We start from the raw sequence: 57,671 nt of genomic DNA, 5'->3' as shown, positions 1-57,671 counted from the left end.
CGGCAGGCGCTGATCGCCGCCGAAATTGCTGGTAAGGCCCGCATAGAACGTCCGGCCCGGACCAGGCTGGTTCACCAAGCCAAGCGGATCGACGTAATATTGATCCGTCAGATTTTCGATACGAGCTGTCGCGGTCAGGCTGTCGTTGATCTTATATTCGGCAAAGACATCGATGAGCGTATAGGGCTTCCAGCGTGTCAGCGAAATAAATTCACCAGCACCCACCGCTGTAACATCGCCATGACCAATCGCACGCGGACCGACATAAGAAACACGCCCGCCAAGCGTTAGCCTGTCTTCAAGCATCTTCTGCGAAAGTGTCAGATCCACGCTGTATTTCGGAGGCACCTGATTGGTCGCATAGTCACCATAAAGCGACTTTGCTCCACAGGTGTCAGAGGTGCGGCAGAATTCTACATCAAGATAATAATTTGCCGAGAAATCGGCCGTAAACCCGCCCGCCTCGTAACGGCTTGAGAATTCAAGACCTGAAAAGCGTGCGCGATCAATGTTGTAGACCTGCATACCGCTGTAGACAAATTTTCCGCTGTCGTCGTAGAAATCGCGGAATGCACGCGCAACATAATCTTTAACGTCCCAGTTAAAGTAGCCAAACTTGACCATGCCGCGATCGTCATCATTCAACAGACCATCTCGCGTGAAGTTCGCCCCAACTTCCCAGTTACTGGAACGCTCTGGCTGCAATCCGGCATTGGGAATGACGGTGAAGGCTGAAACCGATTCAAACAGGCTCGGATAGCGTAGCGCGTTGGAATAATTGACATAAAGCTGGCTGCCATCGAAAGGTTCGACCGTCACGCCGACCGATGGACTGAAACCACCTGAATCGCGGTTCGGTTCCGGGTTTAGCTGTACAGCAGAGTTGGCCTCAGTGCGGCGGTCATGTGACCAGTAATGCGAATAACGCAGGCCAGCATTCAATGTCAGCCAGTCGACTGGCTTGTAGGCCGCTTTGGTGAAGACGCCAAGTTCGTCACGATAAGCGTCACGCAGGTTTAGCCAGCCCTCAAGTTCGTTAGTATAAGCACTCGGACGCGTATCTTCCCTGAGATAAGACACACCATAATTCAGGTCGAGATCGCCATAGTCGCCAAACGAAAACTTGGACGTATTGGCAACATCGCCGCCCCACATGATCGTATTCGATCCAGTGCGGAAATTCGGCGAAAGGCCGAGAGATTCCGATGTCGGTATCATGTTACCGCGACGCGGATTTCGCAATTCCAGTTTTGTGACCCAAAGATTCGCTTTCAGATCAATGAGTTCGTTGTCATCCGGGTTCCAATAATAGCGCAGGGTGCCGGTATCGAGCTTGGAACCAGATGTCAGCTCCTGCTGAACAGGTTGATTTCTGTCCCCGGTGAAACGGGATGCAAGAAGATCGCCAGCCTCCCCACGAAAACCAGTATAGCCCAGCTTCAGCGTATGACCGCCATCAAAGCGCAGCGTCGCTTTCGTCAGGAAGGATTTGGTCTCAAGCTGCGTATTGAGGACTTCTTCGCCAGCACGATAATTCGTAAGGCCGCCGTTTTCGATATACTCAGGCCAGTTCTGACACCAGGAACCCGATGTATTGCAGGTCCTGGCAGGGCCGATATTCACCGGATCGGCCGATGGGCCATGCTTGCCTGCATGATAATTGCCACGCTTGCGATAAGCATAGCCCGCAAAGAAATCGTAATTCTCTTCCTTGATCGCAGCGACAATACTGGCAGAGCCATTGGTCGGTGTAAGGAAAGAAGGACGGTTCATACCGTCGGGCGACCCGACGACTTCCGGGACATCACTCGGCGAATAGGGCCATGCATATCCTCCCTTGGCGCCCGCATGCGGTGATGAGGAATTCGAGCCATATTCACCTTTCACACGCATACCCCAGTTATCGCCTTCCTTGACGATATCATCGGCATCGAGTGTTCGAATGGCGACGTTGCCCGCGATACCACGCGAGGATGCGTCCGAGCCTTTGTTGATATCAATGCCCGCAATCAGATCGGGATCAATGTAAGTACGATTGGAAAGGCCTTGATAGCCCTGATAAACGGTCACGCTGTTTTCAGCGCCATCAATCGTGGTTGCAACACGCCCCATGCCCTGCATACCGCGAATATTAACATCGACCGAGCCCGCACCGTTACGCGCTTCACCCGACATCACCCCCGGCGTACCGCGGAAAATATCGGCAGGGCTTGAGCCGCGGAAACGCTCAATGGTTTCGGACGAGATATAATTGGTCGGCGCTGCCGTTTGATAAGGTGCTTCTGCCCCCACCACGCCCGCACCGCCGGTGACGGTAATCGTATCAAGCAGTGTGGTGCCGTCAGCGGCCAATGGTGCCTGCGCGGCTGCCGATTGTGCGGCCAATGCGACAGTGTTGCTACCTGTGAAACGATGGGAAATACCAGATCCCGCAAGCAGACGCGAAAGTGCATCTTGTGGCGTCATCATGCCCGAAACGGCAGGAGCCTGTTTAGCGGAAGCAATCTGCGGTTGATAGGTCACCTGCATTCCAGCCTGCCGACCGAAATTGGCGAGTGCTGAAGACAGCGAGCCTGCGGGAATATTGAAAGAAACCTGTCGCGCAGTCTGCGCTTGCGCTTGAAAAGCTGTCGAAAGGGACAAGGCATAAACGCATGTAGAACCCAGAAGTGCTGCTGTCAGAACTTTCGTCCCCAAGCGCTGCACAACACTTTTATTAACCCGACGCCCCATTGTCCAACCACTCCATCTTTTGGTGAAAAGGCGGTTGTATGGCAGCAGCTAACGTCCGACCCTGATGCTTACAACGAGCGGGGCTTCGGGATTTTCTCCCCTTGCATCAAAAAAATATCAGATTGACGAAATGACCGTCAGCCAAGGCGATATCTGCCGAACTTTTCCGCCATAAGGTTCAACCACTGCTTCCAGCGCGGCAATCGGTTGGTTGAGATCAAACACACCACTAATGCGTTGTGTGGCGAAGCTCGATTGAGCCAGCAGCACCCGGCCTGATTGCCAGCGTGCAATGCGCGCGACAACTGACGCAATCGTATCGCGCTCGGCCACCAGCATTCCCTGACGCCAGGCTGCAATTTGGGAAACGTCACGATTACCACGCTCAAAGTCGTGGCTTTGCTCATTGAACGACAGCCAGTCGCCCTGCCCAAGTGGTGTCACCGTATCGTTCACACCGGTCGGCCTGACGGCGACCAAACCATGATCCACCGAAACCGAGAGATAACCCGCGTCATTGCTCACATCGAAAGCAGTACCAAGTGCGGTCGCGGTAAGCTTTCCGGTCTGCACACTAAATGGACGTACAGGATCGGGCTTCACATCGAAAAATGCCATTCCAGCAAGAAGCTCGACGCGGCGCTCATTCGGGCTAAATCGCAGTTGGATCGCACTATCAGGACCAAGCATCGCACGACTGCCATCCGGCAGCGGTACATCCTGCAACTGAGCGGAATCGGTCATGTAATCCGCTTGCGCCTGCAACATCAGCTGCGGCCCAAACAGTGCCCCGACTGCAACAACGGAAAGCCCAGCTGCTCCGCCCGTGAGGATCGAACGGCGGGATATTTTAGGAGCTGCCGCACGGCGCTGATCATGCATGACTTTACCCGTCATGCCATAGATTTCCATCGCCTCACGCCAGGCGGTTTCGTGTTCCGGTCCACGCGCACGCCAGCGGTTGACCAGCTCTTGGGCCACAGGATTATCCGGATCATCCTGAATGCGGATGACAATATCCAATGCTTCTTCGAACAGCTTTTCGCTTTTCGATAATTCGTCATCCATGCAGCGTCAGCCCCTTTAGTTCAGCCGTTTCTCACCGCCGAACTGCTTCTCTCAAATTATGTCCTATTGAGTATAACGAATGAAGGGAGGGAATTTTCTCTTTTAAAGACTGCCAGCCGCATCTTCATTCAAACACGCTCTCAGATGCACGTAACCACGCTTGATCAATGTCCATGTTCGCGAGACGGAAAGCCCCAGTTCGCTGGCTACTTCAGCAATCGTCTTTTCATCGAGACGATGCAGTTCAAACGCACGGCGTGTTTGTTCAGGCAACTCAAGCAGCGCCTTTTCAATAATCAAGAGGCGCTGCCGGTCATAGACGATAGTTTCTGGCGTAGGCGTCGTATCGGCAACGCGGCGCCATTCTTCGTCAGGCATATCGACATATTCAACGATGCGCTCGCGCCGGTAGAGATCAATGGACAGATTGCGTGCTACCTGATGCAGATAGGCGCGCGGATTATGCTCATTGCCTGATGGTGTTGCCGACATCACCCGCACAAACGTATCTTGTGTCAGATCGGCTGCCGTCTCTGCATTGTGCCCTCTGCGCCGGAAAAAGCGATGCAGCTCCCGCGCATGGTTCTGGAAAAGGCGTTGCAGATTCCACATCAAACGAAGCTCATTCGGAATAGCTAAATGCCATCGCACCGATCCTCTCCAGACCGGATACACAATCCTCTGACCCGCCTATAGCGGCAGAGTTAGCATTTACTGTAATATATGACTGTAAGAGTCAACTTATTATTGCATTGCTGCCATGATCGAAAATAGCGGCGGGAACAGGACGGCCAAACAGCCAACCTTGTCCTATGGCATCCGGATGTAAAGCCCGCACATAATCCGCCTGTTCTTGCGTCTCCACGCCTTCAACCACCAGCTTCAACTCGAGCCGCCGTGCGATATTGCAAATGTTCTCGACAATTTCGGCGCTGACAGCCTCGGTTCCGATCGCTTGCGTGAACATGCGATCTATCTTGATCCCGCTGATCGGCAGTTTTGCGAGATAGGCGAGATTGGAATAGCCAGTGCCGAAATCATCGATGAAAAATTCATAGCCCCTCGTGCGAAAGGATTTCATCGCTTCAATCAGGCGTTCATGATTAGCTGTCGAGCGCTCCGTGATCTCAAGCACAACTCTGAGCGAAGAAAGTCCATGGCGCTTGACCTCCTGGTCCAGAAAGACCAGCGTTTTCGGATCAATAACATCATCGACCGAAAGATTGAGGCTAAGATAAAGATCTTCATTTGCATGTAAGCGCATGTTCATTTGATCAAGCGCTTTGCGCACGACAATCCGCGTAATATTCTTGATATCGCCCTGCTGCTCCGCAATCGGAATGAATACATCCGGAGGAATCGGCACACCATCTTCGTCTGACAGACGAGCAAGCACTTCCGCTCCAATCACTTGTCCGTCACGCAACCGCACCAATGGCTGAAAGACGACATCGACGCGGCCTTCCGCAATGGAACGTTTGATCTGCTGTGCGAGCGATGCATGGCCCCTACGCCATTGAACCCCTGCGGCTCCCAGTCCGCCACCGGCCAATGCACCGAAGACTGCGAGTGCCATCAATACGCCCGGCGATTGCTGGAAAATGCTGACATTGGTCATGGATGCCGTCACACAGACATCGATGCCATCGGCACATTGCGAAACCAGCCGATGCGTGCGCAGATCATACCATGGCAGCTTTTCGGGCGGCCGTTCCGCTATCTTTCTCGTATCGCCAAACGCTCGGTAAATATATTTGCTGTCGCGGCTAACGACCTGCGCGCTGAGGTTAGGTTCCGCACGTTCGTACAAGGCAAAAGCAACGGGCGATGTAAAAACAATCGCCGAGCCGTGCATGATCATTTCCACCTTTGTCTGGTGTTTTCCGATCTTTTCGGCATTTGCCCATAATCGATGCCCGCCATCCACCTCACGATCCCATTTCGGCAGATCGGCAGGCGGAGACAGACGCCCCCATAAAGCAGTACAAACAATGCGATTGTTTAAAACGCGGCCAATATCGCGCAGATAATGCGCCTTATATGCCAGCAGTCGCAGCTCGGTCAGATTTTCATCCGAGCAGAATTCCTGCATGGTGCTATTCACCACTGCAAGCGTATTTCTGCCAGATTGTGTGACATTTACCGAATGGGACAAGAGATTGTCCCTGTATTCGTTAAGGCGAATGTAAGCGAGCCGAACCAGTTCCAGCTGCCCTAAAAGAATTGTTATGGCGATGCCTAAACAAGCGACGAGCGCAACAAACCACCGATCCCCGTTGGTACGCAGCTTTATCATCAGGATGAATGTCCCCAAGCAGCAAATCAACGCCCCCGTTGTTTGCGCGAAATTACACAACTCAAGGCTGGAAGCCAATGCTTAACATGCTGAAATTATCGCGAAATTAGACCATCCTTAAAATAAACTTTAGAAAAAGCTCACGCGTAGACGTTGCAGAACTCAGTTCCCATCGGGATTTAACTTTAAATCTACCCGCAAGGTTGACGTTGATTATCGGGGCCGTAGATTACCTGACCATGACAAATATTGCGATTGATCAAAATTATCTCCTCGAAAAACTGGGCGCGCTCCTGGCAATCCCAAGTCCAACCGGCTTCACAGATGAGGCGGTGCATTTCGTTGCACGCGAACTGGAGCGCCTCGGCCTTGAAGTCATCCTGACGCGACGCGGGGCGATCCGCGCACGCCGCAGCGGCAAATCGAGAAAACCCGCGCGCGGTATCGTCTCCCATGTCGATACGCTCGGCGCACAGGTCAAATATCTCAAATCCAACGGGCGGCTTGAGCTTGTTTCAATCGGCAACTGGTCGGCACGCTTTGCAGAAGGTGCGCGCGTTTCAATCTTCTCTTCCAAAGGTACCTATCGCGGCTCGATCCTGCCGCTAAAAGCGTCGGGCCACACCTTCAATGAAGAAGTGGATACGCTTCCCGTTGGCTGGACCTATATCGAGTTGCGCGTCGATGCGCTTGCCCGCAACAAGGAAGACCTCATTGAGCTCGGCATTGATGTTGGCGACATTGTTGCCGTCGATCCCATGCCGGAATTCATCGATAATGGCTTCATCGTCTCGCGCCATCTTGATGACAAGGCAGGCGTTGCAATCATGCTGGCATCGCTCGAAGCCATGCAGCGGCTCGATGTCGAAACGCCGGTCGATACGTACTGGATATTCACCATAGGCGAAGAAGTCGGCGTCGGCGCTTCTGCAGCCGTTGTGCCGGATATTGCGTCTCTGGTCGCCATCGATAATGGCACCACAGCGCCGGGTCAGAATTCGTCCGAATTTGGCGTAACACTCGCCATGGCCGACCAGACCGGACCTTTCGATTATCATCTGACGAAGAAGCTTTACGAGCTTTGCGGCGAGCACGATATCCCGGTGCAGAAGGACATTTTCCGCTATTATCGCTCTGACGCGGCATCTGCGGTAGAGGCCGGTCACGATGTTCGCACCGCGCTTCTAACCTTCGGTGTCGATGCCTCGCATGGCTATGAACGCATTCATTTGAGCGCACTCACATCGATTGCAAAGCTCACTGTTCACTATGCAATGAGCGAGGTTGAGATCAAGCGCGATGCCGAGGAAACCACCAAGGGTCTCAAGGGCTTCACGCATCAGACATCGACCACGGCCGAGCAGGACCTGAGGCCTGAAGACAGCCCGACGGAATAGCTGAAAACAGCACAGAGAATTTGAAGGCGGGATCATCCCGCCTTTTTTTGAGCGCGTCCCCAAAAGCGTAAAGCGGGCGCGGCCACGCAAATTAATTATGATAATTTGTTGATATACGTCATTTCCTCCCTATAAATTATATCCTGACAGATTTGCAGGCAGATATGGCCAAACGAAAGGAACCGCTGATGAAGAGGTTATTTCGCGCCGTTTTGACAGCGGCCACTCTGGTTCTGGCTTCAGCGACATTTCACGCTGGCGCGCAGACACCGCCCGATGTTCTGATCGTCGGGCAGATTGCTGAACCGCAATCGCTTGACCCACACACGGTCACGGCAACCAATGATTTCCGCATCCTTGTGAACATCTATGACGGTCTGGTCCGCTATAAGGATGGCACGCTGGAAATCGAGCCGGCGCTTGCTGAAAGCTGGACCATTTCAGACGATGGCAAAACCTATACATTCAAGCTGAGACAGGGCGTGAAATTCCATGACGGTTCGGATTTCAACGCGGAAGCGGTTAAATTCAACTTCGAGCGGATGCTGAACAAGGATCATCCGTTCTACAATACCGGCCCGTTCCCCCTCTCCTTCAACTTTGAATCCATTGAAAGCGTCATTGCGGTCGATGCAAACACCGTCGAGTTCAAGCTGAAAGAGCCTTTCGCGCCCTTCCTGTCTAACCTCGCCTATCCGACCGGCCTGATCGTTTCGCCAGCCGCGGTCGAACAATATGGCACTGAATTTGGTCGCCATCCGTCGGGCACCGGCCCATTCAAATTTGCCGAATGGCAGTCTGGCCAGCGCGTGGTGGTCGAGCGTAATCCCGACTACTGGGATAAGGCTCCGACCTTGAACGCGATTGTTTTCCGTCCCATCACCGACGCAAATACGCGCGTTGCTGAAATGATGGCAGGTGGCATCGATATCATGGTTGAGGTGCCGCCGGATAATCTCGCAACCTTCAAGCAGGATGCAAATTTCGCTGTCGCAGAACAGGCGGGACCGCATGTCTGGTTCAGCATTCTCAACACCAAAAGCGGACCGTTCGCCGACAAGAAAGTTCGTCAGGCTGCAAATTATGCAGTCAACAAACAGGGTCTGGTCGATAATGTCCTGCAAGGTTCTGCAACTGTCGCGGCCGGTCCCGTGCCACCTGCATTCAACTGGGTTGATGATAAAACCGAGCCTTATCCTTACGATCCGGAAAAAGCCAAGGCGCTTTTAAAGGAAGCAGGAGCTACCAATCCTGAACTCACTTTCTATGTGACAGAAGGTGGCTCGGGGATGCTTGATCCGATCAATATGGGCGCAGCTATTCAGGCTGATCTTCAGGCCGTCGGCTTCAAGGTGAAGATTGAAACCTACGAGTGGAACACCTTTCTTGGTCGCGTGAATTCCGGTCTCGATGGCAAGGCAGACATGGCAGAAATGGCATGGATGACCAATGATCCGGACACGGTTCCATTTCTCACGCTTCGCACCGAAGCCCTGCCGGACAAAGGCGGCTTTAACTCGGGCTATTATTCCAATCCGAAAGTCGATGAATTGCTGACCAAGGCGCGTACATCGACCGATCAGGCAGAGCGCGGCAAGCTTTATGGCGAGATCCAGTCTATCGTGCACGACGATGCGCCATGGCTCTTTGTTGCCAATTGGAAACAGAATGCTGTCACAACAGCTCCAGTTCAGGGCTTCAAGCTCCAGCCGTCATTCCTGCTGCATCTCAAAGATGTGACCAAACAATGAAGCTTTGCGCCAGAGGTTACAGCATCGGCCCAAAAATCGTATTCGATTTTTAAAAAGCACGATGCGTAGATTCAATAAGTTAGAGCGTCCTTTGTGCGCCCAATTGGACGCACGGCGCTCTAGGGCCGCTGGCGCAATTTTACTTGCGCATTTTAAGCAGAAGCGAAACCCGATTTTGCACCAAATGCGCCCCAGATGAAGCGGAGGAGGGCCAATGCCAGCCTATATCTTCAAGCGGCTCATTGCAGTCGTTCCCGTACTTTTCGGGCTGTCCATCATCGTCTTTCTGGTGATGGCATCAATTCCCGGCGATACCGCCACAGCCCTGCTCGGCTCTTATGCGACGCCGGAAAATGTCGAGCGTATCAATCGTGATCTCGGCCTCGACAAGCCACTGGTCCAGCAATATTTCATCTGGATCGGCAATCTGTTGCACGGCGATTTCGGTCGCTCCTTCGTGCTTAATCGTCCTGTTCTCGATGAGGTGCTGGAACGCTTTCAGGCAACGCTTATTCTGGCGGGCGTTGCTCTCGTGCTCTGTTCGATCTTCGGACTTTTCGCAGGCATTGTCTCAGCTGTTCGTCAGTTTGGCTGGGCAGATCGCACCATCACCTTCATCGTTCTGGCAGGCATTTCGATCCCGTCATTCTGGCTTGGCCTTCTGCTGATCTATCTCTTCGCAGTGCATTGGCGCATACTTCCGGCATCAGGCATGTATGCAGTCTATGGCGGCGGCGATCTCAAGGATCTGATCTGGCATCTGATCCTGCCAGCATCGACGCTTGCCGTCGTTGCTGCCGGTGTGATTGCCCGGTTGACGCGCGGCGCAATGCTTGAAGTGCTGCGTCAGGATTATATCCGCACCGCACGCGCCAAAGGGCTCAATGAGCGTCGCGTGATTTACGGCCACGCCTTTCGTGCAGCCCTTGTCAGTGTCATTCCCGTCATCGGCATTCAGGCAGGCTTCGTGCTGGGCGGTGCGGTCTATATCGAGACGGTGTTTCAATGGCCCGGTATCGGCGCCATGCTTGTGAAGGCAATTTCGACCCGCGACATCCTGCTTGTGCAGGGCGGCGTGCTGATCGTGGCAGCCAGCTATGTGCTGTTCAATCTGCTCGCCGATGTCCTTCAGACCATGCTTGATCCGAGGATACGCACATGAGCGCCCTTTCGGAAACCTACACCCCAGCCGCTCCTGCGCGCCTGTCATCATGGCGTCTGCTGATGAGCAATCGTTTGGCAGCTTTTGGCTTTTTTCTGCTCGCGCTCATCTGCGTGCTGATAATACTCGTGCCAATCCTGCCATTACCCAACCCGGATGCGACAGCACCCGCAAACCGGCTGCAACCGGTCTTTTCTGCAGGTCATCTGCTGGGCACAGACCAGCTTGGACGCGATATTCTGAGCCGCCTTCTCTGGGGCGCACGCGTCTCGGTCGCGGTTGGCTTTGCAGCCACGCTGATTGCCGCCGTGATCGGCTCGGCTATCGGCATCGTCGCAGGCTATGCAGGCGGGCGCACCGACAACCTTATGATGCGCGGCATCGATATGCTGATGGCCTTCCCCTATATCCTGCTGGCTCTTGCAATCGTTGCAGCGCTGGGACCGGGATTGATGAATGCGCTTTATGCAATTGCCGTGGTCAATATCCCGTTCTTTGCACGTAATGTGCGCGGCACAGCACTCGGCCTTGCCAATCGCGAGTTTGTGGATGCTGCCCGGCTTTCCGGCAAAGGGCACATTTCAATCCTGCTTACCGAAGTGTTGCCCAATGTGTTGCCGGTCATCGTCATCACCATGTCAACCACGGCAGGCTGGATGATCCTTGAAACGGCAGGCCTCAGCTTTCTGGGTCTTGGTGCGCAGCCGCCACAGGCTGATCTTGGCTCGATGCTCGGTGAAGGCCGCGCGCAGATGTTCACGGCACCGCATGTTTCCATCGTGCCGGGCCTGATGATCTTTCTGATTGTCATCAGCCTCAATGTACTGGGCGACGGAATCCGCGATGTGCTTGATCCCCGTTTGCGCTCCGGTGCCCTTGCCCGCCCCGGCTCGGTAACGGCAATCGCCAAGAACAGAACCGCGCCCAAGACGAGGATGCTGGATGCAGCCCTCGCGGTCGAAAAGCTCGAAACAGGCTTCGTCAACAATGGCAACTACACGCCTGCGGTCAACAGTGTTTCCCTGCATCTCAATCGCGGTGAATGTCTTGGCCTGATTGGCGAAAGCGGCTCAGGCAAAAGCGTTACCGCACTTTCCATCATGGGGCTGGTGGCCTCACCGCCTGGATTGATCCGCAACGGTGCCATCTATCTTGACGGCGAAGACGTACTCGACATGACAGAAACCGAACTGACCGCCACGCGCGGCAGCAAGGTCGCCTATGTATTTCAAGATCCGTTGACCACGCTGCACCCGATGTACTCAATCGGCAAACAGGTCGAGGAGGCAATCGCAGCGCACAAATCGATCAGCGCATCCGAACGCCGGGCAGAAGCCATCGCCTTGCTGGAGAAAGTGGGTATCCCGGATGCAAAGGAGCGTGCAGATCATTACCCGCACCAGCTTTCAGGCGGTCAGCGTCAACGTGTCGGCATAGCCATGGCACTTGCAAATGATCCCGACATCATAATCGCCGACGAGCCGACCACCGCACTTGATGTGACCGTACAGGCGCGCATTCTTGAGCTTTTACGCGATCTCCAGCGCGAACGCGGCATGGCGCTTTTGTTCATTACTCATGACTTTGGCGTCGTTTCCGAAATCTGCGATCGCGTTGCCGTCATGAAAGACGGGGTGATCGTCGAGACCGGGACCGCCAGAGAGGTGCTCGCCAACCCGCAACACAGCTATACCAGGCGGCTGATTGCCTGCGTGCCAGAACTTGGCCACGGCAAGGACTTCTATGAGCGCGTGGCAAAGCTGTTCAGTCGCAAACAGACGGAGGCCGCCACATGAGCCAGGCTGCAATCAGTGTCCACAATCTGAGCAAAACCTTTGGTGGCGGACGCACATTTTTCGGCAAACAGCGCCATGCTGTTGAAGCGGTCAAGTCTGTGTCGCTCAATCTCGCGCGCGGCGAAACATTGGCAATCGTAGGCGAAAGCGGCTCGGGAAAAAGCACGCTGGCGCGAATGCTGGTGGGGCTGACAGAGCCGAGCGAGGGCACGATGAAAATCGCCGGACAGGATGCCAGCGCACTTCGCCGCTCTGGTCCGCGGGCTTTTGGCAAAGTGATCCAATATGTGTTTCAGGACCCCGTGGCGTCGCTCAATCCGCGCAAGACCATCCGGCAGATACTGGCAACACCCCTGAAGCTGCTCGGTGAGCTTGATAGTCAAAAGCGCCAAAAGCGTATGGAAGAACTGCTCGATGCCGTTCAGATGCCAAAAGATACTCTTCTGCGCTACCCGCATGAGTTTTCCGGCGGGCAGGCTCAGCGTATCGCCATTGCCCGCACACTTGCAGCAAATGCCGAAATCATTGTGCTGGATGAGCCGGTAAGTGCGCTTGATGTCTCCGTTCAGGCGCAGGTGCTGCTGCTGCTCGATGAGCTTAAACAGCAGTTCGGCCTGTCCTATCTCTTCATCAGCCATGATCTTGCGGTAGTGGAAGCCATCAGCGACCGCGTTGCCGTCATGTATTATGGGGAAATCGTCGAGGAAGCGACCGCCGAGGACCTTTTTGCGAAGCCACAACATGCCTATACACGTCAGCTGATAGACAGCGCGCCGCGTATGAAAAGAGAGTAGCAAGGTATGGCCCGGAACAGCCGCAGCAAATCGGACAATGCTTCGCTGACCAAATCAAAGCGGCGGCCTGAGGTCATTGCTGACCGTATCAAAGACGTGATCCAGATGGACCGTCTCAAACCCGGTGATCGGCTGCCGCAGGAAAAAGACCTGATCGACCAGTTCAAGGCGGCCAAAGGTACTGTGCGCGAGGCGATGAAGGCGCTAGAAACCCAAGGCCTGCTCTTCACCCGCACCGGTCCCGGTGGCGGTGTTTTCGTTGCTGAACCATCTGCGCAACATGCGATGGAAATGCTCGGCAATTATTTCTTCTTTGACCAGCCAAGCCTTCAGGAAATCTATTCCCTACGCAAGCTGCTGGAGCCTGAAATCGCCGCATCCCTTGCCGGCAGATTGAGCAATGAAGATCTTACGAAACTGGAGAGCACGATGCGGTTTTACGACCGCCCTCCGACCAATCTGGACGACCAGTTTCAGCAGCGTGTGGCAGAGCTGGATTTTCATACACAGCTCGCACAACTCTGCCCGGACCGGCTCCTGGGCTTCATGTGTGGTCTAACGCATAATCTGCTGCGCAACATGCCTGTTGCCCGCTCAATCTATGCCGATCCCACACCCGCATCCCGCGAAGAAGGCCTGCTTTTTCAGCATCGCCTTTTGACAGCACTGATGGAAAACAGGGCCGAAGATGCACGTAAAATCGCGCTAGAACATATGATTTCCGCCGAAAAATACATGCTTTCCAAAGAAAACGAACTGAAAAAAGCATCAAGCGCATAAAAATCAGAAATTTCGGAACCATCCCGGCGTGCGTGCATTAGCCAATATGCAGGCCGCCGCCATAACTCATGCGACGGCCTTGCTTGTTGTGTTTGATCATGGAGGTTTTGACCCTTTTTATGTGTGGAATTTGCGGAGAAGTCAGGTTCGACGGTGCGACACCGTCGGTTTCGGCAATCTCGAAAATGGCAGACATTCTTGCCCCCAGAGGGCCAGACGCTTCTGGCATCGTTGTGCGTGGCAATGTCGGCTTTGGACACCGGCGATTGAGAATTCTCGATCTGTCGGAGAAATCCCAGCAGCCCATGATTGACGCCGATCTTGGCATAAGCGTTGTCTTCAACGGGTGCATTTACAATTTCCGCGAATTGCGCGCTGAGCTCGAAGCCAAGGGCTACCGCTTCTTTTCTGATGGAGACACAGAAGTCATCATAAAGGCATGGCACGCCTGGGGCGAGGAATGTGTTTCCCGCTTTTACGGCATGTTCGCCTTTGCCATCCATGAGCGCGATACCGGCAGACTGATCTTTGCCCGCGACCGTTTTGGCATCAAACCGCTTTATCTGGCAGAGGTAAGCGGCGCGCTGCGCTTTGCCTCGTCGCTGCCTGCACTTGTGAAGGCTGGCGGTGTCGATACCTCAATCGACCGCGCGGCACTTCATAATTATATGAGCTTCCACGCCGTGGTTCCGCCGCCGCGCACCATCTATAACGGTGTGCGCAAGCTGCCTGCGGCAACGATCCGTGTTTATCAGGCCAACGGCGAATTTCGTGATCGCATCTATTGGCAGCCGCCGCATAGCCGTCTGGCTGGCGACAGCACTATCAGCCGTGAAGACTGGCAGGAACAGCTCCTCGATATGCTGCGCGTTGCCGTCAAACGCCGCATGATTTCTGACGTGCCGGTTGGCGTTCTTCTGTCAGGTGGTGTGGATTCGAGCCTGATTGTCGGCCTTCTTGCCGAAGCAGGTCAGACCGGCCTCATGAGCTTCTCGGTCGGCTTTGAAGAAGCCAACGGCGAAAAAGGCGACGAGTTCGTCTATTCCGATCTGATTGCCAAGCATTTCGGCACCGATCATCACAAGATTTTTGTGCCAAGTTCTGATTTGATGGATGCGCTTCCAGGCACGATTGCCGCCATGTCGGAACCAATGGTTTCCTACGACAATGTCGGCTTTTATCTGCTGTCGAAGGAAGTTTCCAAACATATCAAGGTCGTGCAATCCGGTCAGGGTGCCGATGAGGTCTTTGCGGGCTATCACTGGTATCCGCCACTGGTGGACTCCAACGATGTGGTCAGCGATTATGCCAAGGCATTCTGTGACCGCTCGCATGATGTGCTTAAAACCCAGCTGTCGCCCGACTGGATGACAAATCGCGACTATAGCCGCGAACTCATCGAAGAGCATTTATTGCGCGATGGCGCTGATACACCCGTTGACCGCGCACTTCGTCTCGACAGCAATATCATGCTGGTCGATGACCCCGTCAAACGCGTCGATAACATGACGATGGCCTGGGGTCTGGAAGCCCGCGTGCCGTTTCTCGACCATGAGCTCGTGGAACTTGCAGCGCGTATGCCGCCAGAAGAAAAGCTGCGGGATGGCGGCAAGGGCATTCTGAAGGATGTCGCCCGCAAGGTTGTGCCAAGCGAGGTGATCGACCGCAAGAAGGGTTACTTCCCGGTGCCGCAGCTTAAATATATCGCTGGCCCCTATCTCGACATGCTGCGCGATGCTTTGTCATCGCAGAAAGCACGCGAACGCGGGCTTTTCCAGCGCGATTATCTCGACCGGTTGTTCGCGAACCCTTCCGAACACATCACCCCTTTGCGCGGCTCGGAGCTTTGGCAGGCCGGACTGCTCGAAATGTGGCTTCAAACTCAGGAAGCATGAGGTTGGGAGGCCCAAAATGAAAAAGACAGGTGAGGTTGAAATGACCCGGCAGAAAGCAAGGGGCAGAAATGCTTTCTCGCACAGGCTCACGCGACTGCGCACACCCGAAAGTGCGGGCTTTTATCAGGAGCATCTGCACGGTCACGCGCAGGAAGATGAACGTTCCGCCAACCGCAATATCGTGCTCGACTGCGGTTGGGGGCGGTTGCTTTTCGCACAGACGTTCGAGAGCAATGAAGGGATCATCGAAGCATTGCGCGCTGAGGCTCCTTTAAGCCGTGATATCCTGTTTTATGTCAGCGATCCGCATGTGCTTCTATCGCAGGCACCGCAGGAGATCTTTCTCGATCCATCGCACACCTACCGGCTTGAACTGTCCAATTACCGCGCCGGTGGGCGTCGCACACGCGGCATCACCATTCGTCGCGCGGTATCGGAAATTGACGCGGATGGCATCAATGCCGTCTATGCCGCCTGTGGCATGGTCCAGTTGCGGGCTGATTTCTTCTCATCAGAACGCGATAACCGTGCCGTCACCTATTTCGTCGCGCAGGATGATGCGACGGGCGAAATAGTCGGGACAGTCACCGGAATTAATCACCAGCGCCTGTTCAATGATCCTGATCAGGGCGGTTCGCTCTGGTGTCTGGCAGTGCACCCGCAGGCACGCCAGCCCGGCATTGGTGAGAAGCTGGTTCGCAAACTGGCCGAGCATTTTCAGGCGCGTGGGCTCAACCATGTCGATCTGTCGGTGCTGTACGACAATGACAATGCAATCCGCCTCTATGAGAAGCTGAAGTTTCGTCGCGTCCCGCTTTTTGCGATCAAACGCAAAAACGCGATCAATGAGAAGTTTTTCGCCCAGCCGATCAACTCCCTTGATGCGCTCAATCCTTACGCCCGTCTCATTGTGGACGAAGCGCTGCGTCGCGGCGTGCATGTGGATATAACCGACGCGGAAGGCGGCTTCTTCCGCCTCTCCCATGGCGGACGCTCGATCCATTGCCGCGAAAGTCTTTCTGAAATGACATCCGGTGTCGCCATGTCAATCTGTGACGACAAGGCCGTCACCCGCCGCACCGTCGCAAAAGCCGGTCTGAGCGTGCCTGAGCAAATCGCAGCCGATGCAGATGATGAAACGCTGGAAGCCTTTCTTGCCAAACATCAGAAGCTGGTTGTGAAGCCCGCGCGCGGCGAACAGGGTCGCGGGATTTCTGTCGGTGTCACCACGATGAAAGACTTGCGTGCCGCCATCAAGCAAGCGCGAGAGGTTTGCAATCAGGTGTTGCTCGAAGCCTGTTTTGAAGGTGAAGATCTGCGACTGGTGATTATCGATTACAAGCTGGTTGCCGCCGCGGTGCGTCGTCCGCCACGCGTGATCGGCGACGGCAAATCAACGATCAGACGCCTCATCGAAGTTCAATCACGCCGCCGTATGGCTGCAACGGGCGGTGAAAGCCGCATTCCGGTTGATGCCGAGACAAAGCGTTGTCTTGAGCAGCAAGGTCTGATACTAGATGACGTGCTTACAGACAGACGTGAAATTACCGTTCGTAAAGCAGCCAACCTTCATACCGGTGGCACGATCCACGATGTAACGACTATCGTGGAACCGACATTGGTTGATGCTGCGTGCAAGGCAGCACGCGCTATTGATATTCCGGTTGTGGGTATTGATTTCATGGTGAAGTCACCCGAAACACCAGAATATGTGTTCATCGAAGCGAACGAGCGTCCTGGCCTTGCAAATCATGAACCGCAGCCGACAGCTGCGCGTTTTATTGAATGTTTGTTTCCGCAACTGGGAACCAATATTCCATAATGGAAGTTTGTTTTGCACTGAAAGTGCCATTCACAATCCGGTAGCACAAACGTGACATCGGATTGTCGTGGATTTGGTCTATATTGCGACCTTCGCCCAAGATTCATCATTCGTGGAGCAAAATATATGCTGGCAGAAGCCAAAGTAGAACAGCTGGGTATTACGATCGATGTATATCAGCGAGAAGCACGTCACTGGATTGCATCCGGTGTATTCGATGGAAAGCATATTGTTGTAGAAAATGTGACGCAGGGAACTGCGGTAAGTGCGTGGAGAGACTGTGCCCTGGCATTATCAAACCGGGCGGCCTAATTATTTATCTTAATATTACTGAACTTAATTACTGAGCGGCTTCTGCGATAATTGGTATGGCAGGGGTCTTTTTCTCAAGCGTCATCGTCTTGAGATTACCTGAAAATAGAATGCCGGTGATCGGCAGAACTGGTTCCGCAGGCAGTGCTTCATGGTGGGTGCTGTCTTTTGGAACATGAAGCTTATGCTCGGTGCCTTCATCGGCACCGGACATGATAAGCGATACATTCCCGCGTGCTTCCAGCAATTTTGTCCCGTACAGGAACTCGAAGCTCAGCATCGAAACGAGGAATTTATAGGTTCCGTCGCGCACACCACCCTTCATCATGGCGGCGCGATGGACCTCCTCGCCGATTGCGACATCAAGCGGCGGAATACGGGGATCACAAACATAACCAAGCGCGAGCAGTTGGCCGTTATCAACCTCAAAGCGCATTCTGTCTGCACCGAGATCGAGCGCGGAAATTGAAAAGCGGCGGTTGCTATACTGAATTGGCACGCGTCCTAACCGCTTGCAAAGCTGTTCGCCGCTCAAGGCGCGTGCATTGGCGAAGTGGTCGGGATCAATAGCAAATGGCAGCGCTTTTGGGCGATGCTGCATAGACAAAGCTGGTTCGAGAACATCAGCGATCAAGTTGGCTACAATCGTCGTTGAAACAGGGCGCGCATAATGACCCTGATCGAGATAGAAAGCCGGATTGCTTACGACATCACGGCCATATTGCTGCATCAGCATCCGCGAAACATCGACTGAAATGGTGCCATACCATTGCGATATATAATTGATGCCCGCATCAATTGAAGGAACAGAATTCAGGAATGAGCCATTGCGTGCGCCAAATACAAGCGTTGCGACCCGCAGGTTTGGATTGCGTTCCAGCGCGTAACGAATGATCCCTTCATAAAATCGTGCCCAATGGCGAAACGGACGCCGTTCATCACCGTAAACAAAGGCATCATTGATCGCATATTCGATCAGCAGCAGCTCGCAATCCTCGAGCTGTTCAAACTGCTTGAGCTGATAAAGGCCAAGCGCGCTCGTGGTGCCGCCCACGGCAAGATCAGCAACAATGTCCAGCTCCACGCCGCGTTTTGCCATCGTCCCCAGAAGGGTCGGTAGATAGCCGGGCAGCATGACGGTGTTTGAACCACCGATGATTACAGTCTTGAGCTTCATTTCGTCACCGTTGCAGCTTGGCCTGCCGGCGTCAGCGAACCACAACGCCACACACCGTAAGTGCTTGCATCCCAATCAAAATAATAAGCGGCTGCGATCTGGCCACTATCCATCATCTGACGAAACCGATCGCGTGCCTTCTCGACCAGCTGTTCGCGGTTGTTATCATTGGCCGGGCAGGCTTTGGAGGTATTCGCAAAGCCCCATTCTGTGATCCAGCACGGCTTGCCATCGGCACCACCGCAGAAAGACAGCGCACTGGCGATGTGTTTCGCGCGCGCAGCCGGTGAGCCGCTGCTGCCCGGATAAATGTGAATGCCGTAGCCGTCGGCCACATCATTGAGACCATATTTCTTGAGAAGATCCGTAAAGACGGCTGGATCAACGCTGTCTATTCCGCGCCGATCGGCATCAATGAAAGGAATATCGGACAAACCCGCAGATACAACTTTTGCTTTAGCGCTGTGCTTGGTCTTTGCCAGCTCCGTCCTGACAATGCGCAGAAGTTCGACGTATTTTTCTGCACCCTTTTCGACCAAAGGCAGTTCTTCCATCTCATCCAAAGAACGTGCGGTTTTCATCTTTTCCTTGGGTAAAATGGCAAGATCGCCATTATAGGCACCCCAATTGATCTCATTGCCGGGTTCCACAGCAACCAGTGGCACCCCAAGTGCATCAATCTTTTGCAAGGCATCTGCGATCGCCTGCTGAAAGCGATCCGGCGATATATCTGAAAGCCGGTACATATCGCAGATGCGCCCGCGACCGGAACGAGGCTTCGTTCCTTCAGGATAGAAATCCGCGTTATTGAGCGAGATTTCGAGCAGGATGGCCAAACCTTTTTCATGAGCAAGACGCACCGCATCGATACTCTGATCCACCGGTCGCGTGAGGGACAGCCGAACTGCCACCACGCCATTATCCACCATCTGATCGAAAATCTGCTCACGCTCGGCTGGCTTGAGCCAGGCCATATTGACCCGGTTGACGCCGAAGCGCGTATCGGCAAGAGCATTTTGGGGCTGGAGAGCCAACGACAAAGCGCCCACAAGCGCTATCATCACCACCATTTTGCCCGTGATGCTCTTGCAGCTTGGCATCATCTTATCCCGATATCCTTGAGTGCGCCGTTGAAATTGGCTTCACATTCCGAATAGCGATTGATGGCAGCAGGCACATCGATCTTGGAAAGGAAGTCGCGCAGATAGGCCTTCTTCTGCGGTTCACGGTTCCAGACGCTTGCATCAATATGTGGAAAGCCGACGAAGCCGAGCATTTCTCGCATTCGGTCATCGACCGCGATCATCAGTCCCGGAACACCCGACTGCATACCGATGATCGTGCCGTGGAAACGACGGCTTAAACCGAAATCCTGACTGGAAATCCAGCTGCGCCACTTATGCGTATCGAAAAACACCAGCAGCTCGTTTTTGCGCTGCCACTTTTCCATGTGTTTGTAGTCGACAGGTGCGGTGATGCGGCTTGCAGCCTCATCGAAAGCTTGCGCATGATCTTCGCCTGCGATGTTCATATTATAGACGATCACCTCGTCCTGAATGACATAGCTTGCAACGCTGTCTTTTTCGAGCAGCGCATGGGCATCGACAATCGTATCGGCCACACTGCCGAGATAGCCGCCGAATGAAATTTTTTGCGCATCCGCGAGGCTCGGATCAGCAAGACGACTCAGCGATAGCTTCATCTGCTCTGGTCGATAGTAGAGCGAAGGGCAGCCCGTCGGGCGGACATATTTCATGCCCGCATCTTTCAGAAACGCTTCCGTAAAATGCCCGCGCGTGAGGAAGAAACTTTCCTTGCGGCGCAGAATTTCTAAAAACCGGCGCGTGCCTTCCGGCAACTCGGCTTTCAGATTTTCCTTCTTCTGAATGCCGATGCCCATGACGACAATCGGCATGTTCAGCTTTTCAAAGACGAAGGATTCGGTTGTTGCGGCATAACCGGGACGCAAAAGATTTGCCGATGCAAACAGGCAGAGATCAAAGCTTTCATTGAGCTTTGCATAGGTGTCAGGTGAATTGAGGCTGTTGGCCAGATGCCAGAACGGAACATAGGTCACATCATGGCCGCGGACGGCATTGGCAGCGCCTTCACCAATAAGGTAATTGCCAGTATTGGCAATCTTTTTGACCTGGTCGATCACATCCTTTTTGGTGCGGATGGGCTCGAAATAAGGGCGGTGTTTAACACTCGCACCCGAAACGCTTTCGACGGTCCGCATCAAATAGGACGGAATGCCGGTAATCATTATGCGCATGGTGATCCATCTTCGCTTAATTAAAGAAAATTGCTGGATTTGGATTAGGCGTGCGATGCCCCAATGCCGATGTCTGAAAGCACGCTTCGGAAATTGCGTTCGCGAGCCGAGTATTTTTCAACCACATCAGGAATGTTCATTGCTGCGATATGATCACTCACGAATGCGCGCCGGTCGTTGGCTGCATTGAGATCACGGGCATCGATCTTTGGCAGACCGGAGAAATTGAGCATTTCACGCATACGGTCATCAACGGCGACCATAAGGCTTGGTACGCCCGCCTGCATGGAAATGATATTTCCGTGGAAGCGACGACCGAATGAGAAGTCCATCGTCGAGCACCAGGCACGCCATTGATTGGTGTCAAGGAAAGCGTGAACGCTGAGCTTCTTCTTCAGATCGCTTGAACCTTTGTAGGTCAGCGGTCCCACCAGCTCGCCGGTGGTTGAGTCATAGGCGCGGCCATTGGCGTCCGATTCAAGCTGCATATCGAAATGCAAAAGCTCATCCTGAACCACATAGGCTGAACGACCGTCGTCCGAACTCAGCGCATTCATGTCGCCGATGGTTTCAAGTTCTGCGCCCATATAACCTGTGAAAACTGTGCGGCCTTCACCCACTTTGACCTGCGGCAGACGCGTAATGGCCTTGCGCATATTATCAGGACGGAAATAAAGCGACGGGCAACCAACCGGACGCACATAGGAAAAACCTTGGTCGCGAAGATAGCCGGCTGCATTTTCACCGCGGGTAAGGAAATAATGCTCGCGGGATTTAAGCACTTCGAGAAGCTTCTTCGTGCCAGCAGGCAAACCGTCTTCGCCTTCAATATCAGGGCGGTTCTGGATACCAATGCCGAGCATAACCACCGGCATATCGAGCTTGGATAAAACCAGCGCTTCCGCATCTGCCGACAGGCCTTTACGCAGAAGGTTTGCGCAAGTGAAGACGCAGATATCGAACTCCTTGTTGATCTCCTCGACACCTGTTCCATTGTTCACGCAATTATAAAGATGCCAGAACGGAATATGCTTGGCTGACGGCAGAAGGGCCGTCATTGCGCCCTCGCCGATCAGATAATTTCCGGTATTGGAGATGTTTTTCAGTTCCTGGATAAAATTGTCCCTGGATTCTGAATCCTTCTGCTTTTCCGAATAGTAGACCTGCGCTTTATCTGCGCGGTCAATGAGACGTGTCAGATGGCTCGGAATGCCGGTGACAAGAATTCGTGGGTTGGTTGGGCGGCTCATAGGTCGACCTTTCTGGTATAATCAGGCAACTGCACGGCCGGGGAAAACGGCAATCGTGCTGGCATCGTCTGCAACGTCCGGCTGGGAGGACCGGGATTTCGGATAGACCGGGCTTATTTCATTGGCCCAATCGGTAAATTCGGAGAAAGCAGCGCCCCAGGTACGGTGAGCGGCTGACGCCAATGCGCCTTCAGCCGTACGCATCAGGGCTTCGCGATCCTGCGCGAGAATGGTGAGAATGCGCGTCATATCGGCCACGATCTGCGCATCATTGCCATTGCGGATTAAGATGCCGTCGCGACCATGATTGATCAGCTCATCGACAGCACCCACCGCAGTTGCAACCGGCACACAGCCGAGCTGCTGGGCTTCGGCAATCATCAGCGGTGCGCCTTCCCAGCGCGACGGCATCAAAAGCACATCCGCCCAGGCGAGATGGTTTGCGATATCTCTGCCGTCGAAGACCGGTGGCGAGACCTTCACGCCCGCATCTTTGAGACGCGTCATCCAAGATGCACTTGGATCGTCGGAAAGGATTTCTCCACCGATGGCTTGCGCTTCAAACAAAATGCCCTGCTCTTTGAGCTTGACGATTGCGTCATGTAACCGGTCGATCCCCTTTTGGCGATCAAGTCGACCCATATAAAGCATCCGAAACGGCTCACCCTTGCGTATCTGTTTACGCGCGGCCGTTACCTGCGCACGCAGCTTTGAATCAATGGAGAAGCTCGCACCATTAGGCACCGAGAATACTTTTTCAAACGGCACGCCAAAGCTGTGCAGATAGATTTTCAACTGATCTGAACAGGTGAGAAACGCGTCATAAGCGTGTTCAAAAGCAATCGCCGCATAGGGTTGGCCCGCTTGCCTGCGGAAGACGGTTTCGTCCACCACATGCAGATAACAGGCCGTGCGTGTGCCTTCCGAACGCAGCTTGCCCATTAATGGATGCGCTGCCATGACGTGATTGTTGACCACGAGATCGAAACCGGAGAGTTGCCCGCGCAGGATGCCCCAATCAAGCGGATGATCTTCGGTTATGAAATCCTGCCCAAGGAAGCGGTTTGTGTCGCCCCACGCAGGAATACCGTCTTTCCAGAAGTGCAAATAGTCGAACGATTGATCGAACTCGTCGAGCACATCCATGCGCTCATTGCCAAGCACGAACAGATGCGTTTCAAATCCCTGGTTCTTCAACTCACGACCAGCCGCATACGCCACCTTCTCTGCTCCCCCAAAGGAGGCATTGGGCACCAGAACTGCAGCCGTCTTCTTTCTTGCGATGTTATGCGCAAGCGGCAGAACTGGTCCACCGCCCATTTCATCGCGTAACACCTGATACATTTCTGAAAGCGCTGGCAGACGACGTGGACGCCATGTCCAGCGCATGGCGGCACTTTGTTTGAGCGGGCTTGTCGCAATCGATGTCACCAGATTGAGCATCGACTGTTCGGGGCGGGAAAGCGCCCTGCGCTGACGAACGCGCGGAAATGGGAAGCGGACTTTCATGCGCGCCGAGGTGGGCCATAATTGCTGCGTACCCAATGACGCAAACCAATCCAGCGCATCGTTTTCGATGATGTCTTTGATCAGTTTCGTCGAGACGAAAATCAGATCCGCATGGGGCTGGCGCGTGCCGGAAGGCATGATTTCTGTGTCGATACGTCGCTCGTCTTCAACATTGGTCAGTTCAACAAAGACGATATTCGCCTGTTCAGAAAGCCTCTCAAGCCGAGACAGGATGTTTGGCAACAGCCGCGACCGCGCCAGAAGCTTCAAAGTTTCGGTGTTGGATGAAGCAAGAAATGGCGGGAAGTGAAAATTATCCGGCTCGGAAACGCTACCCCAAAATGCGCGGATGGCATCATCAAATTTAAGATCAGTCGTGCCAAGGCTAAGATCAGTAAAAAGACTGACTGTTCCCTCGCCTGCACGGATCACGCCATAGCGTGGACATTCCTCATGCTCGAAACCCACAAGCGTCGGGCGACGAAACAGCGCCTTATGTCGTTTGCGGAGAAAATTGATGGAGCCGGAGCGGTCGCGATTGGCTTCCTTGAAACGGCTCTCAGCCCGCAGGCGATATTCGAATCCGGTGTCATGGCATGGCGTTCCGACGAAACCCGCTTCGATGGCCGAAAGCCAGAATTCCCAGTCTTCAAAACCGTTCTGCCGGTCGTCGTCAAAGCGCACGCCGCTGCGGAACACTTCCGCTGAAATCATTGAGCCGGTATCGCAGATATTGTCAGTAATGCAGTGAATAAGCCGCGAATAACTATCACCATAATGCGCGCGCCAATTGACTGAAAACGTGTCGATATTGGTGTAAACCCAACCGGCATTGCTTGCGAGAAGCTTGCGATAAAGCGTGTCGATAGTTTGCGGTTGCACCCGATTATCGGCATCTACGAAATAGACGGCCTTCACATCCGACATCTCTTCAAGAATATAATCGACCGCGCGGTTGCGTGCGCCACCGGGGCCGGCATTCTCTCCGAAAATGACATGAATATTGGGATGTGCGGCCGCATAAAGCGCCAGACTGTCGAAAACTTCGCGACGCGGATCACCATCGACGGAGACGACGATCTGGGTACGGAAAACCGTTTCCGAGGCAAGAAGGGTTTCAAGCGCCTCAAGCGCAAGCGCCGCATGGCCATAAAGCGGCATGGCAACGACGATCAAATCTCTCGATCTATCGTACATTCGCAACCTCTTTGGCTAATTCCTGAACGGGGCTTGCGGCTTCGATGTGCTTGACCAGGCGGAAGTTGAAAATCTTCAACCAGGAAAAGTCGACTGAATCACCTGCAGCCTTGCTGAGCACGATCAGATCCATCGTGCGATCAATCGGCTCTTCGAGCATGAAATTGATATCGATCGGACGATTGGGAGCCACTTCCGACCAGCCACTGAACAAGACCTGTGCGCGCCGGCGGTCCATATTGGCGATCGCGTCGATCTCTTCCTTCACATCGGAAGCGAGATTGACCAGCAGCAAACCGGCCACGCATGGCTGTCCCTCAGGGTGGTCGATCACGGCACGCGCTGATATCCGGACCGTACCGGGGGCAACAACCCGGCGGATGGCAGCGGCCGTAATACCTTCCTCAAGTGGATGGCAGCCGATTGCATCCTCATGTTCAAGAAACCGCACGGTTGGGAAATCCGGCGTCAGGGGGGTAACGGAAACATTGGCGACATTGCGCAGCAATTCAATCGGCAGGCGATAATCATCAACCTTGCGACCATTGATGAGCGATGTCGGCACAATTGCGTTGGGCAATGATGCTGGCCGAACGCCCGGAAGCCCCGTAAAAATACGAAGTGCCAGCGGACGCATATCGAGATCGCCATGCGGGATGCGGGCACGAGCCGCATAGCGTTCATTGGCAATCACATTGCCCAACGAGAGTTCTGGTGGCACACCGCCGGTCGCGGAAATTCGCAGACGCAGGGTCCGGTGGCTACCATCGCAAGCCTTAGGCAGCGAGAAGAAATTCCATTCCGAATGAAGCGTGGCATAAGGCACGAGCCATTCGGCAATGCCTTCGCCATTCTCCAGATAATCGAGCGTTACGATCAGCTGTCCGTTGCGATTGGCAGGCATGTCGCGGAAATGCAGGGCAAAGCCCGAGACGGCATAGCTTGAAACTGGAAAGAGCTGTTCGATTTCCGATTCACGCAGCAAGCGTGCAAAACCTTCATCCTTTGGATCAACCAAAGGCGCATGGCTGAAAATCTCTGTAGAGGAATCCCAGTTGCGGGCGTGAAAGGCATCCTCGATAGCGCGATAATTTTCGAACATCGTTTCGCGTTCACGACGCAGCATCGCAAGCTCGGCATGCACTTTGCTCACATGGCCGACAAGCCGGTCGAGGCCGTTTTCAAGCAGCTGCGATACGAGAAGCGGTATGGTTTCAGGGGACGCCTCATCAACGCGCACGACAGGGACTTCAGGAATGGTGCGCATCCGGTAAAGCTGCTGCAGGACGCCATTGAGTTCTTTTGCGCCCTCATCGGAAGCGGCAACGGCAACGAGTGGAAATGTATTGGCCAGACGCAGACGCTTGCCGTCTCCTTCAACGAAAGCTGTCAGTTCGCCGAGAGAAGTCGATTCCAACGCTTCACGATCACGCATTGAAGCAATGGCATAACGGCGGGTTTTCCGCGCCGAGATCGCTGGAAGTGGTGTGCTCAACATAATCATCCATTGTCTAAGAGCCAACTTGGGAGGTTTGGCTTCTACTCTCAATGAGAAAATACTGACTATGTATTGTCAACAATAATATAGCGAAGACTATATGATAATATTACGAATATTTGGAAGCTATTTAATTCAAAATTTGAAACAATATGAAAACATATTGAATACAGCGCTTAAACACGCAGAAATACGGGGTTTTATATTATATAATTTGGCCTTGTATGCCCGATTGTTGCCACATAACACTCATCGGCCATCTAATACTGCTTCGATCAAGGTTTTTTGCTGTTGTAAACATTCCGACAACCGAAAGCGCGTTTCCACTGTTCTGCGTGCAGCAGCACGCATCGGCAGGCACGCATCGGGATCTCGAAGCACGTTCAGAATCGTTTCCGCCAATATGTCGGTATCGTAAAATGGTACGAGAAGGCCGTTTTTCCCTGCCCGGATCACCTCGCGGACCGGTGGCGTATCAGAGCCTATGATCAGCGCACCACATGCCATGGCTTCAATGACGGACCAGGACAACACAAACGGATAGGTGAGATAGATATGGGCAGTGGATATCTGGTAGAGTTTGCGCAGCTGCGCATGGGAAATGGTGCCAGGGAAAACAACCCGGTCCGGTGGCAACTCGGTTTCACGAAGCAGATAATCGCGCCACGAACCACCACCCGGCGGCGGCGTGCCGTAGCTCACTCCATCTCCACCAACAAACACGAATATTGCGTCGTTATTTTGCCGGATAACTTTTTGCGCTGCTTCCAGTGCCTCAGGGAAACCTCGGTAGGGCTCGAGATCACGCGCAACAAATGTAATCACCCGGGATTCACCTGCCTTGAGCACGCGCCCGCCCGGCAGCTCAATTGAAGCGTGCCGGTCTGGATAGAACAATTTCGTATCCACGCCCTCATGCACGACCGCAATCCGCTTCTGGGCAGATTTGGGGTAAAGGCTCTTCTGCCAGTGCGTGGGGCTGAAACCGCCATCAATACCGTCGAGCGTAACAAGCTGGGCCATATTTCGCAGGCGCAGCCGCTTTCGCGTTTCCATATCCGGTCTGTCATCAGGCGCAAAGCCGACATCCGCGCCATGCGCGCGATAGAAGAATTCGCAGTAACCCAGCGCGGGTGTGGTGGGCAGTACGTCTTTCACGAACATCATACTGCCCCAACCGATGTGACCGATCACAATGTCGGGCGCTTGGCCATGACGTGCCATGGATTCCAGGGTTTCAGCCACCCGATACCCGATCCTCGTATGATGATCGGGTATTTCCAGATATCTGGCCATCGCCCCATTTGGGCGAGGACCAGATTCTACTCGGTGGCGGATGACGCGGACCGCTGGGAGGCGACGGTCCACTGTCTCACAAATCAGGCTGACATCATGTCCACTGGTAGCCAGATTCTCGGCTAACGCAGCAAACTGGCCGAAACCGCGCCTGTGCACAAAAGCTATACGCATGTCACAAAAAGTGTCCGGTTATCGGTCGAAAAACCGCGATTCAGCATCAAATGCCATAACGCGCGGCATTGCCCCACACGAGCTCAAGCCGGTGCAGAGTCTGGTATGCGATCTCGAGATTTCGAAGATCGTCGTCGTCGCGGGCAAGCACATGGCTGTAGGTTCTGCTGGCATTTCGCAAGCTCGTACACAGCCGTTCACCCTTGTCAGTCAGACGAATACGAGCCGATCTTTTATCCCTCTGAGAGGCAACGCGATCGACATACCCGCCGTCTGTAAGTTGTTTAAGATAATAGGAAATGTTGGAACCGACATAGTGCCCGCGATCCAATAGTTCACCCACAGTGAGCTCGACATCGCCAATAGCCATCAGAACCAAGGTCTGTGCTGGGCCAACGTCTTCCACGCCCAACTTGGTAAGCTCCGTTTTCAGAAGGCTTACAAAGCGACGATTCACTCTTTCTATCATCCGGGCCAGCTCGAAATGGGTAATTACAACTGTATGAACCGGATGTCTGCGTTCCTGTTTTTCGGCGGTAACTTCAGGAAAGTCGACGGAAGTAAATCTATCGACTGATGTCTCGACTTCCACTCCCTCGTGCAGAAGTTTTTGCATCTTTAGCTCTCCATTTTTCAATTTTACTTCAAATTTTGAAGAAATTTGCAGTTATATTTATTTGGCTCCTTTCACATTTCCCCGCCATAAAAACTTTTTTCTGTCACATTCTCTGCAGTATTACTTTACTGATCTTGAGAACTAGACCACACTTTTTAGGGATATCCGCCACCTGTGACCATTACAAGGCAGATCGCGTATGAATGATACTCGCGAAAACAATCCAGTTGGCAAGAGCCCAGCGGATAAAAAAAGGCCCGACGATTCTGTAACTACGTCCAAAAGCCTTATTTTCAAGGCTCGGCGCGTTTTCCTGTCAGGCCTGCTTTATGCGGTGCTTTTGAGTGCCTGTATCAATTTGCTACAACTCACTGTGCCCCTCTATATGTTGCAGGTTCATGATAGGGTGCTGAACAGCCGAAGCATGGACACACTGACCATGCTGACGATTCTGGCCGTGGGTGCGATGCTCGTATTCGGTGTTCTGGAATACATTCGGGCACTTTCGTTTCAGGCTATGGGCAGCGCACTCGTTCGCCGGCTAAACTTGGCAGTGCTGACTGCGGCCGTGCAGGCATCGGTCAACCAAGGCCTGCCAAAAGCAACCCAAACGCTGCGCGATCTCACTGAACTGCGCAGCTTTCTAACCTCACCCGCCATCAATGCGCCGCTTGATGCGGCTTGGTCGCCGATCTTCCTTGGTGTGCTGTTCATGCTGCATCCAATGCTCGGCCTGATCGGTCTGGTCGCAGTCATCATTCTGGTTGCCTGTGGTGTGCTGACCGATCTTTTGACCCGCAATCTCATACAGGAAGCCAATCAGGCCAATGTCGAGGCTGTCGCCAAAATCGGCAGCAGCCTGCGTCATGCGGAAGCCATTGAAGCCATGGGCATGTTGCCCGCTTTGGCGCGCCGCTGGCGCACCATGCAGATGCAGGCGCTTGAAGTGCTTGATCTCGGCGGAACACGAGCCCGTGCTATGTCATCCATTGCGCGAACGGCACGCTTCATCGTGCAGATCGGCTCACTTGGCGCCGGTACGCTATTAGCGATGCAGCAGGAGATCACGCCGGGCGCAATGATCGCTACCAGCATCATCATCGGTCGCCTGTTGATGCCATTTGACCGGATTGTTGAGAACTGGCGTCAGTGGGTCAGCGCAATTGCAAGCTGGAAACGCGTTAAATCCCTGCTTTCCGAAAACCTTGCTGTACGTCAGACAATGCCAACCCCCCGCCCCAACGGTGATCTGGTTGTCGACAAGCTGATCTATGCGGCACCCGGCGTCGATGTGCCAATCATCAAAGGCATTTCGTTTTCGATCTCACCGGGCGAAGTGCTTGGCGTCGTCGGACCTTCGGCTGCAGGCAAGTCTACGCTTGCACGCTTGCTGATCGGTATCGTTAAGCCCACGTCCGGCGGTGTTTTCCTGGATGGCAACAATGTCTATCTCTGGGAACGCGGCTCTTTTGGCGAAATCGCCGGCTATCTGCCGCAATCGGTTTCGCTGCTCGACGGCACGATCAAAGACAACATCGCCCGCATGGGTGACAGCGATCCGCAGCGCGTATTGGAAGCCGCACGCCTTGCTGATGTGCACGAGATGATCGGGCGTATGCCACTTGGTTATGATACACCTGTGGGTGACGGACGACTGACGCTTTCGGGCGGTCAGCGCCAGCGTATCGGATTGGCACGCTGCCTCTATAACCGTCCGCGCATCATCGTATTGGACGAGCCGAACTCGAACCTTGATGCGGTCGGCGAACGCGCCCTGATGCGGGCCATCGAACACGCGCGCGGCGACGGTGCCATTGTCATCATGATCGCACATCGGCCGTCTATCATGCAGGTCGCAGACAAGCTGCTGGTGCTCGAAAACGGTCGGATTTCGCAATTCGGCCCACGAACCGATGTGGTCTCCACACTCACCCCGGCCACGACTGGCCCTAAAATGGGAGCAGCAAGCGCATGATGGGCAAATCCGTTATTACGCGTCGTGTTTCCAGCCTGCTCGCCCCGCGTGCAGAATCATCCGACAACAAGTCGTTGACCCGATTTGGCTCTGTTAAGCCAGAATGGGCGCATGATATCGAACAGGAAGATATGAAATCGCCGCTGCGCGGGCTGATTATCGCAGGGCTTGCAACAATCGGCGTTGCCTTTGGTGGCTTTTTTGCCTGGGCCTATTCCGCCAATCTTGGCAGTGCGGCTGTGGCACTGGGTACGGTTATTGTTGATTCCAAACGCAAAACGATCAGCCATCTCGAAGGCGGCATTCTTGATCGGCTACTGGTGCAGGAAGGCGATGTCGTCAAAGTTGGTCAGCCGTTAGTCAGGCTCGATGCAACAAAGGCGCGATCCGAACTTCAATCTCTCGAAAGCCGTCGGATCGGCCTGATTGCAAAACTTGCGCGCCTGCGTGCCGAGCAGTCTGGTGCAAAGGAAATCACCTTTCCTGAAAAATTTGCTGAAGGTGGCGAGAATGCTGAAAACGCCGTTCGCGCAGAGAACATCTTTTTTCAGAAGCGCCTCGCCCAGAAGCTGAGCAAAATCGACATTCAGCAAAAAACCATTGAGCAATATACCGAGCAGGAAAAGGCTTCGACTTCACAGATTTCCGCGACTGATCGCCAGATCGAACTGATTACTGAACAGCGCAATGCTATCGCAAGTCTTGTTGAGAAAGGCTTCGCGCAGAAATCAAAACTCACTGAAATCGATACACGTTTGAGCCAGCTTTCCGGTGATCGCGGTGAATATGCTGGCGACAAGGCAAAGGCTGGACAGGCAAAAGCCGGTGCCGAATTTGCACTGAGCGCGATTGAAAGCGACCTTCAGTCGGAAATCGCCGGCGAGATTACATCAAGTCAGGTCGAATTGTCCGATGTGCAAGAAAGGATCGTGGCAGCCAAGGATGTCATGCGCCGTGTCGAGGTCAATTCGCCACAACAGGGCATTGTTGCCAATATCCGGCTGCGGACGCCTGGCGGCGTTGTGGCTCCAGGTGAACCGATCATGGATATCGTACCGGAAAACGAACCCATGGTGGTGGAAATGAAGATCAGCCCACGCGATATCGATAGTATTTCTGTGGGGGCAAGCGCGCAAATCAAACTGACAGCTTACAACCAGCGCTCAATGCCACCGCTCGACGGCAGACTGACCTATATCGCCGCCGACCAGTCGCTCGACGAAAAGACAGATACGGCTTATTTCGTCGCCCGCGCTGAAATTACGCCTGAGGCGATTGTCGCCAATCCAACTGCACGGCTTTATCCCGGTATGCCTGCAGAAATCATCATCGTTCACAAAGACCGCCGCGCAATCGACTATCTCGTGTCGCCGATTACCGACAGTCTCAATCGCGCATTCCGCGAAGATTAAACTGCATCCGGCTGCGTGCTTAACACAACAACAGCCGGATAGTCGTGAAACGTAACGAAAGAGTATTCTATAATATAAATCATCCATAGGTTGAATACGCTGAAAATACCCGCGCCGCGCATGTTCCGACATGCGCGGCTTCATCATATTGAAATATATTAATTTTTTTGTTCGAACCGATCCGGTTCAAATTTTGAAGTAAATTGGATTTAAATATAATCTAAATAGAAATTATAATGATATTAAATATACATCATAATTGTGTTTACAAAACTGTAATATAAATTATTCGTAATAATTTGTTACTTACGGATGCCAAAATTGCAACAATTAATAGTGTTGCAATCCTTATTGATGCGGCGCAAACTACTACAAGCATGATGGTCGGTTTATTCCCGGCCTTTTTGTAACCCATACAGGAACACAAGGAGAAGCAGATGGCCACTTTAGAAGGCGGCGCCTACGACGACGTGTTGTTCGGTTCCCGCTTTGACGATTTCATCCGCGCTCATGGCGGTGATGATCTCGTATTCGGAGGTGATGGCAATGACACCATCTTCGGCGATGACGGGAATGACATCCTCTTCGGCGGAAATGGTGATGACCTCCTTTTCGGCGGAAACGGAAATGACATTCTGTTCGGTGATGCAGGAAACGACGTCCTAAGCGGCGGCGATGGGAACGATGTGCTGTTTGGCGGCGCTGGAGAAGATGTTCTTCAGGGCGGTGCAGGCTCGGATCTTCTCTTCGGCGGCGAAGGGAATGACATTCTCTTGGGCGGCGACGGCAACGACATCCTTGATGGCGGTGCTGGAGATGATATCCTTATCGGCGGTGCCGGTAGCGACGTCTTCTTGTTCAATGGCGGCGGCGGAAACGACGTCATCCTTGACTTCAACCCAGGCGAAGACATCCTTCAGATCCAGCAGGGCATCAATGGCCTTGATGTCAATTCGGCGGATGACCTCGCAGACCGTGTCACACAGGTTGGTGGCAATGTCGTTGTCGATCTCGGCAATGGCGACACCGTTACCCTCGTGAACACCAGTGCAGAAGATATACAGGCTCATCCCGACCAGTATTTCACTGTCCACTGATTAAACGATTGAGTGCGTGCCCGGCATCCTCCCGCCGGGCACGTTCCTTCTTTAATTCTTTTCAATCTCGATTTTTGGCCCGACCCAGCCTCGTTAGCGCTGCTTCTGGCCCTGCATTTCCAACAAGAATGAAAGGGCGCTCACATTGAACCTCGACCATTCGGCGGACACTGAAAGCAAAACCGAGAACCTCTCCATTTGCCGTCTATGCGCCGACGTGGCTGTGGTCATCTGGGATGTTCCCGGCCCGGCTCGCTCCACAAACAAATGCACGCTGGAAACGCCTGTCCAGCCCGTCCCGCTGCTCAGTGTTGGCATTCCGCTGGAAAATGGTGGGATGCGCATGTTCTGGGCCATGCGGACCGGACCCGAACCAATCGAATTATCGCTGAGTGCGGGTTCATTGGGACCTACGGCACAAGCAATCCTTTATCCGGCCAATGAGCTTGCAGCATTCGATGTCAATCATGTCGTCAGTGATCTCACTTTGCCCGGCCATATCAAGCTGCTGACCAATATCCTCACAACCTGGCGCAGCACGTTCCGGCTGACGCGAAATCAGGCATTCGCATCCCTCGTGCGCGAGCTAACTTTCGCGTTAACGCCGGAACCCCGGGAAGCACAGCATTGTGGTGAACCTGTTTCCGGGCATCATCTTCTCGAAACAGCCGTCGATCCGATGCTCGGCGAAATCTCTGCCATTTACGGCATAACGCCGGGCAGCGTCATGGTCATCCCGCCGCGATTTGTGCTTGGTCAGCAGGGCCGCAATGCCTGGCAGGCCTGCCATCTTCTGGTTGAAGCTCCGCAGGATCTGCCTTCATCGCTCCTGCTTGTACTAAGCGGGCAGAAGGGTGTCGCGGTGCGCAAGATGGCAACCCGAACGGCAGAACAGAACAACTTCACCAAATGGTGGAGCAAATGGCAGAGTAACGGTGCTTTGCGGGAGTTTCTGGTTCGCCAGCTGGGCAAAATCAATGCGGCAGGGACCGCCGTTGCCATTGATTTACAGACGCGCTCGCCGCTGCCTGTCCGTCAAATTGCACAATCTGCTTCTCAGCCGACAGCCGAAATCGATCTGGCGCTGGCATTGGATGGGGGCCTGATCGTCGGTGGCTGGATGCATGATCCTTCGGCCATGCTGGCCGATATCGAATATTTGCCTGAAGGCGGCAGTGCTCAGTCGCTCAAGCCTTATTTCCATAAGTTTGCAGGCAAAATTGCCAAGCGTGAGGATGCTCCACAAAGGGACGTGACAGGCTTTGTTGCGTGGTTGCCATCGGCAAAAAACCTTGGCCCATTGCTGCAGCCGCGTTTTCAGATGCGACTTACGTCGGGCAGCACAGCGCCACTGGTGCCTGCGCCACAACCTTTTGAACCATCCGCGCAACGAATGCGGATCTTGCGTTCCGTCCCGCCACAACAGGCGCGACCGCATGTTTTTGAGCAGATTCTCGCCCCCGCACTCACAGAAGTTGAAAAGAAAATCGGCGCAACGGTGCGCATCACGGAAGTCAAAGAATTTGGCGAGACGCCTGCTTCTCCTTTGGCCTCTATCGTCATCCCGCTTTACCGCAATCTCGATTTCCTGCGGTTTCAGTTTTCATCGATGGCAACTGATCCCTGGCTGATGGCCAATGCTGAATTTATCTTCGTGCTCGATTCACCTGAAATTCAGGATGACACGGAGCATATGCTGGGCGGCCTCAACATCCTTCATGATATGCCGTTCAAGCTAGCAATCATGAACCGCAATGGCGGCTATGCGCGTGCCTGCAATGCGGGCGCAAGCATAGCCACAGGCACAACAATTGTTATGCTCAATTCGGATGTGGTGCCTTCCGAACATGGTTGGTTGCAGCAGCTGATCCAGCCGCTATTCGATGAGCCGAAGCTCGGTGCAATCGGCCCGCGCCTTTTGTTTGAAGATGGCTCTCTGCAACATGCCGGGCTTTATTTCGCCCGCGATCGACAGGGCATCTGGCTCAATCATCACTACCACAAGGGTATGCCGGGCAATTATGCGCCTGCGCGCCGTGGGCGTGATGTTCCGGGCGTTACCGGTGCGTGCCTGATTACCCGTAAGGACATCTTTGATCTGGTAGGCGGTTACAGTGAAGACTACGTCATCGGCGATTACGAAGACAGCGACCTGTGCCTGAAAATTCGCCAGCTCGGTTTCCAGATTTACTACGAGCCAAGCGTTGCGCTCTACCATTTCGAGCGCCGCTCAATCCGCCGCAGCGCGGATTATATGCGCGGCCTTGCCAGCCAATATAATTCCTGGCTGCACACGCAGCGCTGGAACGAAGAAATCAGTGAATTGATGGCCCCGCAACACGACGAGATGCAGCTCTCAATGCCCTCAAATGTGATCGTGGCAAAATCTGAAAGGAGCGCCGCTTGACGGAAGTGGTAATGCTGAAACAGCCAGAACCTGAAGCCAAACCAGCAATACCCGAAGAACAGATTGACTGGCTGATACAATCTGTTTTGAAGAACCGGTTTCTGCCCTCACCCGACCCGAACAGCGTGTTCGTCGGAGACGGCGATTATCGCGCCGTGGGTGCCGAGTTCCTTGGTCATTTCATCCGCAAGGGCGGGCTGAGGCCTGATTCACGGGTGTTGGATATCGGTTCGGGGATTGGCCGCATGGCCGTACCACTGACCCAATATCTCGACACGGCGAAGGCACGCTATGCCGGTATTGATCCTGTGGTCGGTGGCGTTAACTGGTGTCGCCAGAACATCACTGCGCGCTATCCCAATTTCGAGTTCCGTCATCTCGACATTGCCCATGATCTTTATAATCCAAAAGGAAGCGTGAGCGGTCTGACCCTCACATTGCCTTTTGCGGATAAGAGCTTCGACTTCGTCATCATGACTTCAGTGGTCACGCATTTGCCGCCTGACGAGGTAAAATCCTATCTGGAACAGATTTCGCGCGTCCTAGCACCTGGTGGCAAACTGTTCATGACTGCCTTTGTCGTGGACGACATTGCCGCTCGCGACCGGCACGGCAAGCGCGACAAGCGCCTCTCCTTTGAACGTCATGGAACCGGCCCTTGCTGGTTTTTGCCGGAACTTCCGCCCCTTGCGGCGGTCGGCTTTGAAAACGGCTTTCTGGATCGTGCGCTTGCAGGTGCCAAGCTGGAGCTACAAACAAAATCCTTTGGACATTGGCGCGGCATCGAAGCCGATCACTATCAGGATATCTTCATTGCCTCGCGCGGAGGTGCCGCCTGATGGCCCCGCGCGTTCTCATCGCAGCCCACAATCATCCTTCGCTGCACCCCGGCGGAACGGAAATTTTCGCCCATGATCTGTTCCGCGCCTATCAGCGGGCAGGATGTGAAGCGATGTTTTTAGGTGCAACCAACAAGGTGCATCGCGAAGCGCGTCCGGGCACGAGTTTTCAGAGCATCGGCAATGGCGGCGATGAAATTCTGCTGTGGTCCGGGCACTTTGATCGCTTCTATATGAGCCAGATCGACCTATACGGCATTGTGCCGGATATTGTTGAACTGCTGCGTGACTTCAGGCCCGACATTGTGCACCTGCATCATCTGCTACTTTTGGGCGCAGAATTCCCCCATATCGTGCGCCGCACACTGCCTAATTGCCGGATTGTCCTGACGCTGCACGATTATTACCCTATCTGTCATCATGACGGGCTGATGGTTCGCACCACCGGCAAAGAACTTTGTCATGGGGCAAGTCCAGACCGCTGCCACGCTTGTTTCAAAGATATTGCGCTGGATAAATTTGTGCTTCGTGAGCGGCACATCAAATCGCTGCTGAGCACAGTCGATGCCTTCGTGTCCCCAAGTGCGTTTCTTAAACAGCGCTATGTAGAATGGGGCCTTGCCGATGATCGCATTCAGGTCATCCCCAATGGTCAGCCGGAACGTCCAAGATCAACGGCTGTTTCGCATGAGCGGGCCAAGTCGACCTTTGGCTATTTTGGCAATCTCAACCCGTGGAAGGGTGCAACGGTTCTGCTTGAGGCCGCAAAGCTGCTCATTGCCGAGGGATTTGATTTCGAGCTCCGTGTTCATGGAGCAGCTCCCTTTCAGAGCGAGAGCTTTGTTAGCGAAATCGATGAGCTTTTTGCCCAGACATCTCCTGTTGTGCAGCGGCGTGGTGCTTACCGCCGCGAGGATATCGCGCAACTCATCCAATCCGTGGATTGCGCCATCATGCCTTCGATCTGGTGGGAAAACGCTCCACTCGTCATTCAGGAAGCACAGGGACAGAACCGTCCCGTCATCTGCAGCAATATTGGTGGAATGGCCGAGATGATCACTGATGGCATCAATGGTCTCACCGTCCCGCCCAATGATCCGCTGGCGCTCGCCCAAGCAATGCGACGCATGGCGGAAAACCCGGAGCTGCGCCAGTCGCTTGGCGAAAACGCGCGGCACCCGGACACCATCGACACCACCGCAGCACGCTATCTCGATCTGATTGGATCCTTGCGCGCGGCCCGTGTCGAGGCAGCATGAGAGGTAGATCATGAACATCGCGACCAAAATTCCATCCGAAGGGGCACAAAAGCCGGTTGAAGCACAGAGCGCTTCGCCGACAGCTCAAAGGACTGAAGCCATGAAAGGACGCGTTGACGCTATTGAAGAAGGACGCCTTTACGGCTGGGCATTTGATCCGTCCTATCCGACTGAGCGGCTCATCATTCGCGTTCTGTTGGACGACAAGCCCATTGCCGAAGCACCTGCCGACAAAGAGCGACCAGACCTCAAGCGCAATGGCATTGGCGATGGGCTGCACGCTTTCGAAGTGATGCTGCCGCAATTTGCTGCAGCCCGCGCTGGCGATCTGGTGGTCGTTGCAGCCAATGCCGCAGGCAATGAGCAAAAGCTGCGCGTTCCAAAGCCTGATGAGCAGGCAGCTGAAGCGCTCATCGCAGCACCGATGACCCGCATTCTCGATAAACTCGATATGCTGATGGCTGCACAGCGGCAATTGCAGGTCAACCAGCGTTCATTGCAGCGCGCAGCGCCCACCATCGACAGTTCCGGCAATGCGGCACCGGCAGAGCTTCTCGATATTGCCGGTTCGGTTGATGCGCTGCGCACCGATCTTCACCAGCGCATGACCGAGCTTGATGTTCATATCATGCGGATGGATGGCGTGGTGGCAGGCCTTGAACAACGCATGGAAGACGTGCGCAAGAGAAGCAGCGGTGACATCAAGGTACTTTTCGTACTGGCCGCCGTTTTGACCGGCTTTGTCGCAGGCGCGCTTCTGACGCTTGCAGTCATGCCGTAAGGACAAGCCGTATGGTGCAAGACGAACGTCCAAATTCGGCTCCAAAACAGCCCCGAACACCTGATCGCCCACCCATGATGATGGAGGGTGAAATGGTGGTCGGCAGTGTGATTGAGGACACGCTGGTTTTAGTGCTGGGTATTGGCAGCGCGACCAATGATCAGGTTACGGCCTTTCTGAATGGCGACCCTGCAATGAGTGTGAAAACAAACCTCATTACCTGGCCGCTAAAAGAACCTTCGCCTGCCGGAACGCACGGTTTTGTGGCAATTGTTCCGACCAATGTGCTGCGCCGTGGCGTGCTCAAAACAATCATGTTCCAGCACCGGGCCAAGGTGGGGCGCTATAACTTTGCCTCACGATCCGCCTCCATTGCGGATTTTGTTGCAATGATTGCCGATCTGTCGGGTTCAGCTCTGCCCGGCGTCATTGACGAGCTCGTCGAAGGTCTGATTTCAGGGCCAATCAGCCGGAAGAAGCTTTCAGCGATCACCGTTCTTTTACAAGCTGGAGCGCGTTCGGATGGCTGTATCGAATTGATCGGCGCCAGCGACGAAGGCGAGATTTTCGTTCAGGGCTGGGCGCAGGATTTGACGCCCAGTGTCACGCGACTACTTATCAGCGGCAAAAATTCGTCGCTCGCCGAATGTGCGATCAGTGTTTTCGCCCGCCCTGACCTCAACGAACAGGCATCCGGTTTTGCCGGGCTGCTGCTCTCCAATGAGCCGGTTGAAGCCAATGATATTGAGCGAATTCTGTTTCGCGGCAGGCGCGGCTGGCGGTTTACAGAAGTCTATGATCGCAGGCTTTTGTCCGGTTCCCGCGAGACGCCGGCCCATATCCGCGCGATTCTGCCGCGCGTTAGAAGCTCAACCGATATTTTGTTAAGGCTGCGTTCGGCAGCCAATCGCTTTGACGGCACCGATACTGTTTCGGCCCTCCCGTTTCCGGTCCGGATCGGCATCGACAATGTTTTCCGCGTTGAAGGCAGTGGCCTTCTTGTTGCAGGCTGGCTTCTTGATCCCGACAGCCACGTCGAGGGTGTAAAACTGCGTCGTCATCGTGGAGAGATCCAGATCGACACAACATGGACGCGCATTGATCGCCCGGATGTGACGCGTGAGTTTGACAATCAACCCCCGTTCAATGCTGGCCTTGACCCTAGCAGACATGCTCATGGCTTTGTGGCATTTGCTGCGGAACTTGATGGTGACAGTACCTCACCCTTCTACCTAGAGCTCTCCATCAGCGACGGGCGGCGTGCCTTCTTTCCGCTGACGCCGACGCGTGTGACCTCGCGCGATGCAATCGTGCGGCAGCTTCGCGCAACGGACCCCAACGCCTGGGCATTGCGCCACATCGTCGATCAGCAGCTGGTGCCGCTGCTGCGTGGCGTTACCCGCCCCGCACCTGAAGTATTCGGTGTGGTTGATCTGGGACCATTTGAAGATGCAATGGGGCCAGCAATCATCATCGGGATTGACGAGCGTGTCGAAGAGATCGAGCCATTGCTCGCGCTGCTTGCCCTTGATCCTGAAACGCGAATAGCACCGATTGTGATCGCAGCAGCAACTGAAATCATAGACCGCGTCGGCGTTCAGATCAGACGGCTGGCTGATTTCTATCGCTTACGCATTCGACTTGTTTCGGCCAATGGCTCTGAAGATCTTTATGACGCACTGGAAGTCGGCGCACGCACTGTCACCACCGATCAGGTTGTCTTTCTGGCAGGCTCCCTGCTGCCGCGAAAGGCTGGCTGGCTCAACAAGCTGGTCACTGCGTATGAAACCCATAAAGACTGTGTGCTCTCTCCAACCCTTGCCTATGAAGATGATTCAATCCGCTGGGCAGGGACGTGGGTTGCAGGACCACAATCGGATCGCGCCCTCATCAGTCGTTATGCGGGCTATCCGATCGACGCCATATCCGGCATGTCGCTGACCGAAGTGGCAACGGCAACCTTTGAATGCTGCATCATGCCGCGCGAAGCATTGTTTTCTGCCGGTGGCTTCACACGAGGCTATCTCGGCACCCATGAAAAGGGCCTGGACCTTGGGCTGAAGCTCAAACAATCGGGCCTGCGTTCCTATTGGCTGCCATCAGCCCAGATGCTTGGTGCAGATGATACTTCTGTCACCGACAAGGCTTCAACGATTGCTTTAATCGAACGGATCGACCGCCAGGTTTTCGACGCCCGGTGGTCGGCCATTCTCGCTGGCAAGCGCAAAGTACAAATGGAGGAACCCGTATGAGCGAGAAGCTCCGCGTTCTGGTCATTTCCCACGCCCATCCGTCGATCTCACTCGGCGGTGGTGAAATTGCATCCTATAATCTGCACAAGGGCTTAAACACCATTCCCGGCGTGCAGTCAGTCTATCTGGCACGCGCGGCACACCCAATCCCGCGGCATGGGACGACTGCGCTGATGAGTATGCGTCGCGCAAGCGATGAAATTCTCTTTCATGCAGACGAGTATGATCACTTCTATCTTTCAAACAAAAACACCGACGAAATCCGCCGGGATCTGCTGAGGTTTGTGCGCGATTTCGACCCGGATATCATTCACTTTCACCACGTACTCGGCCTCGGCCTCGAAACGCTTTATGCCATTCGCGAGACATTGCCGGATCGCATCATTCTGGTGACGTTTCACGAGTTCCTCTCGATCTGCAACAATGACGGGCAGATGGTAAAAGCTGGCACCTCGAAGCTCTGCAATGAAGCCTCGCCAATTGATTGTCACGCCTGCTTCCCGCAGATACCGCCTGCCCGCTTTTTAAAGCGCGAACGTTTCGTGCGCGGGATGCTGGAACTGGCAGACGCTTTCGTATCGCCCAGCGAGTTTCTGGCAAACCGCTATCGCGAATGGGGTATAAATGCTCAGAAAATGGCAGTGATCGAAAACGGGATCGCGATCACACAGACAACGCCGCCGCGCGAGCTTACGGGACCGGACCCACGGCGCAGTCGCTTTGCCTTTTTCGGGCAGATTAATCCATTCAAAGGCATCGATGTGCTTGTCGATGCGGTGTCACGCGTTCCCGAACAGGTATGGGGCGAGGATTCCCGCCTGATGATCTTTGGCGGTAATCTCGAAAAGCAACCGCCGGCATTTCAGGCACGAATGCAGAAGCTCATTGAAGAAGCAGGACCGCGTGTCCGCTTTTACGGCGCCTATCAGAATGCTGAAATGCCGCGGCTTATGCAGTCGGTGGACTGGGTTGTGATGCCTTCGATCTGGTGGGAAAATTCACCTATCGTCATTCAGGAAGCATTGCATCATCGCCGCCCTGTCATTTGCTCGAACATTGGCGGCATGGCCGAAAAAATTCGTGATGGCGAGGACGGCCTGCATTTTCGCGTGCGAAGCGCCGAAGATCTGGCTGATCGTTTTACTGAAGTGCTGAGCGATCCGAATATCTGGAACCGTCTTCATCAATCCATTCGCAAGCCTGTTCATTATGTCGATTGTGCAAGAGAGCACCTCGATCTTTATCACCAGTTGCGGGAAGCCCATCCGCGCAGGCTAAAGCCTGCCGTGGATACAACCGTACTTTCACAGGCCAGCTGAGCCTGGCTCGCCTGTATCTGTTACAAAAGAAGGAATAGCCTATGGCACGCGCCCTCGTCATGATCCCCGCAGGAGAAGTGTACGATCACGACAATGTCCGCTGGTATCGTCATACCGACGTGCAGGGCAGCATCAATCACTATCACAATATCGGCGACGCCTTTGTTTTTGAATCTTCGCTGAAGCTGATGAATTACGAGAAAGCTTCCGAGCTGCCGATCACCAATTTCTCACCGGAGAAAATCGATCAGCTGCGGGAAGAATATGATTATGTGATCCTGCGTGGCTCGAACTACATAAACAAGGATATGAACTGGCGCGATACGATCCCTGTTTTGCAGCGACTAAAGCTGCCCGTCATCGCTTTTGGTGTTGGCGCACAAGCACCGGTGCGCGGTGAAATTCAGCTGTCAGAGGAAACAAAGGCGGTGCTGCGCATGATCGCCGATTCAACCGTCTCTGTTGGCGTGCGTGGGGCTTATACGGCTCAGGTTCTCAACGATATCGGAATTCAGAATGTCCGTATCATCGGTTGCCCGACGGCGTTTCGCCGTAACAATCAGCATCTGCGCATCAAACTGCCGCCGCTTGAGGAAGTGAGCCAGGTTGGTGTTACCGTGCGGCGCGAGGTTTCACCGGCTTACGCACAAGATATTGAACAATATCTGACCCGGCATCGCGATCTGATCCGCACAATGGCCGAGCGCTTTGACGTAACGCTCATGGCACAGGGCGAGATTGAAGAAAAAAAGATGGTGTTCGGCACGGCTGAACAAAAAGAAGAGGCTATCGCCGCCCTCAAGGCGCATCGCTGGACCGCTGACTGGTATTTCGATGACACAATCGAAAATCTTTATCGGCATCGCATGTTCTATTCGGATGTTGTTGCCGACTACGAGGAATTTGTGCGCAAGCAGCAATTGGTTCTGGGCTATCGCCTGCACGGAAATCTGATGGCGCTCGCTAACGGCATTCCATCGATCTATTTCACTTATGACAGCCGAACAGCGGAATTTGCCGAAACCTATAAAATCCCAAGCTATGATGTTTTCAGTGACAAGCAATTCCGTTTGGAAGATTACTGGGACCAGTCATTATTCGACAAATACAACCGCGCTTGGTTTGAGACCTATGCCGAAATGAAGCAGTTTCTCGATGAAAATGGTGTCGATAACAAAATGACCGACACCGGTCTGCCAATCGGAGAATTAAAGGTGGCTTGACGCTTATTGCGGCTTGGCCGGATCACTGGTTTTAGGCTCGTCGGGTTCTGGCTTGCTCAGATGCACTTCAAATGGAGCGATGAGCTTCTTGGGCTTGTCGCTTGGCATATCTGGCGTGAAAGGTGGAAAAGCTGCACCAGCGGTCGGAACTTTCAATGCTGCAGCATCGACGAGATCGTCGCCTGAACTTTCCACGAGCTCGACATCAGAGACGGTTCCATCCGGCGCCAGATAAAAGCTGATCTTCGGTTTGAAAACACCATCCAGTTCAAGAGGGCGCAGTTCGCGCGACAGAAGAACCCCATAACGTCGGAGGATGCGGACGACAGCGCTTTGCCATTCAGCCTGATTGATAATCTGAGGCGCTTCCGCCTCAGATGGTGCGGCTGGTGCCGTAACACGAGGCCCTGTCTGCGCAACGGATGGCAAACTGTAGGACGTCGCGGTCAGCAAAGAACCAAGCATCATGAACAGCCGCAAACTCGTTTGATTTTTCATTTTCATGATCCTCAATGTTAGATCTTTTACCCTTGAAAGCACCGATCATTCTTATCAGCCGCGTGACCGGGAAAGACGTTAAAACCTATCCCTGCAATCCGAAAACCGCGTCAGCAATATCGGATTGGCTTACCTTTTCAAACGTCTCACCAACATATTCGGTCAAGAGAACGCCAACTTCTCCGATACCCAAATCATCAAGCTGATCTGGTGTACCGAAGCCATATTCCATATGCCCACGCCCAATGATGCCGACGACAAGCGCTTCGGGCTTTTCTTCGAGATATGCCGCGATGTTGCAGGCAAAGGCCCGATCCCAGGTTTGCTGCGCCCGAACAAAGCGGTCAAACTCCGGTGCGTCGGCTGATTTTCCCTGCATGACCGGCGGCCCGCCATTGGTCAGACGCAAAAGATGTTCGCGATGCGCAAGGCTCGCCGGACGTGCCGGGGTCAGGCCATCACGATCTTCTTCCGCAATCGCTTCCCAGCCTTCTTTGCCAACACGGGTCACGAGATCGCGGCGACAATTAAGCGCCAGCAACTTGACGTTAAACTCGCGGCAGAAGTGGAAAAGCGGCCAGTAAAGATCTGCATCAAAGCCCCAGACCTTGCCCCATTCAGCTTTCTCCAGAAACTCCTCGGCCTCGAGCTTGCCTGCCACCCATTCATCAAGCACTGGCTGAATTCTTCTCGGAAACATCTCAAAGCCGACGGCAAGCTCATCGCGAAGAGCAAGAAGAGACGCAGAAACATTCACCTGCCAGCGATGAATATCGTGCCGATCATGCTGTTCGCCGAGAAGCACAACGCGCTTCTTGGCCATTTCATGCATAACCGATTGATGCGTGCGAACTTCTGGCGATATTGAATCAATCCATTGCCCGGCTTGTACCGATAAAGGCTCTAAGCTCATCGAAACGCATCCTTTTTGCCCGACACGACGAGACCCGTTTGCTGGCCCGTCTCATTGAGAGCGTAGAAGCGATACTCATCCCCTTCTTCTACCTCATGCCACGAAGCAACGTGGCCCGCTTTGAGATGCAGATGAAAGTCCGGTTTCATCACATTGATAAAGCCGCGGGACGGACGCACGTCCGGCATTTCGCCCGACCATTCCTGCTTGAAGGCTGGCAAGTCGAGCGCAATGCGCACCTCCGCCTTATTGCGCTGAGCTGCCGCAAAAGGCTTCAAACCGGGTTCATCATCACCGACTTGCAGCGCTTCGCCAGTACCGCGATCTTTGTCTTTGGGTGGAAGAGCCGAGAACGCAAAGCCATTCAGAGCCTGATCGAACGGTTCCGCACCATCAAAGCCGATCACGCTGCCGACCACACTCTCATCTTCAGCAAGAAGATCGATACGGGGATAGACCTTCTCCTGCATCACACTGCTGCGATCAGCAATCAGCGAGGCAATTGCCGAAAGATCGATGCGCGAATGATGCTCGCTACCTGAGAAATAAATCCAGCCGTCACGAACCTCAACCTGCTCCACGACACCGATACGCTCATGTGTCGCGCCGCCACTTTTGGAGTTGATCATAAGCTTGCCCATTGAGGGCAGCGTCTTCAGAACATCAGCCGAATCGGCTAAAAGTTTCACGCGGATCGGTTGTTCGCTCATAATTTCCTCATGCAGTTTGTGGGACAGGTGCTTGCTTGCGCGTTTGGGCCGCGCCAAACGCTTCAAGATCGATCACGCTGTCGATTGATAGATTGCCCGGCTCCCGGTGAGCCAGAATAACGATGGTCGAATTGGGAAGCTCACGTCGCAGGAGATCGAGCAACTCGGTTTCAGAAGACTTATCCAGCGCACTCGTCGCCTCATCGAGAAAGAGCCATTCTGGCTTCATTAACAAGGCGCGAGCAAGGGCAAGCCTTTGCATCTCGCCACCAGATAGCGTTCCCGGCGCAATCTGCTGCGTCGATGCTGCGGGAAGTGAGAGTTTCGACAAGCCGACCTTTTCCAGGGCCGTCGCAATTTCGGCTTGGTCAAACTTTTCCGCAAAAAGCGGATAGGCTACCGCATCGTGGAGAGGTGCATTCGGCATATAGGGCTTTTGTGAAAGCACCAGCATTGTCGCGTCAGGGCGGTGGAGCGTGCCGCTCGCAAAATTCCACGCGCCGGCAATAAGCCGAAGCAATGTCGTCTTTCCCAATCCCGAACGACCTCGCAACCAGACAGTTTTACCCGGTTCGATATCGAGATCCGAAATTTTCAACAAATCCTGCCCCTCTGGTGTCTTCAGCGCGACATCACGCAACTGGAGCGATGAATGCGCGGGCCCTGCAACAGCAAGTTCCCTTCGATTACCCGCGTTGTTGGCGGCATTCAGGAAGTTGGACAGGCGCGTTATTGCGGATACGAGCTCAGCAAGAACGTGATACCGGAAGATGAACCATGACAATGTGGTTGCAACTTGCTGCGAAGCTGTACCCAATTGCATCAAACCGCCAAAGTTTACTGCTCCGGTAAAATAACCCGGTAGCGCCAGAAACATCGGAATTCGCAAGATAGTAGAATTATAAGGGCGTGTGAAAACACCGAGCAGTGTCTGTCTGCCAATAAGACGAAACCAGTTGGACCGAACACCGACAAATCGCCTGTCCAAGAATTTTCGCTCTGCTTCCTCACCGTTCAAAACAGCAATTTCACCCGCGTTCTGGCGTATATGCGCCATTCCGAAACGAAAATCTGCTTCCTTCTTCTGCTGCTCGACAAAAGTTGCTTTGAGGCGGCGGCCAAACATATGGGTCAAGATTGATGAAAGACCAACATAGGCGAATGGTGCCCAAAGCATGTATCGTGGCACTTCTACATGAAAGCCAGCGATTGAAAAACTAAGGGAAAAGGTCGCCAATCCCGCGAGGACAGCAACGTAAGAGAACAAGCCTACCAAGCGTGTTATAAGACCCACACCTTCCGCAAGCGTGTATTTTACAAACAAGGCGCAATCTTCGGAAATGCGCTGATCTGGATTGTCGGGGGTTTTACTGTCTTGCCCACCTTTCAAACCCAAGTGCCAATAAGCCTTATTACTGAACCAAGTTGATAGTGCGACATTGGTCAGGCGCTCGCGCCATCGTATTTCTAACCACCCGTTCGCATAATAGCCAAACAGGTAAATCAGGGTGTTTCCTGTTACGATCAGTCCAAAAACGCCAAGTTGCGCCAGTGTCTCAGCTGCATTTTTTTGTTCAACCGCGTTGTAGAACGCAGCGGTCCAACCGATTAACTTGACGCCAAGATAAATGCCTATGAAATCAAGTGCGAATATCAAAGCCAGAAGCAGCCAGCCGAGGACTTTCCCCTCGCCGGAATTGCAATATTTGAGCAGCTGCCAAAATTGTTTAAGCACAGTGAACATAATCAACCGATACTGACATGAGAAAGCCGGAGCAGCTTTAAACCTGCCCCGGCATGTTGATCATCAATGGCGATCAGAAACGCATCGTGGCGCCAACCTTGAAGGTACGGCCTGGCGCAACCTGCATCTCAAGCGGATTGACATTGGCGACCGAGGACGTCTCTGGCGAATTGGCATAACCTGTCAGCGTATTTGGGAAATAGCGCTTGTCGAAGATGTTCTCGACACCGAAATTCACATCAATTTGCTTGGTTGGAGACCATTTCGCGTAGGCATCAAACACCGTGTAGCTCGACGGTTTGAAGGCATCTTCATCGGCACGGCGCTTCACACCGGATGCAAAAGTTCCAACAAACTCGGTTTCAAGGTTCCAGTCCGGAATGATATAACGCAGGCCGAGAACGGTTGTGAGTGGCGACGCACCATCAAACGGCGTCTTCTCAGATCCGGCGTCCACGCGCTGATCGCCACGCATATAAGAAAGCGCCGCATTGGCGAAAACGTTGTTGTAGACCTCGTATTCGCCCCCGAACTCGATACCCCAGACCTTCACGCTTTCCACGTTGCCGGAGGTGTATTTATCTGCTTCCCCCGGAACGCGCTGCAAGCCACGGATAAAGTCCTTGTAGTCCGAATAGAATGTGGACGCGCTGAAATAGCCTCGATTAAATTCGCCACGCAGACCAGCTTCATAGCTACGCACAAATTCCGGCTTCAGGTTCGGGTTTGGAATGACCTCAACCATGCTCGTTGCGCCGATAGAGGTGGACGAAACAAAGAGCTGCTGAGCCGTTGGCATTTTGAAGCCCTCCCCATAGGAGGCGAATACCGAATAGGTATCGTCGAGCTTATAAATCGCACCGAGACGCTTGATCAGACGGGTTTCATCCATCTTTTCCGGCTCAAACCCATCAAGCGAAACATAGCCATCATCCTTGGTCGGATCGAGGGAATAGGTTGCCAGACGCAAGCCAGGTGTCAGCGTCAAACGTTCATCCAGCAGCTTGATTTCGTCCTGAACATAAAAGTCCGCACGAATCGTATCGACTTTCGGGAAATTGAAACCCTGCCGCGGCGTAACCGTCGTTACACCCGTGTTGAGATTGGTGGTGATATTATCACCATCATAATTGCTTTTGGTGATATCGCCCGCAAAACCATAGATGACTTTATGGCTGGTCTGACCAAGATCAAATGACGATGTCAGCTGAACGTCAGCCTGTAGAAAATCCTCGCTATAATTGCGGATCTGAATACGCTTTTCACGTCGCGGCGTTGCCAGAAGCGAGTAATTGCGGATCTGAGTGCTGGTCGTATCGCGCTTCTGCGGTGAATAGGAAATGTTCCACTTCACCTCATCCAGCCAGGACGCGCCGACGGTCCAGCGATGATCCAAAGCAAAGCGAGCGCGCTGCATTTTCAGCGAACGATCCCAGCTCTCGTTTTGATAATAGAAACTGTAATAAGCGGGCATGCTTGCATAAAGCGGATTGGCAGCACCGGAATCATACTTCTGATCGACATCGGTATTCCGCTCAAACCACTCGCCCGTCAGCTTGAATTCATGATCGGCAGACGGATTCCACTGAAGTTTCATCAAGCCGTTATAAGCGTCGGTATCCATCGGAAATGCTTTGTTGCAAGGCCAGATAGACTCACGCGGACAACCCCAGCTCCCGCCATCGGCCCGTGCCTTACGCATATCGGGCTCGGACGAGCTCATATGTCCGAAACTGCCGAGAACCGTAAAGTCTCCGGCTTCGGCCGCACCGGTGATCTGTTTGCGGAACGATTTGTCGAAGCTGTCATAGCTGAATTTGGTTTCGACAGCCCATGGCTTGGTACCATCCAGAAGATCGTCGGCATCAAGCGTCCTGAAAAACACGACGCCGCCCAACGCATCTGCACCCCATAGAACCGAGTTCGGTCCGCGTGTGATCTCAACCGATTTCATATTAAACGGATCGACAAAATCACGGCTGCCATCGGTGGTACGCTCCTGAACACGCGCACATCGACCAGAATTTGCACACGGTTGCCGCCCACACCGCGAATATTGAAACTGTTGAGCTGTCCAAAAGGATTGGTGAGCGATGTCTGACGATCAACACTTACGCCCGGCTCATAGCGCACCATATCCTGAATATCACGCACCTGATGGCGGTCGAGCGTGTCACGATCAATCACGCTGATGGACATTGGAACATCAAGCAGGTTTTTGGCCGCGCGCTCCGCTGAAAGTGTGATTGTCTGCAGCCCTATCACTTCAGCGCTTTCGCCCTCGGTGTTCTGGCTCTGCTTTACGGCATTCTTTTCAGGCGCAGTCTGTGCGTGAGCCGGCATCGCAGCCAACAGCGCAACAGAGGCGGAAAGAGCTTTCAACCAACGATGGTTGATCGTGTTTTGGAAAGATAGAGTCCCCAGCATAGTATCCCCGAAATAGGCGTTGCATGTTCGCTGGCTTGCCTATTGGGACTTGCTGGCTAAAAGTTGAGTGAATCGCTCAATATATTATTTACAAATTGTTTCAACGATTTCGCGGCGTTGCTAACAGGCGTTGAAATTTTGAAGGTAGAGCAGAAGCAATTTTGCAACACCTAACGCTTCTAATTGATCAAGAATAAGCTTTACCATATGGTGGTCAAGGATAGGTTTTTAACGCCTGCTCGGTGATACTTACACGATTTCAGTAGTTATGATTCAATCGGATTGCTCGTATTCGAGAGAAATCGTGATGGCTTGCACTGTACAAGCTCGGAAGCAAGATCGACGTCACAATGCCCGTTATGCAATCGTTTTAACACATACGGAATGTGCTTCCATCAAACCGACGATAGCTGCTCCAAGCCGCAATCTCCCTCGCAAGTCAGATTTGCGTGAGGTGGTAAATGCGCTGCTCCATATTTCCTCATCAGGTCGCGTATGACGGGTTTTGCCAAGGAACGTCTTAGCATTTTCCAAGTTGCAAAAATACTTCTATCGATGGCGAGATGAAGGATGCATCGTACGATCAACAACGCGCTCGTGATGACAAGACGCCAGCTGACCGCCAAGCAGCGAGTACCACCACTGACTTTAACGATACTTAATCAGTAAAAGCCACGGAAAGTGGCGAAACATGGGGCTTTGATGCGGGAAAAGATCAAAGCGAGCAAGCGTCATATTGTGGTTTATACACTCGGCTTGATGGTCAATCTTTTGGCCCATTCTGCGGGTATTGAGGAGAGTGATAATGCACCTGATGTCTTGAAAGACATGCACGAAAGTCGACTTTGGTTACGGCGTATCTTTGCAGATAGTGGATACGGAGTACCCAAGCTCATAGACAAGCTGGGAAAAACTCGCAAAGTTTACGCTGGAAATGGTCCAAAAACCCGAGCCCGCTGAGGGTTCTAAACTTTTACCACTTCGATTGATAGTCGAGCGGATATCTGTAGGTCTGGGACGTTGCCGAAGACTTGCTAAGATTTAGAGACCCTCTCATCTGCTTAACCTATGTCTACATGGCAAACATCCGCCTCCTCACCGTGCGCATCGCAAAAGACTGATATAGTCAGGTTTTTTACGATTCCGGCTGCTAGCTCGGTCTTTTACCTAATCGTTTGAAACTACAATAAGCATAACGGTCGAGGTAGGCTCCAATCAGAAGGCGATTGTGTTCATTCGTATCAGAGGCCGAGGAATCTGAGCACCTGACTAACTAAAGTTTGCTAAGATGTTCGAGGCAAGTTGCCTCCACAGCTTCTTGCAAAGCTTTTACCCCAGCAGTGATCAATAGCAGCTCCTCGCGAGTGATCTCATAGGTTCGTGAGTAGCGGGCACCTATGTATGCCCGATCAAGTCGATCAAAGCAGCGTTTTGCAAAACCGGTGCCGTCGCACCAGACGTTAGTCAACCGAGGTGCGATCCGTTCTGCGTGTGACCTCAGGAAGGCCAGCCGGTGAGATTTCGGATTGTACATTGTCTTGACACCCAACACACAATGATAAAGCCTTTCAACAGATTGGTGCAAGTCGAAAGCCGCCTCTCTATAAAATCCCCGCTCGAACGCTTCTCCGGCCAGTTCGATGCGACGACTGGCACTTGAAAACCAGTGGCAGAAATCGCGTCGCATTTCTTTCCTGGCGAATTCGGGGTCTGCAGGCGGTGGTTCTACCAGGAGTGATCCGGGCGCCTCATAAATCATGTACCCACTCTGAACCAATTGAACGAAAAATGGATTACCGTTAGCGAGGTGATCATTGATGTATATAATGGAGTGGACTAAGAAATTAATTTGAGTGGACAAGTTGCCAGTAACTTTTATTTCGCGAGAAATACGTTCTTCAGCTCGTTTCCAAATACGCGGACTCACGAAGAATTCCGAATTCACGATGATCAGTAATTTGAAATCTGCGTGAAACTTGCCTGCATTGCCGCTATTCAGGCTTTCGCTGCGTCCGTCGCGAGTATGACGTTTATCCTCAGGAAAGTCGAAAAGAATAAGTTTAAGGATGAGTCCTCCTGTCTTTTTCTCAGAAACTTTTCCCGTTTGCGCAGCATCAAATTCTTCGAATAGTATTTTCACAACTCTGATGAGTTCCAAGCGTGCGCTAAGCGCCAAATGGTCAACCCGTTCAATGAGCGTCTCACTAGAAGAGGGTGTCAGCTCGAGTCTGCGTCGGATGCTTTTCATGACTCTGAACCACCATAGTAATACGCCCTCAAATGCATTACATCACTGAGCAGCGAGCGCATTTGGAGCCACGGAAATTCTGACGAATCGTGCCAAAGACTGCCTTCCCTGACGATAGCGTCAAGTTTCGCTTCAACGCCGGCTAATGACTTAGAGTACGTTATAGCCATGACATTGAGGATGCGAGTGGCCTCGTCTGCTGCCTCGTGTTCGGCGCGCACTGCAGCGGAATAGCCAATTTCCCGTTCAGCCTGTTCCCACCGCAGCTTATGGGCGGTAAACTCTGCTTCTGCTTTGGCACAAGCTGTGTTTTCATCTGGCGCGTCTTTCAGTATGTCACGGATTGCGGCAATCGAATATGCGGTCACGGTCTCGCCGTTGGCCAGTGCAATTATGGCGGAAGGGTAATCTACAGTTTCAGCCAGTTGCTGTTCCAGAGAGTGCGCAGTATCTGCATGACCTTTCATTGAAAGGTGAGCTTCCTGCCACTGATGCCAGAGCGCCAGTACCGGATCAGGGAATATTTCCTTTTCGATTGTGTGTTTCGCTGAAGCCTCAGAAGGAAATGCTCCGCGCGAAATTAATTTCCTGCGGGTGACGAAAGGCAAAGTCGTGCTATTGTCAGAATCAGCCATGACCTGAGCTCCCATAAGCCGGGTTGTGGTTAGGTCGCTCCGCGTGGTTCCAACACTCGGGGCGACCGTCGGAACGTTGACAGCATACTCACAGATCGTTTCCAGATCAATAGAAATGAACATATTATGGCGATTATGTTGATGAGTGCCGCTCAGTGTCGCGTGGCGAGAGCGGCATTGAAGCTTAGCGTTCTGGACTTGGCAAAATTGACTAATATGTCAACCAACACAATTGTTCGCTTGGAGCGAGGAGAGAATCTTAAGGAAAGCACTGTTCTACACGTGCAAAGAGTGCTGGAAGCAGCTGGCGTTGAATTCCTGAAAGTCGACAAACATGGCAGGATCGGAATACGTTTTACGGAATCTGTTTGAGAAGGAAACACGGTTGCCCACCTGTCTTGTTATCTGTTCCTTCAAAATGAACGAGCCACAGCCGCAAGGACATTATTCGGAAACCACTTTATTTTTGTACTCACTCTCTTTCAAAGGCGGTCTTCCGAGAAGTTAGCAATGATTTGGAAGCGAGAAACGCCCAAGAGAGTTGATCAAACAATTCTTGATTTGCACCCGTTAGCCCGTCTACCACCGCAAGAGAGCAACCGGCTGATGATGGCACCGTGATTGAAAAACGTGATGTGACCAAGCAAAGAACTCCCACGTATGAAGCGCTGCGATACCACTGACCTTTTGCAGAACTCCTGCTTCCGGCGAGTAATACAGTGGCCAGAAGATTTGATGATCAAACATGTGGGGGCAAAACTTTGCTTGTCGTGCGGATCATCCCAATTACCACAGTCTAGCGAAGAAGCAATGCTGACTTTTTCTTAGTTGTCGCACGTAATTTCTTCATATGAGTGCACTATCTGGCAATGGAGGGTACATCCGTGACTCGGCCGTCATGCTGCGTTCCCGGTGGTTCCAGCATAGCCCCCAGAAGCAAATCATATTGCTCTATCAGTGCATAAATCCACTTGCAATTTGGCGACTAACAGCCTTGTTCGCGGGTCTTTGCGCCGCGGAATTGCGTGAACGCTGCCGCTGGCCATAGGTGGACATTTCTTAAATAATCGCTTTGATCTGAGCATTAAGATCGGCGCCGGGAAGCGGAGGTCTCCCGCGGGCTTTGGAAAGGGCGCGTGTTGTTCGCGCCACGATATATGATCGGGCGACACTAGGTCGTACACTCATAAAGAGACTAGTTATTTGAAAGGATTAGTGATTCAAATGGCCTCAAAATTGGAGGTGTTTGATGTCACGTCGCCGCTATGAGCTGACAGACCGGGAATGGTCGATTATTGAGCTGCTGTTGCCCAGCAAACCTCGTGGTGTGCCTCGGGTTGACGATCGCATGGTTCTCAATGGCATACTATGGCGGTTCCGCACTGGCTCATCGTGGTCGGAAATCCCTGAACGCTATGGTGTTGCAACGACCTGTTACAACCGGTTCGTTCGCTGGCGACGTGCCGGTGTCTGGGATCGGTTACTGGAGGCCGTCTCGGAGGCCTATGACGGTGACATCGTGATGATCGACAGCACCTGTGTCCGTGTTCACCAGCACGGAGCCACAGGAAAAAAAGGGATGCCGACGATGGTTGCATGGGACGTTCCCGTGGCGGCCTCACAAGCAAAATCCACGCAATTGTTGATGCGCAAGGCCGTCCGATCAATTTTTGCCTGACGGGTGGCCAGGTTGCTGACTGCTCTCAGGCTGAGGGCCTCATGGCGTGTGTTAAAGAAGGCGGCACGCTGCTTGCAGACAAGGCCTATGATACCGATGCCATCCGCAAGACGGCAGCAGACCAAAAAATATGGGCCAATATTCCACCCAAATCCAACCGCACGGGCGTCTTGTCGTTCTCACCGTGGGTTTATCGTCAGAGAAATCTGGTCGAGCGGTTCTTCAACCGCATCAAACACTATCGCGGTATCGCAACGCGTTACGACAAGAACCCCGCCAATTTCCTGGCAGCTGTCAAACTCATCGCTATCCGCATCTGGTGCATTAGTTTATGAGTCTACGTCGTAGCGTCTCGAATAACGATTTTATCGCAAGCATACTTCGGCAGCGAGATTAAGTGCAGCAGTGGCTCCTTGGGTTTAGCGAATTCATGCACTCCATTCACAATCTGCCTTCAATTTTATTACTGCCGCCGGGACGCCGTGATTCCATCAGCTGAGCCCTGCAACACCAGCTATTCGGGGGAGGGACAACCTCCTATACCGCTGCCGTTGCGACCAATGCAACCTGTGAAGCAAGTTCGCCCACTTCAACAACTGGTTAGGCGCAATGCGATTACGATGGGCGACCAGATTATCGGTGGCGTCAATCTTCCAGCGCTCGTTATGAGTCGCAGGCATATACACTGCACTGGAGCGTCGACGCCCCTCAAGGTGGGTCAGAAATTCTATCTTAGTGGTACTGCCAAACATAATGTGAAGAGTAATTCTATAGCTTACTTGGGTTTGGAAACGATACCCGAAATTAAGGGGATATACCATCATGTCTATTCCATGAGATAGCTTAGCAAGCACATAGGTAGTTGGAGCATGCATTAGTTGCGTGGACCGTCGTATTATAAGAAGATCATTCACGTTTTACGGTCACCGTAATATGCAATTGACTGTTCCAACCCGTCAAAACTTCCGTTTATTGGAAAAAGGGCGTTGGAGTCTTTTCATGAATGATCCAAAATATAAACACAACACCGAAGCGCTCGTCACAACAACGAAACCCGAGGAGATTAGTAAGCTTTTCTGCGAAAAATACCGGGCTTACATAATATTAGTCGAATTTTCAGACCGCGATACGATTATAAAATTTGACGACGGACGCGCGATACTTAGTCCAACCGCGAACGGTCTTCGCCTGCGCGTCGAAGCCTCTGATCTCGTAACGTGCCATGGTATTTGGTTTCTCTTGCTAGCGGGAATAGATCTATGCGAAACAGGGACTAAGGGTTGACTTGATTTGAACACGCTAGATAAGCGCGAACTTTGCTTTTCAAAGATATATGTAAACGCTGGCCCACAAAAAAATAAATTCTCTGGGCTATTCTGAAGAAAAACCAGGATTTTCTTGATCGCTGGTTCACTAAATTGATTGTATTGACTTCTAATCACACACCCGAAGCACATTCATCGGAATAATGGGCTTCATAGTCCAATTGCAGCGAGAACAATGCCTTCGTAATGCCTAATGCTATTTTAATTAAAATTTAGCGCTGAATGCTCTGCCCGCGTTCCAGGTTTCGACGCTGGCGCTCCGCAACTATTTGCCCAACGTTTCCCATTCGAACGATCTGCTGCAATAATTTGAGGCGCTTTTGCATCTCTTCAAATGCTGGGCGCTGTGGTTTAGGTATGGCGTCGACGATCGACTTCTCACCGCGTAACATTGCATCTCGCCCGAACCTGAGATCGAGCGCACGACTGACACGGGTAAATTCCTGCCAGATTCCAGCATCGAATGAGCTTGCGACAATGTCGATCTTGGTGTTCTTACTTTCAATCTCAGCCGAAAGTTGACGCAATGTGTCTTCAGCCGCCGCCGATATTCCCGGAATGGCAATTCCCATTCGTCGCCGCTCTTCGGAAATAACCTCGAGCTTGCTTTCGAGAGCAGTTTTGTAGAAAGCTGCGAGCGATGTAATGCGGCTTTCCGCCTCGTTAACGGCCCTGATAGCTTTCTTTCGCTCTCTTCCGCCAGCCAATAATTTATGCATTATGCGTCCAGAACCGCGCAGTTCGCCGTAAGCTTCGGGTTCATTTGAGACAGCCGCAGCGATCCGCTCGCCAGATATGCCCTTAAGGATTAAATCTTCGATCTGACTTGCAGCACCCGCTGGATCAAGCCAAATTTGTGCTGCTGTTCTAATCAACGCTGCGCGATTTTGTATATACTGGGCCATGGCGACTGCCCTACTTCGAGCCTCTTCTTCAAGCGGTATATTAAACTGTTGGATCCCCGAAAGCATTGGCGGCATCGCGCATCTTTCATGCCTTGGTTCAAGTCTGTCGGAGGCTGCAGCCATCTCCAAGCGGTCTTTTCTTGCAGCAACATTCGATTGCGCACCACGAATTTCGGTTTGCCAACGCTTCTCATCATAGGAGATGCTCTTGGCGACCTCTATCGCCATGCCGAGTGCAATATTTGCCCGGTCCCAGAGCTTTGTCACTTGTCCGCGCTTGTTATCAAGCCACGCCAGTTTTTGTCCGACGCGCTCTTCTATGCTCGCTACACCTCTGGCAAGCGTGTCGATACCACGCCGGCGGGCAAAATCATGTGCATGCGCGCGATAACCAGCGTCATTTTCGAAATCGAGCGTTGTGGTTTTCGCACCAGAGCGACTGAGCCGTTCAACCAATTGCCCGAACAGTTCCGGGCGGTGGCTTTCGCGCTCGATTCGTGCCAATCTTAATGCTGCAGTTTCTAGCTGTTTTGCGGTCCAAACGTTTCGCTCGACCTGGCGTTCCTCGAAACTCTTTTGGCCGGTTTCCTTATCTATGACAGGGATTTTGACCTTGACGATTTCAACGCCATCTTTCTTCAAAAGGACCTTATCGCCTTCCGATACGCCTCCGGCGGACAGTGCCTGGGGCAGGCTGACGCCCCAGAGCCGATGTACTGTCCCGTCATTCGTCTTCACATCGGCATAGGGGCTTTGCTCACTTCGCTCATTTTGATGCCCAAACTTTGCCAAGCCGGTTTCAACCAGTTCTCCTGCTATCCCCAATCCATAGTCCACACGGGATTTCCTCCACCATTCCGCATTCATTTCGAAATCTTCTCGTGCCGCATAAATATCAGCACGATCGCGATGGCGGGTCATCGACACATAGGTCAGATGCTGATCCATCATGCCGGTTGCGAGCACAAAGGCACGATCAACTGTCGACCCTTGAGATTTATGGATAGTCACTGCATAACCATGGTCAATATTGCGATAACTGTTTTCACTGAGGACCACCGAGCTCCCATCGTCCAGACGGATCGTAAGGAGCGGAGAACCTTGTTTGTTGCCGGTAGAAACAACTGTTCCAAGCATGCCATTTTTGACATATTGTGGATCAGAGTGTGGAGCATGCTTTTCAAAAAACCGGGAATTTTCAAGAAAAATGATCCGATCCCCACAGC

At 53.2% G+C, this 57,671-nt stretch carries 44 protein-coding genes (2 of these 44 cut by a window edge); 22 read left to right on the top strand and 22 right to left on the bottom strand.

From position 1 onward, the window contains the following. The 4 genes from CEV34_RS22345 to CEV34_RS22330 form a co-directional block, all read right to left on the bottom strand. Positions 1 to 2,733, bottom strand: partial view of a TonB-dependent receptor domain-containing protein gene (locus tag CEV34_RS22345; RefSeq protein WP_094544560.1) — the 5' portion only. Its footprint begins 891 nt before the window's first position; the window shows 2,733 of its 3,624 coding nt (coding positions 1-2,733); its start codon is at positions 2,731 to 2,733; its stop codon lies off the left edge, out of view. 117 nt (positions 2,734 to 2,850) lie between these two features. Next, complete coding sequence (locus CEV34_RS22340) at positions 2,851 to 3,801, bottom strand: FecR family protein (protein ID WP_094544559.1); 951 nt, start codon at positions 3,799 to 3,801, stop codon at positions 2,851 to 2,853. 102 nt (positions 3,802 to 3,903) lie between these two features. Beyond that, positions 3,904 to 4,413 carry an RNA polymerase sigma factor gene (locus CEV34_RS22335; protein ID WP_007877264.1) on the bottom strand — a complete coding sequence of 170 codons (510 nt, stop codon included), beginning with the start codon at positions 4,411 to 4,413 and terminating at the stop codon, positions 3,904 to 3,906. A 124-nt stretch (positions 4,414 to 4,537) separates the two neighbouring features. After that, on the bottom strand, positions 4,538 to 6,097 hold the full coding sequence (locus CEV34_RS22330) for an EAL domain-containing protein (RefSeq protein ID WP_083898644.1): 1,560 nt from the start codon (positions 6,095 to 6,097) through the stop codon (positions 4,538 to 4,540). Between the two features lie 239 nt (positions 6,098 to 6,336). Here CEV34_RS22330 and CEV34_RS22325 point away from each other — a divergent pair, with 239 nt between their 5' ends. The 6 genes from CEV34_RS22325 (at position 6,337) to CEV34_RS22300 (ending at position 13,777) form a co-directional block, all read left to right on the top strand. Continuing rightward, positions 6,337 to 7,494 carry an osmoprotectant NAGGN system M42 family peptidase gene (locus CEV34_RS22325; protein WP_094544612.1) on the top strand — a complete coding sequence of 386 codons (1,158 nt, stop codon included), beginning with the start codon at positions 6,337 to 6,339 and terminating at the stop codon, positions 7,492 to 7,494. A gap of 188 nt (positions 7,495 to 7,682) precedes the next feature. Further along, positions 7,683 to 9,245, top strand: coding sequence for an ABC transporter substrate-binding protein (locus CEV34_RS22320; protein ID WP_094544611.1), 1,563 nt, complete (start codon positions 7,683 to 7,685; stop codon positions 9,243 to 9,245). Between the two features lie 214 nt (positions 9,246 to 9,459). Next, a complete protein-coding gene (locus tag CEV34_RS22315) occupies positions 9,460 to 10,407 on the top strand; it encodes an ABC transporter permease (RefSeq protein WP_079213247.1) in 948 nt (315 codons plus the stop codon). Further along, entirely contained in the window at positions 10,404 to 12,203 is a 1,800-nt protein-coding gene (locus CEV34_RS22310) for a dipeptide/oligopeptide/nickel ABC transporter permease/ATP-binding protein (RefSeq protein ID WP_094544558.1), read from the top strand. Before CEV34_RS22315 ends, CEV34_RS22310 begins: the two co-directional genes overlap by 4 nt. Next, positions 12,200 to 12,997 carry an ATP-binding cassette domain-containing protein gene (locus CEV34_RS22305; RefSeq protein WP_094544557.1) on the top strand — a complete coding sequence of 266 codons (798 nt, stop codon included), beginning with the start codon at positions 12,200 to 12,202 and terminating at the stop codon, positions 12,995 to 12,997. The genes CEV34_RS22310 and CEV34_RS22305 overlap by 4 nt, the downstream gene beginning before the upstream one ends. A 6-nt stretch (positions 12,998 to 13,003) precedes the next feature. Next, positions 13,004 to 13,777, top strand: a complete 774-nt coding sequence (locus tag CEV34_RS22300; protein ID WP_094544556.1) for a FadR/GntR family transcriptional regulator — start codon at positions 13,004 to 13,006, stop codon at positions 13,775 to 13,777. 37 nt (positions 13,778 to 13,814) lie between these two features. On the opposite strand, the gene CEV34_RS27145 is transcribed toward CEV34_RS22300, so the two are convergent. Then, the gene (locus CEV34_RS27145; RefSeq protein ID WP_162699591.1) at positions 13,815 to 13,973 is read right to left on the bottom strand and encodes a hypothetical protein; all 159 of its coding nucleotides are present in this window, start codon (positions 13,971 to 13,973) and stop codon (positions 13,815 to 13,817) included. On the opposite strand from CEV34_RS27145, the gene CEV34_RS22295 reads away from it, so the two are divergent. From CEV34_RS22295 to CEV34_RS22285, 3 genes are all read left to right on the top strand, one after another. Continuing rightward, positions 13,897 to 15,672 (top strand): N-acetylglutaminylglutamine amidotransferase, encoded by a 1,776-nt coding sequence (locus tag CEV34_RS22295; protein ID WP_094544555.1) that lies wholly within the window; start codon positions 13,897 to 13,899, stop codon positions 15,670 to 15,672. The genes CEV34_RS27145 and CEV34_RS22295 overlap by 77 nt on opposite strands. Positions 15,673 to 15,688: 16 nt before the next feature. Then, entirely contained in the window at positions 15,689 to 17,494 is a 1,806-nt protein-coding gene (gene ngg, locus CEV34_RS22290; protein ID WP_007877278.1) for an N-acetylglutaminylglutamine synthetase, read from the top strand. 126 nt (positions 17,495 to 17,620) lie between these two features. Beyond that, positions 17,621 to 17,806, top strand: coding sequence for a hypothetical protein (locus tag CEV34_RS22285; RefSeq protein ID WP_007877280.1), 186 nt, complete (start codon positions 17,621 to 17,623; stop codon positions 17,804 to 17,806). 28 nt (positions 17,807 to 17,834) lie between these two features. On the opposite strand, the gene CEV34_RS22280 is transcribed toward CEV34_RS22285, so the two are convergent. From CEV34_RS22280 to CEV34_RS22245, 8 genes are all read right to left on the bottom strand, one after another. After that, complete coding sequence (locus tag CEV34_RS22280; RefSeq protein WP_094544554.1) at positions 17,835 to 18,983, bottom strand: SGNH/GDSL hydrolase family protein; 1,149 nt, start codon at positions 18,981 to 18,983, stop codon at positions 17,835 to 17,837. Further along, the gene (locus tag CEV34_RS22275; protein ID WP_094544553.1) at positions 18,980 to 20,086 is read right to left on the bottom strand and encodes a glycoside hydrolase; all 1,107 of its coding nucleotides are present in this window, start codon (positions 20,084 to 20,086) and stop codon (positions 18,980 to 18,982) included. The genes CEV34_RS22280 and CEV34_RS22275 overlap by 4 nt, the downstream gene beginning before the upstream one ends. After that, positions 20,083 to 21,258, bottom strand: a complete 1,176-nt coding sequence (locus CEV34_RS22270; protein ID WP_079213254.1) for a polysaccharide pyruvyl transferase family protein — start codon at positions 21,256 to 21,258, stop codon at positions 20,083 to 20,085. Before CEV34_RS22270 ends, CEV34_RS22275 begins: the two co-directional genes overlap by 4 nt. A 44-nt stretch (positions 21,259 to 21,302) precedes the next feature. Next, the gene (locus CEV34_RS22265; protein ID WP_079213255.1) at positions 21,303 to 22,508 is read right to left on the bottom strand and encodes a polysaccharide pyruvyl transferase family protein; all 1,206 of its coding nucleotides are present in this window, start codon (positions 22,506 to 22,508) and stop codon (positions 21,303 to 21,305) included. 21 nt (positions 22,509 to 22,529) lie between these two features. Continuing rightward, positions 22,530 to 25,214, bottom strand: coding sequence for a glycosyltransferase (locus CEV34_RS22260; RefSeq protein ID WP_094544552.1), 2,685 nt, complete (start codon positions 25,212 to 25,214; stop codon positions 22,530 to 22,532). After that, complete coding sequence (locus CEV34_RS22255) at positions 25,204 to 26,712, bottom strand: DUF6212 domain-containing protein (protein WP_094544551.1); 1,509 nt, start codon at positions 26,710 to 26,712, stop codon at positions 25,204 to 25,206. Before CEV34_RS22255 ends, CEV34_RS22260 begins: the two co-directional genes overlap by 11 nt. Before the next feature lie 249 nt (positions 26,713 to 26,961). Beyond that, positions 26,962 to 28,182, bottom strand: coding sequence for a glycosyltransferase family 4 protein (locus tag CEV34_RS22250; protein ID WP_094544550.1), 1,221 nt, complete (start codon positions 28,180 to 28,182; stop codon positions 26,962 to 26,964). Between the two features lie 46 nt (positions 28,183 to 28,228). Then, positions 28,229 to 28,798, bottom strand: a complete 570-nt coding sequence (locus tag CEV34_RS22245) for a MarR family transcriptional regulator (RefSeq protein WP_007877300.1) — start codon at positions 28,796 to 28,798, stop codon at positions 28,229 to 28,231. A 199-nt stretch (positions 28,799 to 28,997) separates the two neighbouring features. On the opposite strand from CEV34_RS22245, the gene CEV34_RS22240 reads away from it, so the two are divergent. From CEV34_RS22240 to CEV34_RS22195, 10 genes are all read left to right on the top strand, one after another. After that, positions 28,998 to 30,773, top strand: coding sequence for a type I secretion system permease/ATPase (locus CEV34_RS22240; protein ID WP_094544549.1), 1,776 nt, complete (start codon positions 28,998 to 29,000; stop codon positions 30,771 to 30,773). Then, on the top strand, positions 30,770 to 32,185 hold the full coding sequence (locus CEV34_RS22235; RefSeq protein WP_094544548.1) for an HlyD family type I secretion periplasmic adaptor subunit: 1,416 nt from the start codon (positions 30,770 to 30,772) through the stop codon (positions 32,183 to 32,185). The genes CEV34_RS22240 and CEV34_RS22235 overlap by 4 nt, the downstream gene beginning before the upstream one ends. 437 nt (positions 32,186 to 32,622) lie before the next feature. Next, a complete protein-coding gene (locus CEV34_RS22230) occupies positions 32,623 to 33,282 on the top strand; it encodes a calcium-binding protein (protein WP_094544547.1) in 660 nt (219 codons plus the stop codon). A 145-nt stretch (positions 33,283 to 33,427) separates the two neighbouring features. Next, a complete protein-coding gene (locus CEV34_RS22225) occupies positions 33,428 to 35,689 on the top strand; it encodes a glycosyltransferase family 2 protein (protein ID WP_094544546.1) in 2,262 nt (753 codons plus the stop codon). Next, positions 35,686 to 36,528: a class I SAM-dependent methyltransferase gene (locus CEV34_RS22220; protein ID WP_094544545.1), complete on the top strand. Its 843-nt coding sequence runs from the start codon at positions 35,686 to 35,688 to the stop codon at positions 36,526 to 36,528. Before CEV34_RS22225 ends, CEV34_RS22220 begins: the two co-directional genes overlap by 4 nt. Continuing rightward, positions 36,528 to 37,787 carry a glycosyltransferase family 4 protein gene (locus CEV34_RS22215; RefSeq protein ID WP_094544544.1) on the top strand — a complete coding sequence of 420 codons (1,260 nt, stop codon included), beginning with the start codon at positions 36,528 to 36,530 and terminating at the stop codon, positions 37,785 to 37,787. The genes CEV34_RS22220 and CEV34_RS22215 overlap by 1 nt, the downstream gene beginning before the upstream one ends. A 10-nt stretch (positions 37,788 to 37,797) precedes the next feature. After that, positions 37,798 to 38,568: a hypothetical protein gene (locus CEV34_RS22210; RefSeq protein ID WP_079213264.1), complete on the top strand. Its 771-nt coding sequence runs from the start codon at positions 37,798 to 37,800 to the stop codon at positions 38,566 to 38,568. 11 nt (positions 38,569 to 38,579) lie between these two features. Then, positions 38,580 to 40,820: a glycosyltransferase family 2 protein gene (locus tag CEV34_RS22205; protein WP_094544543.1), complete on the top strand. Its 2,241-nt coding sequence runs from the start codon at positions 38,580 to 38,582 to the stop codon at positions 40,818 to 40,820. After that, positions 40,817 to 42,139 (top strand): glycosyltransferase family 4 protein, encoded by a 1,323-nt coding sequence (locus CEV34_RS22200; protein ID WP_094544542.1) that lies wholly within the window; start codon positions 40,817 to 40,819, stop codon positions 42,137 to 42,139. Before CEV34_RS22205 ends, CEV34_RS22200 begins: the two co-directional genes overlap by 4 nt. Before the next feature lie 41 nt (positions 42,140 to 42,180). Beyond that, positions 42,181 to 43,362 carry a polysaccharide pyruvyl transferase family protein gene (locus tag CEV34_RS22195; RefSeq protein ID WP_094544541.1) on the top strand — a complete coding sequence of 394 codons (1,182 nt, stop codon included), beginning with the start codon at positions 42,181 to 42,183 and terminating at the stop codon, positions 43,360 to 43,362. Positions 43,363 to 43,365: 3 nt separating this feature from the next. On the opposite strand, the gene CEV34_RS22190 is transcribed toward CEV34_RS22195, so the two are convergent. The 6 genes from CEV34_RS22190 to CEV34_RS27605 all read right to left on the bottom strand — a co-directional run bounded on the left by CEV34_RS22190 (position 43,366) and on the right by CEV34_RS27605 (position 49,654). Beyond that, positions 43,366 to 43,860 carry an energy transducer TonB family protein gene (locus CEV34_RS22190; RefSeq protein ID WP_179253624.1) on the bottom strand — a complete coding sequence of 165 codons (495 nt, stop codon included), beginning with the start codon at positions 43,858 to 43,860 and terminating at the stop codon, positions 43,366 to 43,368. An 85-nt stretch (positions 43,861 to 43,945) separates the two neighbouring features. Next, positions 43,946 to 44,773 (bottom strand): ChaN family lipoprotein, encoded by an 828-nt coding sequence (locus tag CEV34_RS22185; protein WP_094544539.1) that lies wholly within the window; start codon positions 44,771 to 44,773, stop codon positions 43,946 to 43,948. Continuing rightward, entirely contained in the window at positions 44,770 to 45,483 is a 714-nt protein-coding gene (locus CEV34_RS22180; RefSeq protein WP_094544538.1) for a hypothetical protein, read from the bottom strand. Before CEV34_RS22180 ends, CEV34_RS22185 begins: the two co-directional genes overlap by 4 nt. Before the next feature lie 7 nt (positions 45,484 to 45,490). Further along, positions 45,491 to 47,218, bottom strand: coding sequence for an ABC transporter ATP-binding protein/permease (locus tag CEV34_RS22175; RefSeq protein WP_179253622.1), 1,728 nt, complete (start codon positions 47,216 to 47,218; stop codon positions 45,491 to 45,493). 82 nt (positions 47,219 to 47,300) lie between these two features. Beyond that, on the bottom strand, positions 47,301 to 49,181 hold the full coding sequence (locus CEV34_RS22170) for a TonB-dependent receptor domain-containing protein (RefSeq protein ID WP_094544610.1): 1,881 nt from the start codon (positions 49,179 to 49,181) through the stop codon (positions 47,301 to 47,303). Then, on the bottom strand, positions 49,178 to 49,654 hold the full coding sequence (locus CEV34_RS27605; RefSeq protein WP_094544536.1) for a TonB-dependent receptor plug domain-containing protein: 477 nt from the start codon (positions 49,652 to 49,654) through the stop codon (positions 49,178 to 49,180). The genes CEV34_RS22170 and CEV34_RS27605 overlap by 4 nt, the downstream gene beginning before the upstream one ends. Positions 49,655 to 50,356: 702 nt before the next feature. Between CEV34_RS27605 and CEV34_RS22160 the strand changes: the two genes are divergently transcribed. Beyond that, complete coding sequence (locus CEV34_RS22160) at positions 50,357 to 50,614, top strand: transposase (RefSeq protein WP_094544535.1); 258 nt, start codon at positions 50,357 to 50,359, stop codon at positions 50,612 to 50,614. Positions 50,615 to 50,927: 313 nt separating this feature from the next. Here CEV34_RS22160 and CEV34_RS22155 read toward each other — a convergent pair whose 3' ends face one another. After that, positions 50,928 to 51,902: a HEPN domain-containing protein gene (locus CEV34_RS22155; RefSeq protein ID WP_094544534.1), complete on the bottom strand. Its 975-nt coding sequence runs from the start codon at positions 51,900 to 51,902 to the stop codon at positions 50,928 to 50,930. After that, positions 51,899 to 52,537 carry a hypothetical protein gene (locus CEV34_RS22150; RefSeq protein ID WP_094544609.1) on the bottom strand — a complete coding sequence of 213 codons (639 nt, stop codon included), beginning with the start codon at positions 52,535 to 52,537 and terminating at the stop codon, positions 51,899 to 51,901. The genes CEV34_RS22155 and CEV34_RS22150 overlap by 4 nt, the downstream gene beginning before the upstream one ends. Before the next feature lie 126 nt (positions 52,538 to 52,663). On the opposite strand from CEV34_RS22150, the gene CEV34_RS22145 reads away from it, so the two are divergent. Next, positions 52,664 to 52,909: a helix-turn-helix transcriptional regulator gene (locus CEV34_RS22145; protein ID WP_321209019.1), complete on the top strand. Its 246-nt coding sequence runs from the start codon at positions 52,664 to 52,666 to the stop codon at positions 52,907 to 52,909. Positions 52,910 to 53,786: 877 nt separating this feature from the next. Beyond that, positions 53,787 to 54,550 (top strand): IS5 family transposase gene (locus CEV34_RS22140; protein ID WP_094544533.1). Its coding sequence is split into 2 segments (ribosomal slippage): positions 53,787 to 54,114 and positions 54,114 to 54,550, totalling 765 coding nucleotides; the frame shifts between segments, so codons are not numbered across the junction. Positions 54,551 to 55,752: 1,202 nt separating this feature from the next. Here CEV34_RS22140 and traA read toward each other — a convergent pair. Further along, on the bottom strand, positions 55,753 to 57,671 hold the 3' portion of the coding sequence (gene traA, locus CEV34_RS22125) for a Ti-type conjugative transfer relaxase TraA (RefSeq protein WP_179253620.1). Its footprint extends 1,975 nt past the window's final position; the window shows 1,919 of its 3,894 coding nt (coding positions 1,976-3,894); its start codon lies beyond the right edge, outside the window; it ends in the stop codon at positions 55,753 to 55,755.

This window comes from Brucella pseudogrignonensis (assembly GCF_002252525.1).
GTDB lineage: Bacteria > Pseudomonadota > Alphaproteobacteria > Rhizobiales > Rhizobiaceae > Brucella > Brucella pseudogrignonensis.
The sequence above is the reverse complement of the archived record's forward strand: the minus strand, read 5'-3'. Positions and strand labels throughout refer to the sequence as shown.

Coding starts and splice junctions, on each gene's coding strand:
- CEV34_RS22340 (WP_094544559.1), bottom strand. CDS start 3,801: ATGGATGACGAATTATCGAAAAGCGAAAAGCTGTTCGAAGAAGCATTG.
- CEV34_RS22335 (WP_007877264.1), bottom strand. CDS start 4,413: ATGTGGAATCTGCAACGCCTTTTCCAGAACCATGCGCGGGAGCTGCAT.
- CEV34_RS22330 (WP_083898644.1), bottom strand. CDS start 6,097: ATGATAAAGCTGCGTACCAACGGGGATCGGTGGTTTGTTGCGCTCGTC.
- CEV34_RS22325 (WP_094544612.1), top strand. CDS start 6,337: ATGACAAATATTGCGATTGATCAAAATTATCTCCTCGAAAAACTGGGC.
- CEV34_RS22320 (WP_094544611.1), top strand. CDS start 7,683: ATGAAGAGGTTATTTCGCGCCGTTTTGACAGCGGCCACTCTGGTTCTG.
- CEV34_RS22315 (WP_079213247.1), top strand. CDS start 9,460: ATGCCAGCCTATATCTTCAAGCGGCTCATTGCAGTCGTTCCCGTACTT.
- CEV34_RS22310 (WP_094544558.1), top strand. CDS start 10,404: ATGAGCGCCCTTTCGGAAACCTACACCCCAGCCGCTCCTGCGCGCCTG.
- CEV34_RS22305 (WP_094544557.1), top strand. CDS start 12,200: ATGAGCCAGGCTGCAATCAGTGTCCACAATCTGAGCAAAACCTTTGGT.
- CEV34_RS22300 (WP_094544556.1), top strand. CDS start 13,004: ATGGCCCGGAACAGCCGCAGCAAATCGGACAATGCTTCGCTGACCAAA.
- CEV34_RS22295 (WP_094544555.1), top strand. CDS start 13,897: ATGTGTGGAATTTGCGGAGAAGTCAGGTTCGACGGTGCGACACCGTCG.
- CEV34_RS27145 (WP_162699591.1), bottom strand. CDS start 13,973: ATGTCTGCCATTTTCGAGATTGCCGAAACCGACGGTGTCGCACCGTCG.
- ngg (WP_007877278.1), top strand. CDS start 15,689: ATGAAAAAGACAGGTGAGGTTGAAATGACCCGGCAGAAAGCAAGGGGC.
- CEV34_RS22285 (WP_007877280.1), top strand. CDS start 17,621: ATGCTGGCAGAAGCCAAAGTAGAACAGCTGGGTATTACGATCGATGTA.
- CEV34_RS22280 (WP_094544554.1), bottom strand. CDS start 18,983: ATGAAGCTCAAGACTGTAATCATCGGTGGTTCAAACACCGTCATGCTG.
- CEV34_RS22275 (WP_094544553.1), bottom strand. CDS start 20,086: ATGATGCCAAGCTGCAAGAGCATCACGGGCAAAATGGTGGTGATGATA.
- CEV34_RS22270 (WP_079213254.1), bottom strand. CDS start 21,258: ATGCGCATAATGATTACCGGCATTCCGTCCTATTTGATGCGGACCGTC.
- CEV34_RS22265 (WP_079213255.1), bottom strand. CDS start 22,508: ATGAGCCGCCCAACCAACCCACGAATTCTTGTCACCGGCATTCCGAGC.
- CEV34_RS22260 (WP_094544552.1), bottom strand. CDS start 25,214: ATGTACGATAGATCGAGAGATTTGATCGTCGTTGCCATGCCGCTTTAT.
- CEV34_RS22255 (WP_094544551.1), bottom strand. CDS start 26,712: ATGTTGAGCACACCACTTCCAGCGATCTCGGCGCGGAAAACCCGCCGT.
- CEV34_RS22250 (WP_094544550.1), bottom strand. CDS start 28,182: ATGCGTATAGCTTTTGTGCACAGGCGCGGTTTCGGCCAGTTTGCTGCG.
- CEV34_RS22245 (WP_007877300.1), bottom strand. CDS start 28,798: ATGCAAAAACTTCTGCACGAGGGAGTGGAAGTCGAGACATCAGTCGAT.
- CEV34_RS22240 (WP_094544549.1), top strand. CDS start 28,998: ATGAATGATACTCGCGAAAACAATCCAGTTGGCAAGAGCCCAGCGGAT.
- CEV34_RS22235 (WP_094544548.1), top strand. CDS start 30,770: ATGATGGGCAAATCCGTTATTACGCGTCGTGTTTCCAGCCTGCTCGCC.
- CEV34_RS22230 (WP_094544547.1), top strand. CDS start 32,623: ATGGCCACTTTAGAAGGCGGCGCCTACGACGACGTGTTGTTCGGTTCC.
- CEV34_RS22215 (WP_094544544.1), top strand. CDS start 36,528: ATGGCCCCGCGCGTTCTCATCGCAGCCCACAATCATCCTTCGCTGCAC.
- CEV34_RS22210 (WP_079213264.1), top strand. CDS start 37,798: ATGAACATCGCGACCAAAATTCCATCCGAAGGGGCACAAAAGCCGGTT.
- CEV34_RS22205 (WP_094544543.1), top strand. CDS start 38,580: ATGGTGCAAGACGAACGTCCAAATTCGGCTCCAAAACAGCCCCGAACA.
- CEV34_RS22200 (WP_094544542.1), top strand. CDS start 40,817: ATGAGCGAGAAGCTCCGCGTTCTGGTCATTTCCCACGCCCATCCGTCG.
- CEV34_RS22195 (WP_094544541.1), top strand. CDS start 42,181: ATGGCACGCGCCCTCGTCATGATCCCCGCAGGAGAAGTGTACGATCAC.
- CEV34_RS22190 (WP_179253624.1), bottom strand. CDS start 43,860: ATGAAAAATCAAACGAGTTTGCGGCTGTTCATGATGCTTGGTTCTTTG.
- CEV34_RS22185 (WP_094544539.1), bottom strand. CDS start 44,773: ATGAGCTTAGAGCCTTTATCGGTACAAGCCGGGCAATGGATTGATTCA.
- CEV34_RS22180 (WP_094544538.1), bottom strand. CDS start 45,483: ATGAGCGAACAACCGATCCGCGTGAAACTTTTAGCCGATTCGGCTGAT.
- CEV34_RS22170 (WP_094544610.1), bottom strand. CDS start 49,181: ATGAAATCGGTTGAGATCACACGCGGACCGAACTCGGTTCTATGGGGT.
- CEV34_RS27605 (WP_094544536.1), bottom strand. CDS start 49,654: ATGCTGGGGACTCTATCTTTCCAAAACACGATCAACCATCGTTGGTTG.
- CEV34_RS22160 (WP_094544535.1), top strand. CDS start 50,357: ATGCGGGAAAAGATCAAAGCGAGCAAGCGTCATATTGTGGTTTATACA.
- CEV34_RS22155 (WP_094544534.1), bottom strand. CDS start 51,902: ATGAAAAGCATCCGACGCAGACTCGAGCTGACACCCTCTTCTAGTGAG.
- CEV34_RS22150 (WP_094544609.1), bottom strand. CDS start 52,537: ATGGCTGATTCTGACAATAGCACGACTTTGCCTTTCGTCACCCGCAGG.
- CEV34_RS22145 (WP_321209019.1), top strand. CDS start 52,664: ATGGCGATTATGTTGATGAGTGCCGCTCAGTGTCGCGTGGCGAGAGCG.